General features: G+C 71.2%; 50 protein-coding genes and 1 pseudogene (1 of these 51 running past the window's edge). 21 read left to right on the forward strand and 30 right to left on the reverse strand.

What is annotated here, in order from left to right:
• Positions 1-641: 641 nt before the first annotated feature.
• Positions 642-1,667, forward strand: a complete 1,026-nt coding sequence (gene trpS / locus ACFVJQ_RS29025; protein ID WP_385788383.1) for a tryptophan--tRNA ligase — start codon at positions 642-644, stop codon at positions 1,665-1,667.
• Between the two features lie 34 nt (positions 1,668-1,701).
• Here trpS and proC read toward each other — a convergent pair whose 3' ends face one another.
• From proC to ACFVJQ_RS29050, 5 genes are all read right to left on the reverse strand, one after another.
• The gene (gene proC, locus ACFVJQ_RS29030; protein ID WP_385788386.1) at positions 1,702-2,514 is read right to left on the reverse strand and encodes a pyrroline-5-carboxylate reductase; all 813 of its coding nucleotides are present in this window, start codon (positions 2,512-2,514) and stop codon (positions 1,702-1,704) included.
• A gap of 258 nt (positions 2,515-2,772) precedes the next feature.
• Positions 2,773-3,561, reverse strand: a complete 789-nt coding sequence (locus tag ACFVJQ_RS29035; protein WP_385788389.1) for an ABC transporter permease — start codon at positions 3,559-3,561, stop codon at positions 2,773-2,775.
• Positions 3,558-4,382 carry an ABC transporter ATP-binding protein gene (locus ACFVJQ_RS29040; protein ID WP_385513190.1) on the reverse strand — a complete coding sequence of 275 codons (825 nt, stop codon included), beginning with the start codon at positions 4,380-4,382 and terminating at the stop codon, positions 3,558-3,560. The genes ACFVJQ_RS29035 and ACFVJQ_RS29040 overlap by 4 nt, the downstream gene beginning before the upstream one ends.
• A 48-nt stretch (positions 4,383-4,430) precedes the next feature.
• Positions 4,431-4,952 (reverse strand): EamA/RhaT family transporter, encoded by a 522-nt coding sequence (locus ACFVJQ_RS29045; RefSeq protein ID WP_385513191.1) that lies wholly within the window; start codon positions 4,950-4,952, stop codon positions 4,431-4,433.
• 89 nt (positions 4,953-5,041) lie between these two features.
• Complete coding sequence (locus tag ACFVJQ_RS29050) at positions 5,042-5,359, reverse strand: SH3 domain-containing protein (RefSeq protein WP_385513192.1); 318 nt, start codon at positions 5,357-5,359, stop codon at positions 5,042-5,044.
• A 146-nt stretch (positions 5,360-5,505) separates the two neighbouring features.
• On the opposite strand from ACFVJQ_RS29050, the gene ACFVJQ_RS29055 reads away from it, so the two are divergent.
• Complete coding sequence (locus ACFVJQ_RS29055; RefSeq protein WP_385788394.1) at positions 5,506-7,686, forward strand: serine/threonine-protein kinase; 2,181 nt, start codon at positions 5,506-5,508, stop codon at positions 7,684-7,686.
• A gap of 266 nt (positions 7,687-7,952) precedes the next feature.
• Here the strand turns inward: ACFVJQ_RS29055 and ilvD are convergent, their stop codons facing one another.
• The 4 genes from ilvD to ACFVJQ_RS29075 all read right to left on the reverse strand — a co-directional run bounded on the left by ilvD (position 7,953) and on the right by ACFVJQ_RS29075 (position 12,548).
• A complete protein-coding gene (ilvD, locus tag ACFVJQ_RS29060) occupies positions 7,953-9,806 on the reverse strand; it encodes a dihydroxy-acid dehydratase (RefSeq protein ID WP_385513194.1) in 1,854 nt (617 codons plus the stop codon).
• Positions 9,807-9,965: 159 nt separating this feature from the next.
• Complete coding sequence (locus ACFVJQ_RS29065) at positions 9,966-10,586, reverse strand: TetR/AcrR family transcriptional regulator (RefSeq protein ID WP_224738389.1); 621 nt, start codon at positions 10,584-10,586, stop codon at positions 9,966-9,968.
• The gene (locus ACFVJQ_RS29070; protein WP_385513195.1) at positions 10,583-11,407 is read right to left on the reverse strand and encodes a sugar phosphate isomerase/epimerase family protein; all 825 of its coding nucleotides are present in this window, start codon (positions 11,405-11,407) and stop codon (positions 10,583-10,585) included. The genes ACFVJQ_RS29065 and ACFVJQ_RS29070 overlap by 4 nt, the downstream gene beginning before the upstream one ends.
• Positions 11,408-11,615: 208 nt before the next feature.
• A complete protein-coding gene (locus tag ACFVJQ_RS29075) occupies positions 11,616-12,548 on the reverse strand; it encodes a Ppx/GppA family phosphatase (RefSeq protein ID WP_385788398.1) in 933 nt (310 codons plus the stop codon).
• A 185-nt stretch (positions 12,549-12,733) separates the two neighbouring features.
• On the opposite strand from ACFVJQ_RS29075, the gene ACFVJQ_RS29080 reads away from it, so the two are divergent.
• On the forward strand, positions 12,734-13,489 hold the full coding sequence (locus ACFVJQ_RS29080; RefSeq protein WP_385513284.1) for a hypothetical protein: 756 nt from the start codon (positions 12,734-12,736) through the stop codon (positions 13,487-13,489).
• A gap of 17 nt (positions 13,490-13,506) precedes the next feature.
• Here the strand turns inward: ACFVJQ_RS29080 and ACFVJQ_RS29085 are convergent, their stop codons facing one another.
• Positions 13,507-15,252: a hypothetical protein gene (locus ACFVJQ_RS29085; protein ID WP_385513197.1), complete on the reverse strand. Its 1,746-nt coding sequence runs from the start codon at positions 15,250-15,252 to the stop codon at positions 13,507-13,509.
• 242 nt (positions 15,253-15,494) lie between these two features.
• Here ACFVJQ_RS29085 and radA point away from each other — a divergent pair, with 242 nt between their 5' ends.
• Entirely contained in the window at positions 15,495-16,904 is a 1,410-nt protein-coding gene (gene radA / locus ACFVJQ_RS29090) for a DNA repair protein RadA (protein WP_385513198.1), read from the forward strand.
• An 80-nt stretch (positions 16,905-16,984) separates the two neighbouring features.
• Complete coding sequence (disA, locus tag ACFVJQ_RS29095; protein WP_129799466.1) at positions 16,985-18,109, forward strand: DNA integrity scanning diadenylate cyclase DisA; 1,125 nt, start codon at positions 16,985-16,987, stop codon at positions 18,107-18,109.
• A 132-nt stretch (positions 18,110-18,241) separates the two neighbouring features.
• Here disA and ACFVJQ_RS29100 read toward each other — a convergent pair whose 3' ends face one another.
• The gene (locus ACFVJQ_RS29100) at positions 18,242-19,072 is read right to left on the reverse strand and encodes a hypothetical protein (protein ID WP_385788402.1); all 831 of its coding nucleotides are present in this window, start codon (positions 19,070-19,072) and stop codon (positions 18,242-18,244) included.
• A gap of 377 nt (positions 19,073-19,449) precedes the next feature.
• On the opposite strand from ACFVJQ_RS29100, the gene ACFVJQ_RS29105 reads away from it, so the two are divergent.
• The 5 genes from ACFVJQ_RS29105 to cseC all read left to right on the forward strand — a co-directional run bounded on the left by ACFVJQ_RS29105 (position 19,450) and on the right by cseC (position 24,024).
• The gene (locus ACFVJQ_RS29105) at positions 19,450-20,385 is read left to right on the forward strand and encodes an A/G-specific adenine glycosylase (RefSeq protein ID WP_385513200.1); all 936 of its coding nucleotides are present in this window, start codon (positions 19,450-19,452) and stop codon (positions 20,383-20,385) included.
• 256 nt (positions 20,386-20,641) lie between these two features.
• A complete protein-coding gene (locus ACFVJQ_RS29110) occupies positions 20,642-21,190 on the forward strand; it encodes a SigE family RNA polymerase sigma factor (RefSeq protein ID WP_224737713.1) in 549 nt (182 codons plus the stop codon).
• A 35-nt stretch (positions 21,191-21,225) separates the two neighbouring features.
• Positions 21,226-21,897, forward strand: coding sequence for a hypothetical protein (locus tag ACFVJQ_RS29115; RefSeq protein ID WP_385513201.1), 672 nt, complete (start codon positions 21,226-21,228; stop codon positions 21,895-21,897).
• Positions 21,898-21,950: 53 nt separating this feature from the next.
• Positions 21,951-22,661 (forward strand): two-component system response regulator CseB, encoded by a 711-nt coding sequence (gene cseB / locus ACFVJQ_RS29120; RefSeq protein WP_224737722.1) that lies wholly within the window; start codon positions 21,951-21,953, stop codon positions 22,659-22,661.
• Between the two features lie 13 nt (positions 22,662-22,674).
• A complete protein-coding gene (cseC, locus tag ACFVJQ_RS29125) occupies positions 22,675-24,024 on the forward strand; it encodes a two-component system sensor histidine kinase CseC (protein ID WP_385513202.1) in 1,350 nt (449 codons plus the stop codon).
• A gap of 19 nt (positions 24,025-24,043) precedes the next feature.
• On the opposite strand, the gene ACFVJQ_RS29130 is transcribed toward cseC, so the two are convergent.
• Positions 24,044-25,612 (reverse strand): MDR family MFS transporter, encoded by a 1,569-nt coding sequence (locus ACFVJQ_RS29130; RefSeq protein ID WP_385788407.1) that lies wholly within the window; start codon positions 25,610-25,612, stop codon positions 24,044-24,046.
• 115 nt (positions 25,613-25,727) lie between these two features.
• Between ACFVJQ_RS29130 and ACFVJQ_RS29135 the strand changes: the two genes are divergently transcribed.
• A complete protein-coding gene (locus tag ACFVJQ_RS29135) occupies positions 25,728-26,318 on the forward strand; it encodes a TetR/AcrR family transcriptional regulator (RefSeq protein WP_385513204.1) in 591 nt (196 codons plus the stop codon).
• On the opposite strand, the gene ACFVJQ_RS29140 is transcribed toward ACFVJQ_RS29135, so the two are convergent.
• Complete coding sequence (locus ACFVJQ_RS29140) at positions 26,315-27,043, reverse strand: M23 family metallopeptidase (RefSeq protein WP_385788410.1); 729 nt, start codon at positions 27,041-27,043, stop codon at positions 26,315-26,317. The two genes, ACFVJQ_RS29135 and ACFVJQ_RS29140, sit on opposite strands and share 4 nt — an antisense overlap.
• A gap of 374 nt (positions 27,044-27,417) precedes the next feature.
• Between ACFVJQ_RS29140 and ACFVJQ_RS29145 the strand changes: the two genes are divergently transcribed.
• Both ACFVJQ_RS29145 and ACFVJQ_RS29150 read left to right on the forward strand, forming a co-directional pair.
• The gene (locus ACFVJQ_RS29145) at positions 27,418-30,519 is read left to right on the forward strand and encodes an NACHT domain-containing protein (RefSeq protein WP_385788413.1); all 3,102 of its coding nucleotides are present in this window, start codon (positions 27,418-27,420) and stop codon (positions 30,517-30,519) included.
• A 116-nt stretch (positions 30,520-30,635) separates the two neighbouring features.
• Positions 30,636-31,265, forward strand: a complete 630-nt coding sequence (locus tag ACFVJQ_RS29150; protein ID WP_385788416.1) for an HAD family acid phosphatase — start codon at positions 30,636-30,638, stop codon at positions 31,263-31,265.
• A gap of 85 nt (positions 31,266-31,350) precedes the next feature.
• Here the strand turns inward: ACFVJQ_RS29150 and ACFVJQ_RS29155 are convergent, their stop codons facing one another.
• On the reverse strand, positions 31,351-33,876 hold the full coding sequence (locus ACFVJQ_RS29155; RefSeq protein ID WP_129799478.1) for an ATP-dependent Clp protease ATP-binding subunit: 2,526 nt from the start codon (positions 33,874-33,876) through the stop codon (positions 31,351-31,353).
• A gap of 430 nt (positions 33,877-34,306) precedes the next feature.
• Here ACFVJQ_RS29155 and ACFVJQ_RS29160 point away from each other — a divergent pair, with 430 nt between their 5' ends.
• Positions 34,307-34,990 (forward strand): SCO3374 family protein, encoded by a 684-nt coding sequence (locus ACFVJQ_RS29160; protein WP_385788419.1) that lies wholly within the window; start codon positions 34,307-34,309, stop codon positions 34,988-34,990.
• Here the strand turns inward: ACFVJQ_RS29160 and ACFVJQ_RS29165 are convergent.
• From ACFVJQ_RS29165 to ACFVJQ_RS29210, 10 genes are all read right to left on the reverse strand, one after another.
• Positions 34,969-35,304 carry an Lsr2 family protein gene (locus tag ACFVJQ_RS29165; RefSeq protein ID WP_129799481.1) on the reverse strand — a complete coding sequence of 112 codons (336 nt, stop codon included), beginning with the start codon at positions 35,302-35,304 and terminating at the stop codon, positions 34,969-34,971. The genes ACFVJQ_RS29160 and ACFVJQ_RS29165 overlap by 22 nt on opposite strands.
• A 246-nt stretch (positions 35,305-35,550) precedes the next feature.
• Positions 35,551-36,084: an amino-acid N-acetyltransferase gene (locus tag ACFVJQ_RS29170; RefSeq protein ID WP_129799482.1), complete on the reverse strand. Its 534-nt coding sequence runs from the start codon at positions 36,082-36,084 to the stop codon at positions 35,551-35,553.
• Between the two features lie 9 nt (positions 36,085-36,093).
• The gene (locus ACFVJQ_RS29175; RefSeq protein WP_385513209.1) at positions 36,094-36,522 is read right to left on the reverse strand and encodes a BlaI/MecI/CopY family transcriptional regulator; all 429 of its coding nucleotides are present in this window, start codon (positions 36,520-36,522) and stop codon (positions 36,094-36,096) included.
• Between the two features lie 191 nt (positions 36,523-36,713).
• Entirely contained in the window at positions 36,714-36,893 is a 180-nt protein-coding gene (locus tag ACFVJQ_RS29180; RefSeq protein ID WP_129799484.1) for a hypothetical protein, read from the reverse strand.
• 220 nt (positions 36,894-37,113) lie between these two features.
• On the reverse strand, positions 37,114-37,773 hold the full coding sequence (locus tag ACFVJQ_RS29185; RefSeq protein ID WP_385513285.1) for a hypothetical protein: 660 nt from the start codon (positions 37,771-37,773) through the stop codon (positions 37,114-37,116).
• A gap of 259 nt (positions 37,774-38,032) precedes the next feature.
• A complete protein-coding gene (locus ACFVJQ_RS29190; RefSeq protein WP_224737254.1) occupies positions 38,033-38,830 on the reverse strand; it encodes a type III pantothenate kinase in 798 nt (265 codons plus the stop codon).
• Between the two features lie 17 nt (positions 38,831-38,847).
• Positions 38,848-39,828: a carboxylating nicotinate-nucleotide diphosphorylase gene (nadC, locus tag ACFVJQ_RS29195; protein ID WP_385513210.1), complete on the reverse strand. Its 981-nt coding sequence runs from the start codon at positions 39,826-39,828 to the stop codon at positions 38,848-38,850.
• Positions 39,829-39,833: 5 nt separating this feature from the next.
• Entirely contained in the window at positions 39,834-41,564 is a 1,731-nt protein-coding gene (locus ACFVJQ_RS29200; RefSeq protein WP_385513211.1) for an L-aspartate oxidase, read from the reverse strand.
• A complete protein-coding gene (gene panC, locus ACFVJQ_RS29205) occupies positions 41,561-42,574 on the reverse strand; it encodes a pantoate--beta-alanine ligase (RefSeq protein ID WP_385513212.1) in 1,014 nt (337 codons plus the stop codon). The genes ACFVJQ_RS29200 and panC overlap by 4 nt, the downstream gene beginning before the upstream one ends.
• A complete protein-coding gene (locus tag ACFVJQ_RS29210; protein WP_129799489.1) occupies positions 42,571-43,503 on the reverse strand; it encodes a Rossmann-like and DUF2520 domain-containing protein in 933 nt (310 codons plus the stop codon). Before ACFVJQ_RS29210 ends, panC begins: the two co-directional genes overlap by 4 nt.
• A gap of 195 nt (positions 43,504-43,698) precedes the next feature.
• Between ACFVJQ_RS29210 and ACFVJQ_RS29215 the strand changes: the two genes are divergently transcribed.
• Entirely contained in the window at positions 43,699-44,889 is a 1,191-nt protein-coding gene (locus ACFVJQ_RS29215; protein WP_385513213.1) for a threonine aldolase family protein, read from the forward strand.
• On the opposite strand, the gene ACFVJQ_RS29220 is transcribed toward ACFVJQ_RS29215, so the two are convergent.
• The gene (locus ACFVJQ_RS29220; protein ID WP_385513214.1) at positions 44,879-45,094 is read right to left on the reverse strand and encodes a hypothetical protein; all 216 of its coding nucleotides are present in this window, start codon (positions 45,092-45,094) and stop codon (positions 44,879-44,881) included. The genes ACFVJQ_RS29215 and ACFVJQ_RS29220 overlap by 11 nt on opposite strands.
• A gap of 159 nt (positions 45,095-45,253) precedes the next feature.
• Here ACFVJQ_RS29220 and ACFVJQ_RS29225 point away from each other — a divergent pair, with 159 nt between their 5' ends.
• A complete protein-coding gene (locus ACFVJQ_RS29225; RefSeq protein WP_385513215.1) occupies positions 45,254-46,360 on the forward strand; it encodes a DUF5937 family protein in 1,107 nt (368 codons plus the stop codon).
• A 3-nt stretch (positions 46,361-46,363) separates the two neighbouring features.
• Here ACFVJQ_RS29225 and ACFVJQ_RS29230 read toward each other — a convergent pair whose 3' ends face one another.
• The 3 genes from ACFVJQ_RS29230 to ACFVJQ_RS29240 form a co-directional block, all read right to left on the reverse strand.
• Positions 46,364-46,996 carry an AAA family ATPase gene (locus tag ACFVJQ_RS29230; protein ID WP_385513216.1) on the reverse strand — a complete coding sequence of 211 codons (633 nt, stop codon included), beginning with the start codon at positions 46,994-46,996 and terminating at the stop codon, positions 46,364-46,366.
• 31 nt (positions 46,997-47,027) lie between these two features.
• Positions 47,028-47,699 (reverse strand): response regulator, encoded by a 672-nt coding sequence (locus ACFVJQ_RS29235; RefSeq protein WP_385513217.1) that lies wholly within the window; start codon positions 47,697-47,699, stop codon positions 47,028-47,030.
• Positions 47,700-47,777: 78 nt separating this feature from the next.
• On the reverse strand, positions 47,778-48,980 hold the full coding sequence (locus ACFVJQ_RS29240; protein WP_224737246.1) for a sensor histidine kinase: 1,203 nt from the start codon (positions 48,978-48,980) through the stop codon (positions 47,778-47,780).
• A 118-nt stretch (positions 48,981-49,098) separates the two neighbouring features.
• Here ACFVJQ_RS29240 and ACFVJQ_RS29245 point away from each other — a divergent pair, with 118 nt between their 5' ends.
• A complete protein-coding gene (locus ACFVJQ_RS29245) occupies positions 49,099-50,091 on the forward strand; it encodes an SAM-dependent methyltransferase (RefSeq protein WP_385513218.1) in 993 nt (330 codons plus the stop codon).
• Positions 50,092-50,103: 12 nt separating this feature from the next.
• On the opposite strand, the gene ACFVJQ_RS29250 is transcribed toward ACFVJQ_RS29245, so the two are convergent.
• The gene (locus ACFVJQ_RS29250; RefSeq protein ID WP_385513219.1) at positions 50,104-51,255 is read right to left on the reverse strand and encodes an NADH-quinone oxidoreductase subunit D; all 1,152 of its coding nucleotides are present in this window, start codon (positions 51,253-51,255) and stop codon (positions 50,104-50,106) included.
• A gap of 31 nt (positions 51,256-51,286) precedes the next feature.
• Between ACFVJQ_RS29250 and ACFVJQ_RS29255 the strand changes: the two genes are divergently transcribed.
• Positions 51,287-51,790 carry a PH domain-containing protein gene (locus ACFVJQ_RS29255; protein ID WP_224737243.1) on the forward strand — a complete coding sequence of 168 codons (504 nt, stop codon included), beginning with the start codon at positions 51,287-51,289 and terminating at the stop codon, positions 51,788-51,790.
• Positions 51,787-53,121: a PH domain-containing protein gene (locus ACFVJQ_RS29260; RefSeq protein WP_385513221.1), complete on the forward strand. Its 1,335-nt coding sequence runs from the start codon at positions 51,787-51,789 to the stop codon at positions 53,119-53,121. Before ACFVJQ_RS29255 ends, ACFVJQ_RS29260 begins: the two co-directional genes overlap by 4 nt.
• A 69-nt stretch (positions 53,122-53,190) precedes the next feature.
• Here the strand turns inward: ACFVJQ_RS29260 and ACFVJQ_RS29265 are convergent, their stop codons facing one another.
• On the reverse strand, positions 53,191-54,450 hold the full coding sequence (locus ACFVJQ_RS29265) for a hypothetical protein (protein WP_385513222.1): 1,260 nt from the start codon (positions 54,448-54,450) through the stop codon (positions 53,191-53,193).
• Positions 54,451-54,726: 276 nt separating this feature from the next.
• On the opposite strand from ACFVJQ_RS29265, the pseudogene ACFVJQ_RS29270 reads away from it, so the two are divergent.
• Positions 54,727-55,974: pseudogene (locus ACFVJQ_RS29270) on the forward strand (phosphatidylglycerol lysyltransferase domain-containing protein); the annotation flags it as partial.
• A 137-nt stretch (positions 55,975-56,111) separates the two neighbouring features.
• Positions 56,112-56,444, forward strand: partial view of a dihydropteroate synthase gene (gene folP / locus ACFVJQ_RS29275; RefSeq protein WP_385788431.1) — the start only. 528 nt of this gene lie beyond the right edge of the window; 333 of the gene's 861 nt are visible here — the first part of the coding sequence; the start codon lies at positions 56,112-56,114; the stop codon falls past the right edge of the window.

Consider the following 56,444-nt stretch of genomic DNA (forward strand, 5'->3'; position numbering starts at 1 on the left):
CTTCGTACTCACCCTCTCGGGCTTTCCTCCGGGCGCTTCCCTTCGGTCTTGCGTTTCCGACTCTATCAGATCTTTTTCCGATCCGATTTCCTCGGTGCTTTCCAGGTTCCCGCTTTCGCGTTTCCCTTTCCGGCGGTTCCGACTCTATCAGATCCTTTCGGGCCTGACTCCCAGTCAGCGGGGTTTGCCTTCGCGGCTGTTGGGCCGCTCCGACGAGTGAGACTTTAGCGGATTCCTGGCTCCCGAGCTAATCGGGGGCTGCGTCCTTTCGAACGCGGATTCCTCATCTCGCAAATACGCATGGCAATGCATACGACGACAGATCGTCGATTGCTGCTTGAGTACCTGCGGAATGGCTGTCCGGGGACCGACCGGAGTCGGCTCTCACGTCGGACAACCCGGAGAACACTACGGACCGGGTCGGGGTGTGTCAACTCAGCTCCGGACCAGGCCCTACGGGCGTACCCTGGTGTGCATGACGACGCGTACGTACACCCAGCAGTGGTGGGCCGCCTGACGGCGGCCGGACTTACGTATGCACTCAACGGCCGCCGCCTCGGCGGCCGTTCTCGTATCTCCCTTCGGAGCTCCAGAGGGTCGGCCCGCCGGGGCGGCGGCCTCGACCAGGAGGTGGAGAAGGGATGACGCGGGTCTTCAGTGGGGTCAAGCCGACCGGGAATCTGACGCTGGGGAACTACCTGGGGGCCATGCGGCGGTGGGCTGCCGTGGATCAGCACCAGGCGGACGCGCTGTTCTGTGTCGTCGATCTGCATGCGCTGACCGTGGAGCACGATCCTGCGCGGGTGCGGCGACTGAGTCGGCAGGCGGCGAGCCTGTTGTTGGCGACGGGGCTGGATCCGGAGCTGTGCACCGTGTTCGTACAGAGCCATGTGGACGAGCACGCGCGGCTGTCGTATCTGCTGGAGTGCGTGGCCACGGACGGCGAGATGCGGCGGATGATCCAGTACAGGGAGAAGGCCGCGCGTGAGCGGGAGCGGGGCGGGAGTGTGCGGCTGTCGCTGCTGACGTATCCCGTGCTGATGGCGGCGGACATCCTGGCGTACGGGACCGACGAGGTGCCGGTGGGGGACGACCAGGCACAGCATGTGGAGCTGGCGCGGGATCTCGCGGTGCGGTTCAACCGTCGGTACGGGTACACGTTCGTGGTGCCTCGGGCCACGCATCCGACGGTGGCCACGCGGGTGATGAACCTGCAGGACCCGGCCTCGAAGATGGGGAAGAGCGAGGACGTCGGGCCCGGGATCGTCTATCTGCTCGATGAGCCGGATGTGGTGCGGAAGAAGGTTCTGCGGGCCGTGACCGACAGCGGGCGGGAGGTCGTGTACGACCGGGAGGCGCGGCCGGGCCTCGCCAATCTGCTGGAGATCCTCGCGGCCTGCACGGGTGGGAACCCATCGGAGCTGAGCGGTGTATATGAGTCGTACGGCGCCTTGAAGAAGGACACCGCAGAGGCCGTGGTCGAGGTTCTCAGGCCCGTGCAGGAGAGGCACAAGGCGTTGTGCGCGGATCCTGGCTATGTGGAGGAGGTGCTGCGGGATGGTGCGGAGAGGGCTCGGGCGATGGCCCGGCCGACCGTGGATGCCGCGTATTGGGCGATCGGGTTGTTGCCGGCGGCTGCCGATATCGAGGTGACTGCTCAGGGGTGAGCTGGGCCGCCCCTGGGTCAGGGGCGGCCGGGCGTCAGCTGTTGTTGCCGGAGGCCAGTTCGCGGCTGCGGTCGCGGGCCGCTTCCAGGGCGGCGATGAGGGCGGCTCGTACGCCGTGGTTCTCGAGTTCGCGGATGGCGTTGATGGTGGTGCCGGCGGGAGAGGTGACGTTCTCGCGGAGCTTCACCGGGTGTTCGCCGCTGTCGCGGAGCATCGTGGCGGCGCCGATCGCGGACTGGACGATCAGGTCGTGGGCCTTGTCGCGTGGCAGGCCCAGCAGGATGCCGGCGTCGGTCATGGCTTCGACCAGGTAGAAGAAGTACGCCGGGCCGGAGCCGGAGAGGGCCGTGCAGGCGTCCTGCTGGGACTCGGGGACGCGCAGCGTCTTGCCGACGGCGCCGAAGATTTCCTCCGCGTGGGCCAGGTCGGCGTCGCTGGCGTGGCTGCCGGCGGAGATGACGGACATGGCTTCGTCGACGAGGGCGGGGGTGTTCGTCATGACGCGGACGACCGGGGTGCCGGTGGTGAGGCGCTCCTCGATGAAGGAGGTGGTGATGCCCGCCGCGCCGCTGATGACCAGGCGGTTGGTGGGGACGTGGGGGGCGAGTTCGTCGAGGAGGGCGCCCATGTCCTGCGGTTTGACCGTGAGGATCAGGGTGTCGGCGGTCTTGGCGGCTTCCGGGTTGGTGACCGGGGTGACTCCATAGCGGGTGCGGAGTTCCTCGGCTCGTTCCGGGCGGCGGGCGGTGACCAGGAGGTCGGCGGGGGTCCAGCCGGCGCGGATCATTCCGCTGAGCAGGGCTTCGCCGATCTTGCCGGTGCCGAGGACTGCGACTTTCTGGGTCATGGTGCGGGGCCCTCCGGGGGTGCGTCGTCCTGGGGGCATCCTTGCACTTGGGGTGCGTGTGCGCGTTCCGTGTCCGGTGGGCGGGACGTCGGTTACCGGGTGGGAGGAGTTGCGGTCGGCGTCGGGGGTGATCGCGCAGCCCGGCGCTGACGAGGTGCCGCCCGCGCTCACCCGTGCCGCCCTGGGGGTCCCCCCTCTGGGGGAGGCACGAATGCCCGCGGTTTACGAGCACTCACTGCCGCAGCTAGGGGGACACATCTACGCCGTGCGGCGCCTCAGTGTTGCTGCGCCCAGGGTCAGGACCAGTAGGGCGCAGCCTGCCACGATCAGGGTGTCCCGGAGGAAGTTGGCGGTCATGTCGGTGTGCTTGAGGACTTCGTTCATGCCGTCGACGGCGTAGGACATGGGGAGGACATTGGAGATGGCCTCGAGGACGGGGTGCATGTTGTCGCGTGGGGTGAACAGGCCGCAGAGGAGGAGTTGGGGGAAGAGCACTGCCGGCATGAACTGGACCGCCTGGAATTCGGAGGCCGCGAAGGCCGAGACGAAGAGACCGAGGGCTGTCCCGAGCAGGGCGTCGAGCAGGGCCACGAGCAGGAGCAGCCAGGGGGAGCCCGTAACGTCCAGACCCAGGAGCCAGAGCGCCAGGCCGGTGGCGAGAGCGGACTGGATGATCGCCAGGGTGCCGAAGGCGAGGGCGTAGCCCGCGATCACGTCGCCTTTGCCGAGAGGCATGGCGAGGAGGCGTTCGAGGGTGCCGGAGGTGCGTTCGCGCAGGGTGGCGATGGAGGTCACCAGGAACATCGTGATCAGCGGGAAGATGCCCAGGAGGGATGCGCCGATGCTGTCGAAGGTGCGCGGGCTGCCGTCGAAGACGTAGCGCAGCAGGATCAGCATCAGGCACGGGACGAGGAGCATCAGCGCGATCGTGCGCGGGTCGTGGCGGAGCTGGCGCAGGACGCGGGCCGCGGTGGCGGTGGTGCGGGAGGCGTTGAGGGCGCTGGGGGGTGCGGGCGTTGCGGGGGCGGTGACCGTCGTCGCGCTCATCGGGTGGTCTCCTTCTTGCGGCTGTTCGCGGTTGCCTCGTCCACCAGGTGCAGGAACGCCGCTTCGACGGTGTCGGCGCCGGTGCGGGTGCGCAGGGCGTCCGGGGTGTCGTCGGCGAGGATCTCGCCTTCGCGCATGAGGAGGAGGCGGTGGCAGCGTTCGGCCTCGTCCATGACGTGGGAGGAGATGAGGAGGGTGGCGCCACGGTCGGCGGCGATGTCGTGGAAGAGGTTCCACAGGTCGCGGCGGAGGACGGGGTCCAGGCCGACGGTCGGTTCGTCGAGGACCAGGAGTTCGGGGGTGCCCAGGAGGGCCACCGCCAGGGATACGCGGCTGCGCTGGCCACCGGAGAGGTTGCCGGCGAGGGAGTCGGCGTGGCTGGTGAGGTCGACGTCGGCGATGGCTCGGGTGACGTTGTCGTGGCGGCGTTCGGATGCTGAGCGGCCGGGGTCGAGGATCGCGGCGAAGTAGTCCAGGTTCTGACGGATGGTCAGGTCGTCGTAGACGGAGGGGGCCTGGGTGACGTAGCCGATGCGGGTGCGCAGTGTGGGGTGGCCGGCGGGGCGGCCCAGGACGTCGAGGGTGCCGGTGACCTTGGCCTGGGTGCCGACGATGGCGCGCATCAGGGTCGACTTGCCGCATCCGGAGGGGCCGAGCAGGCCGGTGATCTGGCCGCGCGGGACGGTGAAGTCGAGGGCCCGCAGGACTGTGCGGGGGCCGCGGACGACGGTGAGGCCCTCGGCGTGGATGGCGGAGGCCTCGGCGGTTCGGGGTGGGGTGTTGCCGTTGGCGTCGGGTGGGTCGGCAGCATTATTCATCATGCGATGAATAATGCTCCTGGGTGTAGGCCTCGTCAAGGCAGGGGTTGCTCAGGTGCGGCGGCGCTTCTTCGGGTTGCCGGTGCGGCGGGCGGAGCGCTTCTCGTGCTGTCGGCGGGCCTCCTCGTATTCCTCGCGGTGGAGGTTCTCGCCCGGGGCCTCGAGGAGGGAGCGGAAGAAGTAGGCGAGGAGGGAGCCGACGAAGCCGATGGTCAGCAGGCCGCGCAGGGAAGCCTGGCGCTCGGGGTCCGGGCGCTTGGTGAAGGCGTCCCAGGTGTGGCGGAAGGCGAGGGCGCTGCAGACCGCGAACATGACGACGACCAGCAGCGTGACGAAGCTGCCGGAGTCGGCGATCTGCAGACCCTCGTAGGCGAAGCGGAGCACCAGGCAGGCCGCGACGGCTGCGGCGAGGGAGCCGACGGCGGCGCCGATGCGGCGGGCCGTGTATCCGTTGTTGTGGTGCACCCAGGTCGTGCCGAAGAAACGGATGGGCTCGGGGCGGGGGCCGTCCGTGGGCTGGTCCGGGGTGCGGTTCTGCTTGTCGCTCACGGGCCGATTATGGCTCCCGGCCATGGCGGAGCCAGGCCCTCGCCGCGGTCAGGAGCCATGCCGGGCGCCCCCCTGTCGTCGTCAGGAGCAGCGCCCGGCGCACCCTGCCGTCGTCAGGAGCAGCGCGGTGCCACGTAGCCGTCGCTGCCGGTGTTGACGTAGGCGTCGGAGACGTACTGGGCGTTGGCGATGCAGTCCCAGATGTCGGTGGTGCCGTAGGGGCCGGTGACGGTGTCGCCGGGGCGCTGGCAGTAGATGGGGACGGTGGCGCCCTCGGGCAGGACGCGGACGATCCGGTAGTGGGTGCCGGGGCCGCTGCGGACGTTGAGCCGGACGCCGGGGGCGACCGGGTAGGAGCGGACCCTCGCCTCCGCCGTCGCCGCCGTCTCCGGCTCGCCCGTGCCCGAGATCTCGATGTCCTCCGTGGCCATGTCGGCCTCCCCCCGTTTGGATGCTTGTGAACGGTTCACGCCAAAATCACCTGGCACACCGAGGCTAGCAAGCCACAGAGGTTTCGCACGAAGCATCGACTAGGCTCAGCGCGTCGCGCATGCGGACGGACATCCGGGGGTGAGAGATGCCGCCATGGCGCAGCACCGGTACGGATGCGGAAGCGGAATCTCCGCAGTACGCCGGGCAGTACCTGCTGGAGGCGCCGCTCGGTTCCGGCGGCATGGGCGTGGTCCATCTGGCGCGGTCGGCCTCGGGGTTGCGGCTCGCCGTGAAGGTGGTGCACGGAGAGTTTGCTCAGGACCCGGAGTTCCGGGGGCGGTTCCGGCAGGAGGTGGCCGCCGCACGGCGGGTCAGTGGTGCCTTCACCGCGCCCGTCGTCGACGCCGATCCCGATGCCGAGCGCCCCTGGATGGCGACGCTCTTCATCCCCGGCCCCACCCTCGCCGAGTACGTGAAGCGGAACGGCGCCCTTGCGCCGGCCCGGCTGCGGCAGTTGACGGCGGGGCTCGCCGAGGCGCTGCGGGACATCCATCGGGTCGGGGTCGTGCACCGCGACCTCAAGCCGAGCAATGTCCTGCTCGCCGAGGACGGGCCGAAGGTCATCGACTTCGGGATATCCCGGCCCTCGGACAGCGAACTGCGCACCGAGACAGGCAAGTTGATCGGCACGCCGCCGTTCATGGCGCCGGAGCAGTTCCGCAGGCCGCGAGAGGTCGGGCCGGCCGCCGACGTCTTCGCGCTCGGGTCGGTCATCGTGCACGCCGCGACGGGCAGCGGCCCCTTCGACTCCGACAGCCCGTACCTGGTGGCGTATCAGGTCGTTCATGAAGAGCCGGACTTGACAGGAGTGCCGGACGAGCTGGCTCCGCTCGTCGCCCGGTGCCTGGCCAAGGAGCCTGAGGACCGGCCCACTCCGGACGAGCTGATGGCGGAGCTCCGGTCGCTTTCGGCGTCGTATGACACACAGGCCTTCATTCCCGAACAGCGCACGGGCGAGCGGCCGTTCGATGGCCCACGGGAAGCCGGTTCCCCGCGTGATGCCGGTCCCGCGCAGGACGAGGCCCCCACGCACCGGCGCCGGGTGCCCTCGGCGGACGGTCCGGTCGCGGACGCACCCGGGGCCCGCGGCCCGAGAAGGCGGTGGTGGAGGGCCGCCGTGGCCGTCGCCGCCGTGCTCGCCCTGGGCGCGGGGGCTGTTGCCCTCCTCGGGGCCGGCGACAGCCCGACGCCTGCCGGGGCCGGGCAGCCCGCCCCGTTCCGCCCCTGGGACATCGACCTGAGCGCCCGTGGCGCCGAGGCGAGCGGCATGCCGCAGTGCGCCTACACGCCCGGAACGCTGTACTGCACCCGCCCCGGTGTTCTGGCCGCCGCGGTCGATCCCGCGGACGGCGACGTGAAGTGGGCGCGCGCGGGGGCCGGGCAGCAGGCGGACGGGACCGTCGAGCCGCCGGTGCTGTCGGGCGGGTTGCTGCATGTCGTCACGGAGGGCGGGCGGCGGCTCGCCGCGCTCGACCCGGCGACCGGCAGGACCCGCTGGAGCCACGACATCTCGCGCTACGACGGTCGGGTCGCGCACGTCGGCGGGGTCGTCCTGCTCACCGGACGCGACTCGGAGGTCACCGCGCTGGACGCGGCCACCGGCGAGCGGAAGTGGCGGCACGCGGTCGCCGGGCTCACGCAGCCGGTGTTCCAGTCGTACGGCGGCCGGGTCGCGTACGCGGTCGGCGCGGCCGGGACCGGGACCCGGGTGACCGCCGTCGACCCGGAGAGCGGCGCCGTCCGCTGGCAGCGGCGGCTGGCCGGTGCGCTCAGCCTGGTCGGTGCCCGTGAGGGCGTGCTCTGGTTCACGTCGACCTCGGCGGAGTACGCCGACACCGACGCGGTCGTGCGCTACGACGCCACGCACGGGACGCAGCGCCGTACCGCGCTGCGCCATCCGCTCGCGGGAGCGCAGGCCGTCGTACAGAGGGACACGGTGTATCTGCTGGGGGCCGACGGTGCGCTGGTCGCCGTCGACACGCGGACGTCGGCGCAGCTGTGGCGGCTGGAGACGTCCGTCAGTTTCCCGTCCGCGCCGGTGGTGGCCGGGGGACGGCTGTACTTCAGTGCCGGGGACGGGCGGGTCGTCGCCGTCGACACCGGGAAGGGTGCGCTGCTGGGGCAGACCAGGGCGCGGCCCGGGGCGGCGCGGGGGTCGGTGGTGTCCGGGCTGCCGCTGCCGGTCACCGGGGACGGCAGGGTGTTCGCCGCGGCACCGGACGGTTCGCTGTTCGCGGTGGACGGGGACGATCCGGCGCGGTGGTGACAGGCGGGGTGGGCTGAGCGGCTGGGGGTGGCGTGCGAAGGCCGGAGTCACCGGCCGAGGGGGCGCGCGAAAGCCAGGCTCACCCGTCGAGGCGGTACGCGATGGCCGGACTCAGCAGCCGGGGGCGCGCGAAAGCCAGGCTCACCGGCTGGGCGGCGCACGAAACCCGGGCCCACCGGCCAAGGCGGCACACGAAAGCCCGGCTCACCGGCCAAGCCCGCACACAAAAGGGGCCGCCCTGTCACAGGCGGCCCCAGGTGTGTGCCTCAGCCCAGTTTGCTGACGTCCCGCACGGCGCCCTTGTCCGCGCTGGTTGCCATGGCGGCGTAGGCCCGCAGCGCGGCCGACACCTTGCGCTCGCGGTTCTTCGGGACGTACGCCCTGTTCAACGCCTGATCCCGGCGCGCCAGTTCCGCCTCGTCCACGAGCAGTTCGACGGAACGGTTCGGGATGTCGATGCGGATGCGGTCGCCGTCCTCGACGAGCGCGATGGTGCCTCCGGACGCCGCCTCCGGGGAGGCGTGGCCGATGGACAGGCCGGACGTGCCGCCGGAGAAACGGCCGTCGGTGATCAGGGCGCAGGTCTTGCCGAGGCCGCGGCCCTTCAGGAAGGACGTCGGGTAGAGCATCTCCTGCATGCCGGGGCCGCCCTTGGGGCCCTCGTAGCGGATGACGACGACGTCGCCGTCCGTGACCTGCTTGTTGAGGATCTTCTCGACGGCCTCCTCCTGCGACTCGCAGACGACCGCCGGGCCCTCGAAGGTCCAGATGGACTCGTCGACGCCGGCCGTCTTCACCACGCAGCCGTCGACGGCGAGGTTGCCCTTCAGTACGGCCAGGCCGCCGTCCTTGGAGTAGGCGTGCTCGACGGAGCGGATGCAGCCGCCCTCGGCATCCACGTCCAGGGCCTCCCAGCGCTCGGACTGGGAGAAGGCCTCCGCGGAGCGCACGCAGCCGGGGGCCGCGTGCCACAGCTCCACGGCCTCGGCCGAAGGCGAGCCGCCGCGGACGTCCCACGTCTTCAGCCAGTCCGCCAGGGACGGGCTGTGGACGGCGTGCACGTCCTCGTTGAGCAGGCCCGCACGGTGCAGCTCGCCGAGCAGGGCGGGGATGCCGCCGGCGCGGTGCACGTCCTCCATGTAGTACGTGCGGTCCTTGGCGACGTTGGGTGCGACCTTCGCCAGGCACGGCACGCGGCGCGAGACGGCGTCGATCTGCTCCAGGCCGAAGGGCACGCCGGCCTCCTGGGCGGCGGCCAGCAGGTGCAGGATCGTGTTGGTGGAGCCGCCCATCGCGATGTCCAGGGCCATGGCGTTCTCGAAGGCCGCGAAGGTGGCGATGTTGCGGGGCAGGACCGTGTCGTCGTCCTGCTCGTAGTAGCGGCGGGTCAGGTCCATGACCGTACGGGCGGCGTTCTCGTAGAGCGCGCGGCGGGCGGTGTGGGTGGCGAGGACCGAGCCGTTGCCGGGGAGGGAGAGGCCGATGGCCTCGGTCAGGCAGTTCATCGAGTTGGCGGTGAACATGCCGGAACAGGAGCCGCAGGTCGGACAGGCGTTCTCCTCGATACGGAGGATGTCCTCGTCCGAGATCTTGTCGTTCACCGCGTCGGAGATCGCGTCGACCAGGTCGAGCGTGCGGACGGTGCCGTCGACCAGCGTGGCGCGGCCGGACTCCATGGGGCCGCCGGAGACGAAGACCGTCGGGATGTTCAGGCGCAGGGCGGCCATGAGCATGCCCGGGGTGATCTTGTCGCAGTTGGAGATGCAGACCAGGGCGTCGGCGCAGTGCGCCTCGACCATGTACTCCACGCTGTCCGCGATCAGGTCGCGGGAGGGCAGGCTGTACAGCATGCCGCCGTGGCCCATCGCGATGCCGTCGTCGACAGCGATCGTGTTGAACTCGCGCGGGATGCCGCCGGCCTCCTTGATCGCCTCGCTGACGATCCGGCCGACCGGCGCCAGGTGGGTGTGGCCCGGCACGAACTCCGTGAAACTGTTGGCGACCGCGATGATCGGCTTTCGGCCGATGTCCGCACCGGGTACACCGGAGGCGCGCATAAGGGCGCGGGCGCCCGCCATGTTGCGACCGTGGGTGACTGTGCGGGACCTCAGCTCGGGCATCGTCGCTCGCTCCTTCGGAGAGTTCTGACTGAGTCGAGCGTACGCTGGTCATCCAGAGAGCGGACAGGATGTCCGGATTGCGGGACGCATGTCTCAGGGATTCGGGGGTTCGTTCCCTCTGAGGGATGCAGGGGTTCGTCAGGTGGGCCCGTAAGGGATTCAGGGGTTCGTCAGGTGGCCCTGCACCACGGGTGCGATCCGTTGGATGATCACTTCCATGTCGGCCGACGCCAGCGGCTCGAGCTTGATCACGTACCGCAGCATGGCGACACCGACCAGCTGCGCGGCCGCCAGTTCCGCCCGCAGCTCCGCGTCGGGCATGCCGAGCTGGGCGGCGACCCTGCGGAGCAGCTGGGCGGCAACGAGGCGGCGGAAGACGGCGGCCGCGACCTCGTTGTTCACCGCGGACCGTACGACCGCGAGCAGCGGCGTCCGGGTGACCGGGTTCTCCCAGATCCCGAAGAGGAATCGGGCGAACCGCTCACCGACCTCCTCGGGTGCCCCCTCGAAGATCACGTCGGGTGCCCTCAGCGCAGGCGCGAAGACCGTCTCCACCGCCTCCTGGAAGACCTGCTCCTTGGTGCCGAAGTAGTGGTGCACCAGCGCCGAGTCCACACCGGCCGCCTTGGCGATACCGCGCACGGACGTCTTCTCGTAGCCCCGTTCGGAGAACTCCTCGCGGGCTGCGGCGAGGATGCGGTCGCGGGTGGCGGGGCCGTCGGCGGACTCCGTACGCGAGGGCCGTCCCCGGCGGCGCGGCGCGGGCGTCGTGCCGGTCATCGCCGGGGCACCTTCACCGCGGAGGCCAGGTGGAGCCGGGTGAAGGCCAGGGCCTCCGCGAGGTCGGCCTCACGCTCCGCGCTGGACATGGCGCGGCGGGTGTTGACCTCGATGACGACGTGCCCGTCGAATCCGGACCCGGCGAGCCGTTCCAGCAGCTCGGCGCAGGGCTGGGCGCCGCGGCCGGGGACCAGGTGCTCGTCCTTGTTGGAGCCGGAGCCGTCCGCGAGATGGACGTGGCCCAGCCGGTCGCCCATGCGGTCGACCATCTGCAGGGCGTCCGTGCGCGCGGTCGCGGCGTGGCTGAGGTCGATCGTGAAGTGGCGGTAGTCGTCCTTCGTCACGTCCCAGTCGGGGGCGTACGCGAGCATCTCGCGGTCACGGTAGCGCCAGGGGTACATGTTCTCGACGGCGAACCGCACATCCGTCTCGTTCGCCATCCGCCAGATCCCGGCGACGAAGTCGCGCGCGTACTGGCGCTGCCAGCGAAAGGGCGGGTGGACGACGACCGTGGTGGCGCCGAGCTTCTCGGCCGCCGCCTGGGCGCGCTGGAGCTTGACCCACGGGTCGGTGGACCACACGCGCTGCGTGATGAGCAGGCAGGGGGCGTGTACGGCGAGGATCGGGATCTGGTGGAAGTCGCTGAGCCGGCGCAGCGCCTCCATGTCCTGGCTGACCGGGTCGTTCCAGACCATGACCTCGACGCCGTCGTACCCGAGGCGCGCGGCGATCTCGAAGGCCGTTGCCGTCGACTCCGGGTACACGGAGGCCGTCGAGAGGGCGACCTTCGCATCCGGGATGCGTACGACTGGTTCTGCCACGGAGACAGGGTACGTGGATCTGCGGGGTGGACCGGGTTTGGTGTGCGCCTATTCACCGTCGGTCTTTGTCACCGTGGGCGAGTGCGGGTCATGTGTGGCTGGTCGCTCCCCCACTCTCGGCTTCGCTCGAGCGGGGGACCCCCATCGCGGCGGAGCCGCATGTCGATGCAGCCCCGCGCCCCTTGCCGGCGCTACCCCGCCGCCCGTTTCAATCCGAGCCCATGTGATCCAGGCGTCGCAGGATGATGCCCTCCCTCAGTGCCCACGGGCAGATCTCCAGCGTCTCCACGCCGAACAGGTCCATCGCGGCCTCCGCCACCAGGGCGCCGGCGACCAGCTGGGCCGCTCGGCCGTCGGAGACTCCGGGGAGTTCGGCGCGTTCCTCGGTGGTCATGCCGGCGAGGCGGGGGACCCAGGCCTCCAGGGACTGGCGCTTGAGTTCGCGCTGGACGTAGAGGCCGTCGGCGGAGCGGGCGGCGCCGCCGATGCGGGCGAGCTGCCGGAAGGTCTTGGAGGTGGCGACCACGTGGTCGGGGGCGCCGAAGCGGCTGAACTCACCGACCGTACGGGCGATCTCGGCCCGCACATGGCGGCGCAGAGCCCGTATGTCCTCGGTGGCGGGCGGGTCGTCCGGCAGCCAGGCGGAGGTGAGCCGGCCGGCGCCGAGCGGCAGGGAGACGGCCGCGTCGGGGTCCTCGTCGATGCCGTAGGCGATCTCCAGGGAGCCGCCGCCGATGTCCAGGACGAGCAGCTTTCCGGCCGACCAGCCGAACCAGCGGCGGGCGGCGAGGAAGGTGAGCCGGGCCTCCTCGGCGCCGGTGAGGACCTGGAGCTGGACGCCGGTCTCGGTCTGCACGCGCGCGAGGACGTCGTCGGCGTTGCTGGCCTCGCGTACCGCGGAGGTCGCGAACGGCAGCAGTTCCTCGACGCCCTTGTCCTCGGCGGCCTGGAGCGCCTCGTGGACGACGCCGATCAGCCGGTCGACGCCGTGGGGGCCGATGGCGCCGTTCTCGTCGAGAAGTTGGGCGAGGCGCAGTTCCGCCTTGTGCGAGTGCGCGGGCAGCGGGCGCGCGCCGGGGTGCGCATCCACCACCAGCAGATGCACCGTGTTCGATCCCACGTCGAGGACACCGAGTCTCATGTACGGAACGCTACTGCCAGCTGCGCTGTGCTCCGCCCTCGAGGCGGTCCCTGGACGGGCGGCGGGCGACTTACCCTGGACCCGTGCCAAAGACGAAAAAGGCGAAGACCGACAAGGCAGACAAGAAGGCCGGATCAACCAAGGGTTCTTCGCAGGCGACAGCACCGACGAAGTCGCAGCAGGCCCTGGCGGACGACGAGAAGGGCCTCGACTTCGCGCGCGCGTGGGTGGAGTTCCCTGATCCGGCGGACGACGAACAGATCTTCCGCTGTGATCTGACATGGCTGACCTCTCGCTGGAACTGCATCTTCGGAAGCGGCTGCCAGGGCATCCAGGCCGGCCGCGCGGACGACGGGTGCTGCACGTTGGGAGCCCACTTCTCCGACGAGGACGACGAGAAGCGGGTCGCCGGGCATGTGGCGAGGCTCACGCCGGAGATCTGGCAGAACCACGCCGAGGGCACCCGGGGCGGCTGGGTCTCCAAGGACGACGAGGGCTCCCGGCAGACCCGCCCCTACCAGGGCTCCTGCATCTTCCAGAACCGGCCCGGCTTCGCGGGCGGCGCGGGCTGCTCGCTGCACATCCTCGCCCTGAAGGAGGGCCGGGAACCGCTGGAGACGAAGCCGGACGTGTGCTGGCAGCTGCCGATCCGGCGGACCTACGAATGGATCGACCGGCCCGACGACACGCGCGTACTCCAGGTGTCGATCGGTGAGTACGACCGCCGGGGCTGGGGGCCGGGCGGCCATGACCTGCACTGGTGGTGCACGTCGGCGACCTCGGCGCACGGTGCGGGCGATCCGGTGTACGTGTCCTACCGGGCGGAGCTGACGGAGCTGATGGGCAAGGCCGGCTACGACCGGCTGGTCGAGCTGTGCGAGCAGCGGTTGAACTCGCAGCTGCCTCTGCTTGCGCCGCATCCGGCGGATCCGGTGGGGTGACGGGGGCGGCACGGTCCTCACGACGTCGAAGGGCTCGGGTCCCCGCTGTCGCTGGGCGGGGGCGTCGAGTCCCCCGGGGTGGACGGGGTGGAGTCGCTGGGGGTGGGTTCGGGGTCGGGTGGCGGGGTCGTCGGTGGGTCGCTGGGCGTGGGCTCGGTGGGCGGCGGGGTCGTGGGCGTCGGGTCCGGATCGGGCGGGGACGTCGGTGGGGCGCTGGGGGTTCCGGGGATGCTGGGCACCGGGCCCGGGGCGGACGGGGTCGGGGCGGGGCCGTAGCCCTGGATCGTGACAACCGCGCCGGCTGGTGCGATCGCTACCCGTGCGCTCCAGTACCCGGACGGCTCGCGCAGCTGGTCGACGTACACCTTGATCGTCAACGTTTCGCCTGGGCGGAGCGTTCCTGCAGATCGGCTCAGATAGAGCCAGGAGGCGCCCGTGGTCGCGGACCAGCGCACCGGGGCATGGCCGGAGGCGGTCAGAGTGATCAGTGTGGTGTCGCCGCTGTTGTCGGCGGTCACCGCCAGTGCCCCCGCACCCTTGCGGCCCGCTCCGGCGACGCTGACGACCTCCACGGAGACGTCGGGTTGGTCGCCGTTCGAGAAGCGGCCACCAGGGTGCGCGTCGGCGTTTCCCGTGTTCTCGTAGCCGCCGCGCGCCGCCTCGCCGTCGAGGCTGCCGGGGTCGTCGTCGCGGCTGGCGGTGGCGGTGCTGCCCTCTCCGCCCTCGCCGGTGACCGGCGAGGCCCGGTAGGCGGACCAGAGGGCCAGTACGGGGGCCGCCACGACGGTGGCGACGACGGTCGTGGTGACGGCACGCGCGCGTAGGCGGTCCCTTCGGGCGGCGCGGTCCTTGGGGTCCATGGGGAAGCCGCGCCGGTCGAAGCGGGGCGCGGCGGTGCCCCGCGCGCGCGGGTGATGCGCCATGGCGTGGTGCAGTGCCGCGCGGGGCGCCTCCAGCACGGGCAGGGCGGCGGGGGTGACGCTGGCGCCGGGCCAGCGGCCGGGGACGGCGCGCTCGGCGGTGCGCCGGCAGCGGGGGCAGTCGTCGACGTGCCGGACGAGCTCACGGCGGACCGCGGCGCTGAGCACGAGCTGGTTGTCGCCGGTGAGGCGGGCGACGCTCGGACAGCCGCCGGTCTCGACGACCGCGAGGGCGGCGCGGGTGCGTTCGACCTCGCAGGCGGCGGAGGCGAGCAGCTCACGGGCGGCGGCGAGGTCCATGCCGAGGACGGCGGCGACCTCATGGGCGGCCAGGTGGTGGCGTACGGCCAGTTCGAGCGCCTCGCGCTGCTCAGGGGTGGTGCCGGCGGCCTCCGGCCAGGCCAGCTGAGCGAGTTCGCGCCGGCGCTGCTCCTGGGCCTCCTCGGAGACGTGCGGGGTGGTGGGCCGTCTGCCGCGCTGCCGTTCGGTGCCATGGTGGCCCGCCGCGTGCGTGGCCTGACGTTTCTGCTTGATCTCGGCCAGCTTGCGCAGGCACGCCCAGCGGGCCAGCGCGTACAGCCACGCCCGGCGGTCCCCGGCGGCGTCCGGGGCACGCTGGCCGCGGCGTTCGGCGAGCGCGAGGACCTCGCCCAGGGCGGCGGTCGCGGCGTCGTGGTCGCACAGCACGGAGAGGCAGTAGGTGAACAGACCGTCCAGATACGGCTCGTAGCGCGCGGGCGGGTGGTGCGCCAGCGTGCGCGCCGCAGCACGGTCGCGTGCCTCGTGGCGCGCCCGGTGTGCGCCGGTCGTGCGGGTCGAGGTGTCCGGGCTGCTGCTCATCACCCGGCCGACCGTAGGCGGCGGGGGGTGGCACCTTCCGCCACCTTGAGCACATTTAATTCGTACGGGTGAAACGATCCCTCATAAGGGGACAGGAACCGGTGATTCCGTGACCGGTTCGGGCGTGTCGATACCGGTTCGTACCGGGTTCGCGGCCCCGTTCGCGGCCCCACGGCACGGTGGCCCGCGAACCGATGGCCTGCAGCGTGCCCGCGTTGTCAGTGGGGCCGGTTACGGTTTCGTCCATGGCTGCCCGTACGAAGACCACGAAGGACCGCCCGTCCTACCGCTGCACCGAATGCGGCTGGCAGACGGCCAAGTGGCTCGGCCGCTGCCCCGAATGCCAGGCCTGGGGCACGGTCGAGGAATACGGCACGCCCGCCGTACGCACCACCACACCCGGCCGCGTCACCACCTCCGCCCTGCCCATCGGCCAGGTCGACGGCCGCCAGGCCACCGCCCGCCCGACCGGCGTCCCCGAGCTGGACCGCGTGCTCGGCGGCGGGCTCGTGCCCGGCGCGGTGGTGCTCGTCGCGGGCGAGCCCGGCGTCGGCAAGTCGACCCTGCTACTGGACGTGGCGGCCAAGTCGGCGAGTGACGAACACCGCACCCTCTATGTGACCGGCGAGGAGTCGGCGAGCCAGGTCCGGCTGCGCGCCGACCGGATCGGCGCCATCGACGACCACCTCTATCTCGCCGCCGAGACCGATCTGGCTGCCGTGCTGGGCCACTTGGACGCGGTGAAGCCGTCACTGCTCATCCTCGACTCGGTACAGACGGTCGCCTCCCCGGAGATCGACGGCGCGCCGGGCGGCATGGCCCAGGTCCGCGAGGTGGCCGGCGCCCTGATCCGCGCTTCCAAGGAGCGGGGCATGTCCACGCTCCTTGTGGGCCATGTCACCAAGGACGGCGCGATCGCGGGCCCGCGCCTGCTGGAGCACCTCGTCGACGTCGTCCTGCACTTCGAGGGCGACCGGCACGCGCGTCTGCGCCTCGTACGCGGCGTCAAGAACCGCTACGGGACGACGGACGAGGTCGGCTGCTTCGAGCTGCACGACGAGGGAATCACCGGACTCGCCGACCCCAGCGGCCTGTTCCTGACCCGCCGGGCCGAGCCGGTCCCCGGCACCTGCCTGACCGTCACCCTGGAGGGCCGCCGCCCCCTGGTCGCCGAGGTCCAGGCACTCACGGTCGACTCGCAGATCCCCTCCCCACGCCGCACGACATCCGGCCTGGAGACCTCTCGCGTCTCGATGATGCTGGCGGTCCTGGAACAGCGCGGCCGCATCAGCGCCCTGGGCAAACGGGACATCTACTCCGCAACGGTCGGCGGAGTGAAGCTGTCCGAACCGGCCGCCGACCTCGCCGTCGCCCTCGCGCTGGCGTCGGCGGCCAGTGACACCCCGCTGCCGAAGAACCTCGTGGCGATCGGCGAGGTCGGCCTCGCGGGCGAGGTCAGACGGGTCACCGGCGTGCAGCGCCGGCTCGCGGAGGCGCACCGCCTGGGTTTCACCCATGCGCTCGTGCCGGGCGATCCGGGCAAGGTCCCTGCGGGCATGAAGGTCCTGGAAGTCGCGGACATAGGGGACGCCCTGAGGGTCCTCCCCCGCTCCCGTCGCCGAGAGGCCCCCCGGGACGCGGAGGACCGCCGGTAGACTTTGCCCTGGTCTCGCCCGTCCGTACGAACCGAGTGCGCATGCGGGAGCGCCCCAGAACCTGCGACCGGAGGAGTGCAGTGGCAGCCAACGACCGGGCAGCAGCTCCCGGAAAATCCGGTGGGAGTGCCGGTTCCGATGGCCTGATGCGCGCCTCGCTGAGCGCCGTGGCTCCGGGCACGGCCCTGCGCGACGGGCTCGAGCGGGTCCTGCGCGGCAACACCGGCGGGCTGATCGTGCTCGGCTCCGACAAGACCGTCGAGGCCATGTGCACGGGCGGTTTCGTGCTGGATGTCGAGTTCACGGCGACCCGGCTGCGTGAGCTGTGCAAGCTGGACGGCGGCATCGTGCTCTCCTCCGACCTGTCGAAGATCCTGCGTGCGGGTGTCCAACTCGTTCCGGATCCCACGATCCCGACCGAGGAGACGGGCACTCGCCACCGCACCGCGGACCGGGTCAGCAAGCAGGTCGGATTCCCTGTGGTCTCGGTCTCCCAGTCCATGCGGCTGATCGCGCTGTACGTCGACGGCCAGCGCCGCGTCCTGGAGGACTCGGCGGCGATCCTGTCCCGCGCCAACCAGGCCCTGGCGACCCTGGAGCGCTACAAGCTCCGCCTGGACGAGGTCGCGGGCACGCTGTCGGCGCTGGAGATCGAGGACCTGGTGACGGTCCGGGACGTCTCCGCCGTCGCGCAGCGGCTGGAGATGGTACGCCGCATCGCCACCGAAATCGCCGAATACGTGGTCGAACTGGGCACCGACGGGCGTCTCCTCGCCCTCCAGCTGGACGAGTTGATCGCCGGCGTCGAACCCGAGCGTGAACTGGTCGTCCGGGACTACGTTCCCGAGCCCACCGCCAAGCGCTCCCGCACGGTCGAGGAGGCGCTGGCCGAACTGGACGCCCTCACCCACGCCGAGCTGCTCGAACTGCCCACGGTGGCCCGAGCGTTGGGCTACACGGGCTCCCCCGAGGCCCTCGACTCCGCGGTGTCCCCGCGCGGCTTCCGCCTCCTCGCCAAGGTGCCGCGCCTCCCGGGCGCCATCATCGACCGGCTGGTGGAGTACTTCGGCGGCCTGCAGAAACTCCTCGCCGCCAGCGTGGACGACCTCCAGACGGTCGAGGGCGTGGGCGAGGCCCGTGCGCGCAGCGTCCGGGAGGGGCTGTCACGCCTGGCGGAGTCGTCGATCCTGGAACGGTACGTCTAGCCTCCGGCAAGGTGCCGTTGCTCGCGGAGGCGCCCCGCCTCTGTGGCTGTGCCCACCCTCCCCCACTCTCGGCTTCGCTCGAGCGGGGGACCTCTATCGCCCTGCGGAACGACTGCCCACAGTCACCTCTCTCTAGTCGGCATCCAGCACGAACGAAGTCCGCGCCTTCCCGAACCCCGGCGCCGCGGCCTCCACCAGATACGTCCCCGCCCCGGCCGTCCCCGCCGGAGGCGTCCCGCACTCGGGGGCGCTCGGCTTGCGATCCCACTCCACGCTGTACGTGATACTGCTGCCCGCGGGCACCCGGTACAGCAGGCTGCCGGCCCCCTTGGGACAGTCGTCCGACGACCAGTACGCGTCGTCGCTCCCCGCCTGAGTGATCGTCAGCACCGCGCTCTTCGGCCCGAGATCGACCTTGCAGTCACTGCCGGAGGAGTTCTGCGCAGTCAGCCGGAAGACCGGACGCTCGTCCGGTGAGTAGGAGTTACGCACGCTGCGCAGCGTCAACGACACCGCGCTCGGCGTGCAGTTGGACAAGGGGGACCCGGCCGGCAGGGCATCCCCCGCACCGACGTCGGCCCCTGACACAGCGCCACCCGAGCCACCGCCGCTGCTGCCCGCACTGCCGCTGCCACCGTCACCCGAGCCGTCGGCCCCGCCGGAGTCCCCCGCCCCGGCACTGTCTCCCGAGCCGCCCCCGTTGGCGTCCCCGTCGTCCGACTCGTCGCGTCCGCCGGGCGCCTGACTGATCGCGGGTCCGGAGCTGGACGGCCCCGGCGTGATCGTGGGCGCGGGATTCTTGCCGTCGGACCCGTCGGCGCCGTTCTTGCTGCCTCCTCCGCCCGATGTGAAGACCCAGGCGATCAGCAGCGCCAACAGGGCGATCACAGACAGCAGGACGACCCTCCGTCGCCAGTAGATGGAGGAGGGAAGCGGCCCGACCGGATTGCGCAGAGATCCCACGGCGCAAACTGTACGAGAGATCGGTGCGTCAGCTTGCCCCACCCGCCGCCAGGAGCCACAACTTTTCCGGATCATCATCCCGGAATGCCGCCGACGCGCCGCTGCTGGTCATCGAGTCGAGCACCGGACGACGCAGGGAGTGACGAACCTTCCCACGTCGCCTACGGTCCGTGACCGCGAGCACCGGGTACGACGACAACACCCCGACGGCGCCCGGAACTTGACGGAGCGGCGGACGGAGACGGGGCCGTTCGCGACCGCAGCCCTTGCACCATTGGCCACGGCATCCGGTCGGCGCAGCCGACACCGCGCCCCGACCCGCCCCACTCCGCGCTACCCACGTCCGCGACCTTCGACGTGGCAGGATCAGAAGTGCCATGACTGCGCCCACGAAGCCACCGCACACCCGCCCCGCCGACGCCGTCCCCGGTCCGCCGCTCGGAGCCGAGCTGCACTCCCCCGTCATCGCCTGGTTCGACGAGCATGCGCGCGACCTGCCCTGGCGGCGCCCGGAGGCCGGCGCCTGGGGCGTGATGGTCAGCGAGTTCATGCTCCAGCAGACGCCGGTGAACCGCGTCCTGCCCGTCTACGAGCACTGGCTGGCCCGCTGGCCCCGCCCCGCCGACCTCGCCGAGGAGGCCCCCGGCGAGGCCGTCCGCGCCTGGGGTCGGCTCGGCTACCCGCGCCGCGCCCTGCGGCTGCACGGCGCTGCCGTCGCCATAACGGAGCGGCACGGCGGGGACGTACCGACCGACCACGGCCAGCTGCTGGCGCTGCCCGGCATCGGCGAGTACACGGCGGCAGCCGTGGCGTCGTTCGCGTACGGGCAGCGGCATGCCGTGCTCGACACCAACGTCCGCCGGGTCCTGGCCCGCGCGGTCAACGGTGTGCAGTACCCGCCGAACGCCACCACCGCCGCCGAGCGCCGGCTCGCCCGGGCGCTGCTGCCCGAGGACGAGCGGACCGCCGCCCGCTGGGCCGCGGCCTCCATGGAGCTGGGCGCGCTGGTGTGCACGGCCAAGAACGAGAGCTGCCACAGCTGCCCGATCGCCGCACAGTGCGCCTGGCGGCTGGCCGGGAAGCCGGAGCACGAGGGTCCGCCGCGCCGGGGACAGACGTACGCCGGCACCGACCGTCAGGTACGCGGCAAGCTGCTCGCCGTTCTGCGCGAGGCGCACGCGCCCGTGCCGCAGGCGGTGCTCGACCGGGTGTGGCACGAGCCGGTGCAGCGGGCCCGGGCGCTGGACGGCTTGGTCGCGGACGGTCTGGTGGAGCCGCTGCCGGGCGGCCTGTACCGGCTGCCGCTGAGCTGACGTACAGCCGCGTCACAGACTCCTGTCACACATCTGCGGTCGTTCACAGCTCCGTCCAAGTGCCAAATCGCCCCATACCCGCCCCATCTGATCTGCGTCTTTAATCCCTCCCTACTTCCGTTACACAACCGACGGACAGCCGAGCGTTTACCGCAGGCTGCTTCGGACAGCGCCGTGACAACGCCTCCGTAGCTTCTTTTCCGTGCCCGACGGGGTGGCACGGCTACAGAAGTAACGGGGATGGAGGCGGTTGATCATGGCGCAGCGCGAGGTGGGCGAGGTGCTCGAGTTCGAGGAGTACGTCCGCACCCGGCAGGACGCGCTCCTTCGCAGCGCCCGCCGGCTGGTCCCGGATCCGGTCGACGCCCAGGACCTGCTCCAGACGGCGCTGGCCCGGACGTACGGCCGCTGGGACGGCATAGCCGACAAGCGGCTCGCGGACGCCTATCTGCGCCGGGTGATGATCAACACGCGGACCGAGTGGTGGCGGGCCCGCAAGCTGGAGGAGGTGCCCACCGAGCAGCTCCCGGACGCCTGCGTGGACGACTCCACCGAGCAGCACGCGGACCGCGCCCTGCTGATGGACGTCATGAAGGTGCTCGCCCCGAAGCAGCGCAGTGTGGTCGTGCTGCGACACTGGGAGCAGATGTCCACGGAGGAGACGGCCGCCGCCCTCGGCATGTCGGCCGGAACGGTCAAGAGCACGCTGCACCGGGCGCTCGCCCGGCTCCGCGAGGAGCTGGAGTCCCGCGATCTGGACGCACGCGCGCTGGAGCGTGAGGAGCGGGAGCGTTGCGCGGCCTAGGGTCTGTCCGGCGGCCGGAGCCGGAGACGCGGGGCATGGCACGCCCCCCTGCGGGGCCGCCCGCCCCGGCCCGGAGCACCTGGCAGGCGGCGAGTACGGCGGTGGTCGTGTTCGTCGCCCTCGCCCTGTCGGTCTCCGCCTGCGGTACCGGCGGCACCGGCGCCCGGGACGAGGGCCCGGCCCACTCCGACGCGGTCGCCGGCACCGCAGCCTCGTCGGCGGCCCCGGCCTCCGCGGTACCGCCCGCCAAGTCCCTCACCCGTCCCGCGGCGGTCAAGCTCCTCATGGCCGACCCGGAGGTCTCGACGACGGTCAAACGCTCTCTGAAGCCGTGCGCCAGCGACGAGTACCCGGTCGACCTGTCGTACGGCGATCTGACGTCAGGGCCGGTCGACGATGTCGTCATCAATGTCGTGACCTGCAGCGATGTCGTCGGCATCGGCTCGTATGTGTATCGCGAGCAGGGCGGTACGTACCAGAATGTCTTCCAGTCCGAGGAACCTCCGGTCTATGCCGAAATAGACCGCGGTGACCTGATCGTGACCAAGCAGGTGTACGAGAAGGGCGACCCGGTGTCGAGCCCGTCCGGCGAGAACGTGATCACGTACCGCTGGGCCTCGGGCCGCTTCACCGAGGAGTACCGGACGCACAACGACTACAGCTCGGTGGTCGGTGGCGCGGCCACCCCGGCGCCCGAGAGCAACTGAACCCCGGCCGGACTCCCACGCACGACAAGCACATGAGGACAGAGAGCAGCGGGATGGCAGACCAGACCCACGTTCTGTTCGTCGAGGACGACGACGTCATCCGCGAGGCCACCCAGCTCGCCCTGGAGCGGGACGGCTTCGCGGTCACCGCCATGCCCGACGGGCTGTCGGGCCTGGAGGCGTTCCGCGCGAACCGCCCCGACATCGCCCTGCTGGACGTCATGGTGCCCGGCCTGGACGGCGTCAGCCTGTGCCGTCGGATCCGTGACGAGTCGACCGTCCCGGTGATCATGCTGTCGGCGCGGGCCGACTCCATCGACGTGGTGCTGGGCCTGGAGGCGGGCGCCGACGACTACGTGACCAAGCCGTTCGACGGTGCCGTCCTGGTCGCCCGGATCCGTGCCGTGCTGCGCCGCTTCGGCCACGCCGGCGGCGCCCGCGCCGGCCGGGCGGAGGAGGCCGGCGCCGCGGCGGACGGCGGCGTGCTCACCTTCGGCGACCTGGAGGTCGACACCGAGGGAATGGAGGTCCGCCGGGCCGGCCGCCCGGTGGCGCTCACCCCGACCGAGATGCGGCTGCTGCTGGAGTTCTCCTCCGCGCCGGGCACCGTGCTGTCGCGGGACAAGCTGCTGGAGCGCGTGTGGGACTACGGCTGGGGCGGGGACACCCGGGTCGTCGACGTCCATGTGCAGCGGCTGCGTACGAAGATCGGTCAGGACCGGATCGAGACGGTCCGCGGCTTCGGCTACAAGTTGAAGGCCTGAGCAGGGCAGGGGTATGCGGGGGATCTTTCGACGCCTCGTTCCGGAACAGCTGGAGCGCGCGGACATCCGTACGGGACTGAGGTGGAAGCTCAGTGCGGCCATCGCGCTGGTCGGCGCGCTGGTCGCGATCGCGCTCAGCCTGGTCGTGCACAACGCCGCCCGGGTCTCGATGCTGGACAACGCGCGTGACCTCGCGGACGAGCGCCTCCGGATCGCCCAGCGCAACTACGAGCTGTCCGGCCGCCCCAACTTCCCCAGCATCAAGATCGACGACCCGCGCCTGCCGCCCGAGTTGCGGGCGAAGGCCGAGGCGGGGCGGCGGGCGACCTACGTGGCCGACCGGCCGGGCGGCGGGCCGGACATCTGGGCCGCGGTGCCGCTCAAGGACGGGCATGTGATGTCGCTGCACACGGGGTTCACCGACCGCAGCACGGACATCCTCAAGGACCTCGACCAGGCCCTCGTCATCGGCTCCATAGCGGCCGTCCTCGGCGGCAGCGCGCTCGGCGTGCTCATCGGCGGCCAGTTGTCGGGCCGGCTGCGCAAGGCGGCGGCCGCGGCGAACCAGGTCGCCAAGGGCGAGCCGGACGTCCGGGTGCGGGAGGCGATCGGCGGGGTCGTCCGGGACGAGACCGACGACCTGGCGCGGGCCGTCGACGCGATGGCGGACGCCCTCCAGCAGCGTCTGGAGGCGGAGCGCCGGGTCACCGCCGACATCGCGCACGAGCTGCGCACCCCGGTGACCGGGCTGCTGACGGCGGCCGAGCTGCTGCCACCGGGCCGCCCGACCGAGCTGGTACTGGACCGGGCCAAGGCGATGCGCACCCTGGTCGAGGACGTCCTGGAGGTGGCCCGCCTCGACGGGGCCTCCGAGCGGGCCGAGCTGCAGGACATCATGCTGGGTGAGTTCGTCGCCCGGCGGGTGGCGGCGAAGGATCCGGACATCGAGGTGCTCGTCGTGCACGAGTCGGAGGTGACGACCGACCCGCGGCGGCTGGAGCGCGTGCTCTTCAACCTGCTCGCCAACGCCGCCCGGCACGGCAGACCGCCGATCGAGGTCACCGTCGAGGGCCGGGTCATCCGCGTCCGCGACCATGGGCCCGGCTTCCCCGAGGACCTGCTCGCGGAGGGCCCGAGCCGCTTCCGCACCGGCAGCAAGGACCGCGCCGGTCGCGGCCACGGCCTCGGCCTGACCATCGCGGCCGGCCAGGCCCGGGTGCTGGGCGCCCGCCTGACCTTCCGCAACGTCCGCCCGCCCGGCGCGGCGGCGCACATCCCGGCGGAGGGCGCGGTCGCCGTGCTGTGGCTGCCGGAGCACGCGCCGACGGACACGGGCAGCTATCCGATGCTGCCCGACCAGTAGGACGGACGTCAGGCGAACCTCAGACGGCCTCGGTCACCGGCGGCTGCGCGGGAGCACCGTCGTCCGCCTTCGGCCCCGCCCCCTTCAGCGGCACCTCCTTGACGAACACCGCCGCCACCAGCGCGACCACAGCCACCCCGGCGCCCAGGAGGAACGCCCCGTGGGTCCCCGCGGACACCGCGTGCTGGTAGGCCTCCCGGGCCGCGGCCGGCAGCTCGGCCAGGCTCGCGGCGTCCAGTTGGGCGGACTGTTCGGTCACCTTGGAGCCCAGCGCGCCGGCCCGCTCGGACATGATGTCCTGGACGCGGTGGTTGAACAGCGCGCCCATGATGGCGACGCCGAAGGAGGAGCCGAGGGTGCGGAAGAGGGTGGTGGAGGAGGACGCGACGCCCATGTCCTTCATCTCGACGCTGTTCTGGGCGACCAGCATGGTGATCTGCATCAGGCAGCCCATGCCCAGACCGAGGACGGCCATGTACACGCCGGAGGTCGGCCGCGAGGTCCCGGTGTCCATCAGGGACAGCAGGTACAGCCCGGCGACCAGCAGCACACCGCCAGCGACCGGGAAGACCTTGTAGCGGCCGGTGTTGGTGGTCACCCGCCCGGCGACCATCGACGTGACGAGCATCGCACCGAGCATCGGCAGGAGCAGCAGCCCGGAGTTGGTCGCGGACGCGCCCTGCACCGACTGCTGGTACAGCGGCAGGAAGAGGGTTGCGCCGAACATCACGAAGCCGGTGATGAAGCCGATGACGGACATCAGCGTGAAGTTGCGGCTGCGGAAGATGTGCAGCGGCACAACCGGTTCGGCGGCCCGGGTCTGCCAGAACACGAACCCGACGAGCGCGGCGACGCCGATGCCGATCAGCTCCATGATCTGCACGGAGGTCCAGGCGTACTCCGTACCGCCCCAGGTGGTGACGAGCACGATCGCGGTGATGCCGACGGTCAGCAGCGCGGCGCCCAGGTAGTCGATCCGGGCCTCGGACCGCTTCTTCGGCAGGTGCAGTACGGCGCTGATGGCGAGCAGCGCGACGGCGCCGAGCGGCAGGTTGATGTAGAACGTCCAGCGCCAGCCCCAGTGGTCGGTGATGGTGCCGCCGACCAGCGGACCGCCGATCATGGCCAGCGCCATGGCGCTGGCCATGATGCCCTGGTACTTGCCGCGCTCCCGCGGCGGCACCAGATCGCCGATGATCGCCATCACGCCGACCATCAGTCCACCGGCGCCCAGTCCCTGCACGGCACGGAAGGCGATCAGCTGACCCATGTCCTGGGCCATGCCGCTGAGCGCGGAGCCGATCAGGAAGATCACGATCGAGGTCATGAACGAGCCCTTGCGCCCGTACATGTCGCCGAGCTTCCCCCAGAGCGGGGTGGAGGCGGCGGTCGCCAGGGTGTACGCGGTCACCACCCACGACAGGTGTTCCAGACCGCCCAGTTCGCCGACGATCGTCGGCATCGCGGTGCCCACGATCATGTTGTCGAGCATCGCGAGCATCATCGCGATCATCAGGGCGAGCAGGACGACCCGCACGCTCCTGGGCTGCTTCCCCGTGTCCGTGCTGTCGGCAGATATGTCCGCCACCGCTCCCCCAACTTACTTGCCGCCGCGGCTAGTTCTGCCACGGAACGTAGCTCGCAAACTAGCCGGGCGTCAAGTAAGTTTTTGTCTTACCAGGAGCACGAGGACGGGCGGCACGATGGGCGGCACCAAGCAGCAGCGGCGCGGCAACACGCGCCAGCGCATCCAGGACGTGGCGCTGGAGCTCTTCGCCGGGCAGGGCTACGAGAAGACGTCCCTGCGCGAGATCGCCGAGCGCCTGGAGGTCACCAAGGCAGCGCTGTACTACCACTTCAAGACCAAGGAAGAGATCCTGGTCGGCATCTTCGACGACCTGATGCAGCCGATCGACGAACTGGTCGAGTGGGGCGGGCACCAGCCGCACACCCTGGAGACGAAGCAGGAGATCGTACGGCGCTACAGCCAACTGCTCTCCGACGCCGCACCGTTGTTCCGCTTCATGCACGAAAACCAGGCGACCGTACGGGAACTGCGCATCGGCGACCTGTTCAAGGAGCGCATGCGGGGCCTGCGCGAGATCATCATCGACCGGGACGCCCTCCTGGCCGACCAGGTCCGCTGCGTGAGCGCCATCTTCACGCTGCACGCCGGCATGGTCTTCGTGATGCAGGAACCGGAAGGCGACCCCGAGGACAAGCACAAGGCCATCCTCGAGGTCGCCGTCGACATGGTGACCCAGGCGCACAGAGGCGCCGCCCAGTCGTCTTAGAGGGTCACGCCCTTGCCGCGCAGGAAGGCGACCGGGTTGATGGCCGTGCCGTAGTTGGCGGTCGTACGGATCTCGAAGTGCAGGTGCGGACCGCTGGAGTTGCCGGTGTTGCCGGACAGGGCGATGTGCTGACCGGTGGCGACGACCTGGCCGACCCTCACGTCGACGCGGGACAGGTGGGCGTACTGGGAGAACGTCCCGTTGCCGTGCTTGATGACGACGGCGTTGCCGTACGCGGGGCCGTCACCGGCGCCGTTGCCGCCGGCCTTGACCACGGTGCCGCCGTGCGCGGCGACGACGTTGGTGCCGGTCGGGACGGCGAAGTCCTGCCCGCTGTGGGTGGACTGCCACATGCCGCCGGCCTGCGCGTAGCTGGCGCTGAGCCGGTAGCTCCTGACCGGGCTGGTCCAGGACGCGGCCTTCTTCGCGGCGGCCTGCGGCGCGGTCTTCTGGGTGTTCGCGGCGGCCGCCTTGGCCGCCTTCGCCTTGGCGTTCGCGGCGGCCACCTTGGCCGCTGCCTTCGCCTGAGCCGCGGCCTGCGCCTCGACGGCGCTCGCAACGCCGGAGGTGGCGGCGGTTGCGGTGGTGGTGGCCGCGACGGTGTTGGCGGCGGCCGCGACCCCGGCCCCCAGCACGACCGAGGCGCCGAGACCGGCGGCCAGCACGGCCGCGCGAGTGCGGAACTGCGGCGTACGGGAAGAACGGGACGTGACACGCGTGAACATGCGAAACCTCATGGGACGGGGACAGAGAAAAGCCACCCGGCACACGGACGTCCGCCGAATGGGCCATCCCTTGGTAACCCCCCGACCCGGTCATCCCAAAAGGTGTGACCTACGACGGAAGCTAGTACTCCACCCCATAACTTCCCGAGTCTTGACAGAGCCCTCATCAGGGATGAATCCGCCCATAACGGCAGTCCTGCCGCGGAATTCCGAGATAAAAGTCCATTTTGTCCAAATCGGCCTTTCCACTATTCCAGGTAGTAACGGACAAATCGCCTGTGCGGCATGTCACCGATGGGCAAGATCGAAGGACCCCTGAATGTGACGGGGGCTACGCTGCTGTTTCCTGCCAACGGGGCTCAGGGGGAGGCCGGGTGGAACCGACGGTCATCGGCATGAGGCTGGCGTCCGGGGTGGTCGCACCGCTCGTGAAGAAGCTGTTCGTGACCGAGGGTCCGGGCGCCGGGCTGGTGGACCGGCCGGTGCGGATCTCGTCGTACGTCACCTTCAGGGGCGAGAAGCGGCGGCTCGGCCGCGAGGACGTGACCGGACTGGCCGCGGAGCTGGTGCGCCGGGGACTGCGTGGCACCGGGGAGCGCCCTCTGCCCGCCGACGAGGAGCAGGCCGTCGTCCACGCCCTGGCCGATACGCTGTACGCCCTCGGCGACCTGGACATGACCGACGTACAGGCCGTGGAGCTCGGCCATGAGGCCCTGGCCGCCCGTCTGCGCGCGGCGAGCGGCAAGCCGGACCGGGACCTGTCCCTCGACGCGGCCCTGTTCTACTTCCGGGCGCTCACCACCGCCTGTCTGCACATCCTGCACTTCTTCACCCAGCGCTCGACCTTTGTCCCGCGCACGCTGGTCGAACAGACCCGGCGGCAGAGCGAGCTGCTGGCCAGGGTCGACGAGCTGATCGCCCGGACCCCGCCGCCCGGCGGCACCGACCCGGCCTTCGAGCAGCGCTACGTGTCGTACGTCACGACCAGGCACGGCCACCTCACCATCTACGGCATCGACCTGGTCAACTCCCCCGATCGCTGGCCCCTGGACGCGGCCTATCTGAGCCTGCAGGCACTGCATCCGACCGGGGACGGTACGGATTCCGACGGCCTCGGCGTCGCCTCCGCCGCCACCGCACTGCCCGCCGAACAGGCCTTCGCCGAGCACGACCGGGTGCTGCTGCGCGGAGTGGCCGGCTCCGGCAAGACCACGCTGGTGCAGTGGCTCGCGGTGACCGCGGCCCGAGGCGAGCGCGGCGACCGCATCCCCTTCGTCCTGCCCCTGCGCACCCTGGTCCGCCGCCCCGAGGGGCTGCCCGCCCCAGACGCCTTCCTGGCTGCCGTACGCGTCCCGTTCCACGCGAACCAGCCCGACGGCTGGGTGGACCGCGTGCTCACCGCCCGCCGCGCCCTGCTCCTGATCGACGGCATCGACGAGATCCCCGAACGTGAGCGGGAGCGCACCCGCCGCTGGCTGCGCGACCTGCTGGACGTCTATCCCGGCAACCAGTGGCTGGTCACCTCCCGCCCCTCCGCCGTACGGGAGGACTGGCTCGCGGCCGACGGCTTCACGGAGCTGATGCTCACCCCCATGAGCCAGAACGACGTGGCCGCGTTCGTCTCCCGCTGGCACACGGCGGCACGGGCCGACGCCCCTGACCCCGAACGCCTCGACGACTACGAGCGCTCCCTCCTCGACGCCCTGCGCACCAAGCCCGACCTCGGCCGCCTCGCCACCAACCCCCTGATGTGCGGCCTGATCTGCGCGCTGCACCGCGACCGGCGGGGCTATCTGCCGCACGGGAGGCAGGAGCTGTACGACGCTGCCCTGTCGATGCTGCTGGCGCGGCGGGACGAGGAGCGGGACATGTACGGCCACGACGGCATCCAGCTCACCGAACTCCCCCAGATCCAGCTCCTTCAGCGCCTCGCCCACTGGCTGATCCGCAACAACCAGTCGGAGATGGATGCCGAGCGGGCGGAACGTATCATCGCCGACGTCCTGCCTTCCCTCCCGGCCGCCGCCGCGCAGGGCGACGCCGGCCGGATCCTGCGGTACCTGCTCGTCCGCAGCGGCCTGCTGCGCGAACCCGCCCCCGGCACCGTGGAGTTCGTGCACCGCACCTTCCAGGACTACCTGGGCGCGAAGGCCGCCGTGGAGGACGGGGACTTCGGGCTGCTGGTGCGCGGGGCGGCGGACGAGCAGTGGGCGGACGTGGTCCGGATGGCGGTGGCGCATGCGCGGCCGCGGGAACGGGCGGAGCTGCTACGGGACTTGACTGCGGCGGCGGACCAGGCTGAGGGGGCGGCGAGTGCGCGGGTACGGCTTCTCGCGCTGGCCTCACTGGAGCATGCGACGGAGCTCGATCCCCGGGTGCGGGAGGAGGTCGAGCGGAAGGCAGCGGCGTTGATCCCGCCCCGGACGACCGAAGAGGCCCGCGCGTTGGCATCGGTCGGGCCGCTCGCGCTGGAGCTGCTGCCGGGTCCGGAGGGGCTCGGCGAGGAGGAGGCACGGGCGGTCGTCGTCACGGCGTCCCTCATCGGGACGGAGGCCGCGCTGCCGGTACTGGCCCGCTTCCGTTCCCATCCCGCCCTTGACGTACGGGCCCAACTCACGTGGACATGGCATCGGTTCGGGACCCGGCAATACGGCGAGGAGGTCATCGCGCATCTGCCCGAGGAGGGTCTCTTCTTCACCGCGCGATCGGTGGAACACCTGCGTTTTCTGCGGGAACTGGGCGGCAGGCGTGCCGTGCAGCTCGTCGGCGGCATCAAGCCGCGCGACATCAGCGCCGGTCTCCACCCCGACAGGACGGCAGAGCTTCACATCCGCGACAACGACGAGCTGGAAGACCTGACCTGCCTGTCGTCCCTGCATGGGCTCACCTATCTGGATCTCAGCAGGTGTTTCTACGTGGACGATCTGACTCCGCTGGCCCGCCTGCCCCTGTCCTGGCTGTCGCTGGACCTCCTGCTCCATCCCGACCTGTCCGTGCTGTCCGGATCGCCGACCCTGGACCAACTCGACCTCGGGATCGTGCTGGAGGCCGAGTCCCTCGACGAGGCGCTCCCGGACCTGCCACTGCGCTATCTGCGGTTCACCAGAACGGCACTCGAGAACACCGGCCTGCGCGGCCTGCACCGCTTCCGCTCGCTGAAGCAACTGAGCCTCGCCAAGCTGTCCACCAGGCTCTCCCCCGGCGACTACGAGGAAATCGCCCGGCTCCCCGAACTGGAGGAGCTGCGCATCAACTGGCAGCACGTCGACTGGCAGGGCCCACCCCTGCCGACCGTCACCGACCTACGCCTCAACAACGTCCTGGGCACCGAGGACTTCTCGGACATCCCGACCCTGTTCCCCAACCTGCGTGCGGTCACCGTCGTCCACGCCCCGGACGTCGCCCGCATCCCGCAGCACATCCTCGAACCGCTCCCGGTCACACCGGTGTTCAAGAAAATCCGCAGCGTTGTGTGACGCACACCTCTGTTCACCTACCGTCCAGTAACCCTACGGTTCCCCTCACGCCATCCACACCGACGAGCATGCTCACGACACGTTGGCACCGTACGGACGTGAAGGGACCCCCACACATGACGAGACGACGCCCCTGGGCGAGCCGCACCGCCGCAACCGCCGTCGCAGCAGCCGCCCTCGTGGCCATCGCCGCCCCTGCCGAGGCCGCTACCAGCACCGGCACCACCACCACCGCCGCAGCCGCGGCGGCGGACGTGGACTACGACACCTGGCAGAAGGACTGCCAGGCGGTGATGGACCAGGCACTGCCCTACCTGAAGCAGCGCATCGCCCAGTCGAAGCCGGGCGAGAAGCAGGCGATCGTCTTCGACATCGACAACACCACCCTGGAGACCGACTTCGGCTTCAGCTACCCGCAGCCGGCCAACCAGCCGGTCCTGGAGGTCGCCGAGTACGCCCAGGAGCACGGCGTCGACCTGTTCTTCGTCACGGCCCGCCCGGGCATCATCTACGCGCCCACCGAGTACAACCTGGAGAAGGTCGGCTACGAGGTCGACGGCCTCTACGTGCGCGGCTTCCTCGACCTCTTCAAGGACGTCGCCGCCTACAAGACCGCCCAGCGCGTCAACATCGAGTCCAAGGGCTACACGATCATCGCCAACATCGGCAACAACACCACCGACCTGTCGGGCGGCCACGCCGAGAAGACGTACAAGCTGCCGGACTACGACGGGCAGTTGTCCTGACCCAGCAACAGAGAAGGGGCTGCCCCGGGACGCGTGTCCCGGGGCAGCCCCTTCTTCGATCTTCGGTTCAGGCCGAGCGCAGCGGCTAGGCCTCCTTGCTCAGGTTCGGACCCGCTCCGCCGGCCGCCTGCTCGATCGGCGGGACGTCCGGCAGGGCCGACTTCTCCTCACCGCGGAAGGTGAAGGTCTTGGTCTCGCCCTCGCCCTCGGTGTCCACGACCACGATGTGACCGGGGCGCAGCTCGCCGAAGAGGATCTTCTCCGACAGCGAGTCCTCGATCTCGCGCTGGATGGTGCGACGCAGCGGACGCGCACCCAACACGGGGTCGTAACCCTTCTTGGACAGCAGCTCCTTGGCGGACTGGGAGAGCTCGATGCCCATGTCCCGGTCCTTCAGACGCTCGTCCACCTTGCCGATCATCAGGTCGACGATCCGCAGGATGTCGGACTGGGTCAGCTGCGGGAAGACCACCACGTCGTCGACGCGGTTGAGGAACTCGGGCCGGAAGTGCTGCTTGAGCTCGTCCGAGACCTTGTTCTTCATGCGCTCGTAGTTGGTCTTCGTGTCACCCGCGGCGGCGAAGCCCAGGTTGAAGCCCTTGGAGATGTCCCGGGTGCCGAGGTTGGTCGTCATGATGATGACCGTGTTCTTGAAGTCCACGACCCGGCCCTGGGAGTCGGTCAGACGACCGTCCTCCAGGATCTGCAGCAGCGAGTTGAAGATGTCCGGGTGGGCCTTCTCGACCTCGTCGAAGAGGACGACGGAGAACGGCTTGCGGCGGACCTTCTCGGTCAGCTGACCGCCCTCTTCGTAGCCCACGTAACCGGGGGGCGAACCGAAGAGACGCGACACCGTGTGCTTCTCGCTGAACTCCGACATGTCGAGGGAGATCAGCGCGTCCTCGTCACCGAAGAGGAACTCGGCCAGCGCCTTGGAGAGTTCGGTCTTACCGACACCGGACGGGCCGGCGAAGATGAACGAACCACCGGGACGCTTCGGGTCCTTCAGACCCGCACGCGTACGCCGGATCGCCTTCGACAGCGCCTTGACGGCGTCGTCCTGGCCGATGACCCGCTTGTGGAGCTCGTCCTCCATGCGGAGCAGGCGGCTGGACTCCTCCTCGGTCAGCTTGAAGACCGGGATGCCGGTGGCCGTGGCGAGGACCTCGGCGATCAGCTCACCGTCGACCTCGGCGACGACGTCCATGTCGCCGGCCTTCCACTCCTTCTCCCGCTTGGTCTTGGCGGCCAGGAGCTGCTTCTCCTTGTCGCGCAGGGAGGCGGCCTTCTCGAAGTCCTGCGAGTCGATCGCGGACTCCTTGTCCCGGCGGACGGCGGCGATCTTCTCGTCGAACTCGCGCAGGTCCGGCGGAGCGGTCATCCGGCGGATACGCATCCGGGAACCGGCCTCGTCGATCAGGTCGATCGCCTTGTCCGGCAGGAAGCGGTCCGAGATGTACCGGTCGGCCAGGGTGGCGGCCTGGACCAGCGCCTCGTCGGTGATGGAGACGCGGTGGTGCGCCTCGTACCGGTCGCGCAGGCCCTTGAGGATCTCGATCGTGTGCGGCAGGGACGGCTCGGCGACCTGGATCGGCTGGAAGCGGCGCTCCAGGGCCGCGTCCTTCTCCAAGTGCTTGCGGTACTCGTCCAGCGTGGTCGCACCGATGGTCTGCAGCTCACCGCGGGCCAGCATCGGCTTCAGGATGGAGGCCGCGTCGATGGCGCCCTCGGCGGCACCCGCACCGACCAGCGTGTGCAGCTCGTCGATGAACAGGATGATGTCGCCGCGGGTGCGGATCTCCTTGAGCACCTTCTTCAGGCGCTCCTCGAAGTCACCGCGGTAGCGGGAGCCGGCGACCAGGGCGCCGAGGTCCAGGGTGTAGAGGTGCTTGTCCTTGAGGGTCTCGGGCACCTCGCCCTTGACGATGGCCTGGGCGAGGCCCTCCACGACGGCGGTCTTGCCGACGCCGGGCTCACCGATCAGGACCGGGTTGTTCTTCGTACGGCGGGACAGCACCTGCATGACCCGCTCGATCTCCTTCTCGCGCCCGATGACCGGGTCGAGCTTGGACTCACGAGCGGCCTGGGTGAGGTTCCGGCCGAACTGGTCGAGGACCAGGGACGTCGAGGGGGTGCCCTCGGCAGGCCCACCGGCGGTGGCGGCCTCCTTGCCCTGGTAACCGGAGAGCAGCTGGATCACCTGCTGCCGCACGCGGTTCAGATCTGCGCCCAGCTTGACCAGGACCTGGGCGGCGACGCCCTCGCCCTCACGGATCAGGCCGAGCAGGATGTGCTCCGTGCCGATGTAGTTGTGGCCCAGCTGAAGGGCCTCGCGGAGCGACAGCTCCAGGACCTTCTTGGCACGGGGGGTGAAGGGAATGTGGCCCGAGGGCGCCTGCTGGCCCTGGCCGATGATCTCCTCCACCTGCTGGCGGACCGCCTCGAGCGAAATCCCGAGGCTCTCAAGGGCCTTGGCGGCGACACCCTCACCCTCGTGGATCAGGCCCAGGAGGATGTGCTCGGTGCCGATGTAGTTGTGGTTGAGCATCCGGGCTTCTTCCTGAGCCAGGACGACAACCCGCCGCGCGCGGTCGGTGAACCTCTCGAACATCGTTAATCGCTCCTCAGAGCGGTCAGGCAGTAAGGGGAACTTCCCCTCCCTGTCCTTCCGCAGCTTAGTCCCGCAAGCGGGGACCGCTCATTCCAACTGCCGACACCGTCCTTGGCCTCCTGACCCCGAACGCCGACATCTGCTCCAACCCGATGGTGCGAGACGATGTTCCCGCAGGCCAGGCAGTTACCCTCACCATCAGTACGCCGATGGCGAACGTGAGACGTCCTTTCCTGCGTGTCGCCCCCTCCCACTAGGGATGTCTTACCCGCTCGGACTGACAGTCCATGCAGCGCGCGCCCGTTCCCTCAGCTACGGGCGAACAACCTTGCACCACCCCACGCCCCCACGCGCCCCCGCCTTCGGCACTCTGCGCATTAGCTGAAACACTCAGCGTAACTTGCATGCCCTTTTGACGGTTGCGCTGGACATGGTTGGCGCTATGCCCATGGTCCCCCTTCCACGCCGACCGCTCGACTCGAGCGACCGGGTGCGGCGGTGGTACGAGAACGAACTGGGCTGGGCGACCGTGCCCGGCACTCCGGTCCGCCTGCGTGTGGGCCTGCGCTTCGACGTCCTGGACGTGCCGGCCGAGGCGGGCTGCGCCGCGCTGCGGCATCTGGATCCCGGCTCCCCGGTGGCCGTGCGGGGCGACCGGATGCGGCTGCTGGTGGCCGCGGGCAGCACTGAGGAGCTGCCGGGGCTGCTGGACTGGCTGGAGTGGGGCGCCCTGTCCCTGGACCTGACGGCCATCGGCCCGGGCGGCGTCATGGACGCCCCGAGGCCCCCGGGGGGCGGCGCAGCACTCGCGGATCCGTGCTCGGGTCCGCTCTTGGATCCACTGGAGCCGGGTGAGCCCGAGACGGGGCCTACCGGCCCGGCCGGAGGGCGGCCGCTTTCCCCGGGCCGCTCAGGCGGCTCTCTTCAGGGGGCCGCCGTGTGGCTGCGGCCCCCCGAGCCGGGGTGCGAGGTCGAGGCCTCGCTGCCGACGCTGTCGGCCATGGGGGGCGGTGGGGGCGCCCCCGATCTCGTACGGCTGGTGGACACGGTGGCCACTCACTGCCACCGGATCCGGCTGCGACGCGCGTGCGCTCAGCCGTTCGCCTTCTCGTAGGCCTCGCGAATGGACGCCGGAACACGGCCACGGTCGTTGACCTCGTAACCGTTCTCCTTCGCCCACGCACGGATCGCAGCGGTGTCCTGGCTGCCGCCGGCAGCGGCGCGCGCCTTTCCACGCCCGCCGGAAGCACGGCCACCGGTACGCCGGCCGCCCTTCACATAGGGGTCGAGAAGGCCGCGAAGCTTGTCCGCATTGGCGGTCGTGAGGTCGATCTCGTACGTCTTGCCGTCCAGCGCGAACGTCACCGTCTCGTCCGCCTCGCCGCCGTCGAGGTCGTCGACAAGAAGGACCTGAACCTTCTGTGCCACCGGATTTCCTTTCATCGATAACGTGAGGGCCGGGGGTCTGCGGCGTCCGCCCGTTTCGCCGTCCCCTGTTATATGCACTACTGCAGTACGTCGGAAAGCAAACCGCTTTTGCCGGAAAAACACAAACCCTCGGCAGAGACCGATCGCAGCTCCCCACCCGGAAACATGCGCGTTTCGGACATAGGGAACCTGGGCAGCCGGGTCGGGCGGAATACTCCTCGCATACCACCGGCATACCCGCGGCGATCACAGATGCAGAAGCATCCGGCTGTTGCCCAAGGTGTTCGGTTTCACTCGTTCGAGTCCGAGGAACTCGGCGACGCCCTCGTCATAGGAACGGAGCAGCTCGGCGTAGACGTCAGTGTCGACCGGCGTCTCACCGATCTCCACGAAGCCGTGCCTGCCGAAGAAGTCCACTTCGAAGGTCAGACAGAAAACGCGGCGAACACCCAGCCAGCGTGCGGTCTGGAGCAACTTCTCCAGCAACTGATGGCCGACGCCGGCGCCCTTGAGGCCGGGCTTCACGGCAAGCGTGCGGACTTCCGCGAGGTCTTCCCACATCACGTGCAGTGCACCGCAGCCGACCACCTCGGCGTTGTCGTCACGTTCCGCGACCCAGAACTCCTGGATGTCCTCGTAAAGCGTCACCGTGGCTTTGTCGAGCAGGATGCCGAGGCGGACGTACGCGTCGAGCAGTCGGCGGACGGCCGGGACATCGCTGGTCCGGGCCCGCCGGACGGTGATGGCTTTAGCGGTGACTTCGGGACTCTCTGCGGACATGAGCGGACGCTATCGCCCGCCGTCCTCCGGTGCCGAGCCGGGGTTCTCGCCCGCGCTATCGGAGGGGGATTCCGGGGCTTGGGTGCGTTCGGCAGGTGGGGGTGCGGGCGTTTCCGGGCCCTGGACGATGCGTACGGCGTCGCTCAGCGCCTGTCGCTGTTCCTCGCTCATCATGCCGAAGAAGGCGACGAGCGCGGCTGCGGGGTTGTCGCTCTGCGACCAGGCCTCGTTCATGAGGGCGGCGGCGTAGGCGGCCCGGGTGGAGACGGCCTCATATCGATAGGCCCGGCCTTCCGACTCGCGGCGCACCCAGCCCTTCTGATGGAGATTGTCCATAACGGTCATCACCGTGGTGTAGGCGATGGACCGTTCCTGCTGAAGATCTTCCAGGACTTCTCGAACGGTCACCGGGCGGTTCCACTTCCACACCCGCGTCATGACCGCGTCTTCGAGTTCTCCCAATGGGCGAGGCACAACTCATCACAATAGTGGGATGTCTGCGCACTTGCGCACCGAACCGGCACGTTCAGTTACTTTTCTCCGCAAACCAGAACAAATTGGGCGGACTTGTGGCGGAGGTGGTCGGCGCGTCGGCCGGGTGACCGGGTGCTGGGTCGTCGTGCGGCGGCTCAGGCGTCGCTGCGCGTGGAGGACTGACGGGCACCCTCCGCACGCGCGATGGCGGCATCGACGACCGCGTCCTCCTTGGCCTTGTTGGTGCCGCCCTGGGTCTTCACGATCACCCTGATCACACCGATGAAGAACACGGCCATGACGAACGGGGGCAGGAGCGCGGAGACGTAGTCCATGGCTCAAGGGTAGACGCGAGGGGTGGGGTGGCTCGGGCGGGGGCCGGTGGGTGGGCGTGTGGCGTGTGGCCGGTGGCGGCGGGGCGTGCGGGGCAGGAGTGAGGTGCGGGGCGCGGCGGGGGTGTGCGGCAGGAGCAGGCTGTGTTGCGGCCGGGGCTGTCGGGGGCGGGGTGCGCGGCGGGGCGGGGGCGCGCCGAGGCGGGGCTGGGACTGGGGGCGGTCAGCCGGCGGCGAGCTGGTGTGGGGGGTTCGCGGGGGGCTGGGGTGGTTTGCGGCGGGGGAAGACCTCGCCCGGGGTGGGGATGGGGCGGCGGGACGGTTGGGGGGTGGCGGGCCTGGGCGTCGGCTGGGCGGGCTTTTCCGCTGGGTTCTTCTCGGGCTTCTCACCGGGCTTCGCTGCGGGGTCCTCGTCCGCATCCGAGAGGCCGCCAGGGAGGGCCAGGAGGCGTGTGCGGGAGGCGGGGACCATCGGGGCGCGGGCGGCTGCCGGTTCGACCGTGGCGGGGGTGCTGTGGGCGAGGCGGGCGCGTACGTCCTGTTCGGCGAGCGTCTGGCAGCGGTCCAGCAGGGCGGCGGCCGTGGGGGTGCCGCGTAGCGCGCGGAGCGCCGCGAGGTCGTCGGGGTGGGGGCGGTATCCGGCACGGAGGGCCTCCTCCAGGAGCGTGACGTAGCCGGCCGCGGCGCCGGGCAGGGCGGCACGGTAGCGGGCCAGGTCGGCCACGAGGAAGGCCCGCAGGCGGGCGACCTCACGCACCGCCTCGTCGAGCGACTCGGCGAGGCGAAGGCAGTCCTGGACGTCCTCGGCCGAGGCCTGGCCGGGGTGGAGGGCGAGGGCGAGGGCACGGCGGAGCACACGCAGCTCCTCCACACCGAACGCCATGCCGCCGCGGGATCCGTAAGGCGTGGGCATGGACCGACGGTACGCGCTAATCGGACAAACCGGACGAAAGGGGTGGCAGGCGCGCGGGTGTGCCACCCGGGTGGGCGGCGGAGGACGCCTGCGGCGGCCTGTGCGGGCATGCCCGCACAGGCCGCGGGCAGTCGTGCCGCCTGGGGCGGCACGGGTGGGCGCGGGCGGCACCCCTACAGCGCCGGGCTGCGCGACCCACCCCGGCCCAGCGCAATGCCGGGTGCCTGACTCACATGCGGGACACGTTCCGCTCGTACACCAACCGCAGCCCGATCAACGTCAGCCACGGCTCGTGTTCGTCGATGACCGAGGACTCGCCCAGGACCATCGGCGCCAGCCCACCCGTCGCGATCACCGTCACGTCGTCGGGGTCGTCCGCGAGCTCGCGCGCCATGCGGTTCACCACGCCGTCGACCTGGCCGGCGAAGCCGTAGACGATGCCCGCCTGCATGGCCTCGACCGTGTTCTTGCCGATCACGCTGCGCGGCCGGGCGACCTCGATCTTGCGGAGCTGTGCGCCCTTGACGCCGAGTGCCTCGACGGAGATCTCGATACCGGGGGCGATGACACCGCCGACGTACTCCCCGCGCGCGCTGACCGCGTCGAACGTCGTCGCCGTACCGAAGTCGACCACGATGGCCGGGCCTCCGAAGAGCTCGACCGCGGCGACGGCGTTGATGATGCGGTCGGCGCCCACCTCCTTGGGGTTGTCCGTGAGGATCGGCACGCCCGTCTTCACGCCGGGTTCGACCAGCACCGCGGGTACGTCGCCGTAGTAGCGGCGGGTCACCTCGCGCAGCTCGTGCAGGACGGACGGGACCGTCGCGCAGATCGCGATGCCGTCGATGCCGTCGCCCAGTTCGTCCCCGAGGAGGGGGTGCATGCCCATCAGGCCCTGGAGCAGGACCGCCAGCTCGTCGGCCGTGCGGCGCGCGTCCGTGGAGATGCGCCAGTGTTCGACGATGTCGTCCCCGTCGAACAGGCCCAGGACCGTGTGCGTGTTGCCTACGTCGATCGTCAGCAGCATGGCCGGTTCCCGCTCCTCTACTCCGCCGCTCGCAGATCCAGGCCGATGTCCAGGATCGGGGAGGAGTGCGTCAGGGCTCCTACGGCCAGGTAGTCGACGCCGGTGTCGGCGTACGCCCTGGCGTTGTCCAGGGTCAGCCGGCCGGATGCCTCGAGGGCCGCGCGGCCGTGTACGAGGGCCACCGCCTCCTCGCACTCGCCCGGGGTGAAGTTGTCCAGCAGGATCAGGTCGGCGCCCGCGTCGACCACCTCGCGCAGCTGGTGCAGGGTGTCGACCTCGACCTCGATCGGTACGTCCGGGAAGGCCTCCCGTACGGCCTTGAAGGCCGCTGCCACACCGCCCGCGGCGACCACGTGGTTGTCCTTGACCAGGGCCGCGTCCGAGAGCGACATGCGGTGGTTCACGCCGCCGCCGCAGCGGACCGCGAACTTTTCGAGTGAGCGCAGACCGGGGGTCGTCTTGCGGGTGTCCCGGACCTTCGCGTTGGTGCCCTCCAGAACGTCCGCCCACGCGCGCGTGGCCGTCGCGATGCCCGAGAGGCGGCACAGGAGGTTGAGCGCGCTGCGTTCGGCGGTGAGCAGGTCGCGGGTGCGGGTGGTGATCGAGAGGAGCTTCTGGCCCTCCGCCACGCGGTCGCCGTCCTCGACGTGGCGTTCGACCTCGAACTCGTCCTCGCAGACGATCGACATGACTGCCTCGGCGACCCGCAGGCCCGCCACCACGCCCGCCTCGCGCGCGACGAAGTCGGCGGTGGCCACCGCGTCCTCGGGGATCGTCGCGACCGTCGTCACGTCGACGCCGCCCGCGAGGTCCTCCTGGATGGCGACGTTGGCGATGTCCTCGACCTCCACGGGGTCGAGTCCGGCGTCGGCCAGGAGCTGGGCGAGTGCCGGGTCCAGGCCGCACTCCAGGTATGCCTCGTCGTCGGTGTCCGCGCCGCAGGCACAGCCGTCGCCGCAGCCGTCGGACGGGGCGAGGGGAAGGTCGGGGGTGCTCACTGCTGTCACTGCTCCTGGGGACGGTGCGCCGGGTGGTGCGGCCGGGTCGGGGGGAAGTCTGCGGTATCGGTGATGTGTACGGCGAGTGTGCGGTCCGGATTCAGCCGTACGACGATGTGGCGGCGCCATGTCGTGTCGTCGCGCTCGGCGTGGTCCTCGCGCCAGTGGCAGCCGCGGGTCTCCTCGCGCAGCCGGGCGGCGGCGACCAGGACGCGGGCCACGCACAGGAGGTTGGTGGACTCCCAGGTGTCGACGCCGGGCTCGGCCGTCTTGCCGTTCTCCTCGAGGGCGTCGCGCGCCTCGGCGTGCAGGTGCTGGAGCTGTTCGGCGGCCTTGGTGAGGGAGTCGGCGGAGCGCAGGACGCCCGCGCCCTCGGTCATGATCCGCTGGATCGCGAAGCGGTCCTCGGGCGCGAGCAGGGGGTGGGCCGGCTTCTCCGGCTGCGGGACGGGGGCGGGCACGCGCGCGTGGAGGCCGTTGTGCCGGTGGGTCACCGCGATGTCGTGGGCGATGCGCTCGGCATAGACCAGGCCTTCGAGGAGGCTGTTCGAGGCGAGGCGGTTCGCGCCGTGCACACCCGTGCAGGCGACCTCGCCGCACGCGTACAGGCCGGGGACCGTCGTACGGCCATGGGAGTCGGTGCGTACGCCCCCGGAGGCGTAGTGGGCGGCCGGGGCGATCGGGATCGGCTCGTGGACCGGGTCGATGCCGTGGGCGCGGCAGGCGGCGAGGATCGTGGGGAAGCGGTGCTCCCACATGTCGGCGCCGAAATGCCGGGCGTCGAGGAACATGTGCTCGGCGTCCTGCTCCTGCATGCGGCGCATGATGGCCTTGGCGACGATGTCCCGGGGCGCCAGTTCCGCGAGTTCGTGCCGGCCGGCCATGAAGCGCACGCCGTCGGCGTCCACCAGGTGGGCGCCCTCGCCGCGTACCGCCTCGGAGACCAGCGGCTGCTGGCCCTCGGCGTCCGGGCCGAGGAACAGCACGGTGGGGTGGAACTGGACGAACTCGAGGTCGGAGACCTCCGCGCCCGCGCGCAGCGCCAGGGCCACGCCGTCGCCCGTGGAGACCGAGGGGTTGGTGGTGGCCGAGAAGACCTGGCCCATGCCGCCGGTCGCGAGAATCACCGCGGGGGCGTGCACCGCGCCCACACCGTCGTGCTGGCCCTCGCCCATGACGTGCAGGGTGACGCCGGCCGTGCGGCCGTCGGCGTCCGTGAGGAGGTCGAGGACCAGGGCGTTCTCGATCGTGCGCAGGCCACGCGCGCGTACCGCCTCGACGAGGGCACGGGAGATCTCCGCGCCGGTCGCGTCGCCACCGGCGTGTGCGATGCGGCGGCGGTGGTGGCCGCCCTCCCGCGTGAGCTCCAGCTCGCCTTCGATGGACTCGTCGAAGTGCGCGCCGGTCTCGATGAGGCGGCGTACGGCGTCGGGGCCCTCGGTGACGAGGATCCGAACCGCCTCCACGTCGCACAGGCCCGCGCCCGCCACCAGGGTGTCGTCCAGGTGCTGTTCGGGGCTGTCGCCCTCGCCGAGGGCCGCGGCGATGCCGCCCTGGGCCCAGCGGGTGGAGCCGTCGTCGAGGCGGGCCTTGGTGACGACGACCGTCGTCATGCCCGCGGCCTCGCAGCGCAGGGCGGCGGTGAGGCCGGCGACGCCGGAGCCGACGACCACGACGTCCGCGGAGATGGACCAGCCCGGGGCGGGGGCGTGCAGTCGTATGCCTGTGCTGGTCACGAGGCGGCTCCGAAGGTGAGGGGGATGTTGTCGATCAGCCGGGTCCCGCCGACCTTGGCGGCCACCGCGAGGACGGCCTCGCCGGTGAAGTCGTCCCCGATCTCGGTGAAGTCGGACGGGTCGACCAGGGCCAGGTAGTCCAGGACGAGCGGCGGGTCGAGGCGGGCGGCCTCGTCGAGGACCAGGCGGGCCGCGGCGCGCACGGCGGACGGGCCGCCGGGGGCCGCCTTGGCGACGGCGTGCGCGTCGGCCGCCGCGCGGGACTCGCCTATGGCGCTGAGGGCCTCGGCACGCGCGCGCGTGGAGGGCACTTCCCGCGCCCGCGCGCGCAGCGCCTCCTGCGCCGCGTGCCGGTCCCGGCCCGCGAACAGGGCGCGGGACAGCGCGAGCGCCGTGCGCCGTTCCTGGGGCGAGAGGTACCGGTTGCGGCTGGACAGGGCCAGGCCGTCGTCCTCCCGCACGGTCGGTACGCCGACGATCTCGACACCGAAGTTCAGGTCCCGCACCATGCGGCGGATCAGGGCGAGCTGCTGGGCGTCCTTCTGCCCGAAGAAGGCGACGTCGGGGCGGGTGAGGTGGAGCAGTTTGGCGACGACGGTGAGCATGCCGTCGAAGTGGCCCGGCCGGGAGGCACCCTCCAGGCGCTCCCCCATGGGGCCCGCACTGATCCGGACCTGGGGCTCGCCGCCCGGGTAAACCTCCTCCACCGCGGGGGCGAACACGACGTCCGCACCCGCCTGCTCGGCGACCTTGAGGTCGGCCTCCAGGGTGCGCGGATAGCGGTCGAGGTCCTCGCCCTTGCCGAACTGCAGGGGGTTGACGAAGACGGTGACGACGACGAAGCCGTCCCGCCCGACGTGTTCGCGTGCCGTGCGGACGAGGGCGGCGTGGCCGTCGTGCAGGGCACCCATCGTCATCACCACGGCGGTGCGGCCGGGCACGGCGAAGTGTTCGCGTACGTACGTCAGGTCGTCCACCGTGGGGACGAGCTCGAAGCTCCGGCGGCTCATCGGTCTCCCCCGTTCTCGGGCAGGTTCGTGTCCGCGGCGAGTACCCCGAGCAGGTCCTCGGCGAGTTCCGGCTTCAGCAGCCCGTGGGCGAGCGCCCGGTCGGCGGTCGCGCGCGCCATCGCCAGATAGCCGGCGACGGCCTGCGGGGCGTGCCGGCGCAGCTGCGTGACATGCGCCGCGACCGTGCCGGCGTCCCCGCGCGCGACGGGGCCGGTGAGGGCGGCGTCGCCGGAGCGCAGGGCGTTGTCGAGGGCGGCGCCGAGCAGCGGGCCGAGCATCCGGTCGGGGGCGTCGACGCCGGCCGTGCGCAGCAGCTCCATGGACTGGGCGACCAGCGTCACCAGGTGGTTGGCACCCAGCGCGAGCGCCGCGTGGTACAGCGGCCGGTTCTCCTCGGCGATCCACTCGGGCTCGCCGCCCATCTCGATGACGAGCGCCTCGGCCGCGAGCCGCAGTTCGTCGGGGGCGGTGACGCCGAAGGAGCACCCTGCGAGGCGCTGGACATCCACCGGGGTCCCGGTGAACGTCATGGCGGGGTGCAGGGCCAGCGGCAGTGCTCCGGCCCGCAGGGCGGGCTCCAGGACGTTCGCGCCGTACCGCCCGGAGGTGTGCACGAGCAGCTGTCCCGGCCGTACGGCGCCGGTGGTGGCGAGGCCCTCCACGAGGCCGGGCAGGGCGTCGTCCGGGACGGTCAGCAGCACCAGCTCGGCGCGCTGGAGCACCTCGGCGGGCGCGACGACGGGCACGTCGGGCAGCAGCAGCGCGGCCCGCCTTCTGGAGGCGTCGGAGACCCCGGAGACGGCCACCGGGCGGTGCCCGGCGAGCTGGAGCGACGCAGCGAGCGCGGGGCCCACGCGACCGGCGCCGACGACGCCGACGGTGAGCCGCGCGGGGCGGTCCTTGGGGTCTGGCTGTTGGCTTGTACTCACGCGACGGCGGCCTTCCCGTTCCAGTCCGCTCGGGGTACCGGACGATTTCTCGTCATGTTAACGCGATTGGTTCGAGGGGCGTTCGGTTGTCCACAGGCTGTGGGGCGAGGCTCGGTGCGGCCGGGTACGAAATCGGTGCGACCGAGTCCGAAAAGCGGGTGCCCGGGCGAATCGTCGCGCGGCATGATCCGTGGCATGACGGATACGGCGGAGCAGGGCGCGCAGGAACCGGTGTCGGTCGAGGAACAGCGCAAGCGGCGCTACGAGCGGCGCAAAGTCGCGTACCGGGGCGCGCAGCGCGTCCTCGCGCGCACCAGCGTGCTCGGCACGCTCCGGGAGCGCCTGGCCCTCCTGGAGGGAGCCGAGGACCTGTACGACCTCGACGAGACCGCGGACATGTACGGCAACGGCATCGTGGAAGCCCTCGAGGGGAAGGTCGCCGGACTGCTCGGCACGGAGGGGGCCGCGTTCTTTCCGACGGGCACGATGGCCCAGCAGGTGGCCCTGCGCTGCTGGGCCGGCCGCACCGGCAACCCGAGCGTCGCCCTGCACCCGCTCGCCCATCCCGAAGTGCATGAGCGCCATGCGTTGACGCAGGTCAGTGGCCTGCGTCCGGTCCGCCTGAGCAGTGCGCCCCGGCTGCCCACCGCGGCCGAGATCCGCGACCTCGACGAGCCCTTCGGGACGCTGATGCTGGAACTCCCGCTCCGGGACGCCGGTTTCGTGCTGCCCTCCTGGGAGGAGCTCACCGAGCTGGTGGAGGCCGCGCGCGAGCGCGATGCGGTGGTGCACTTCGACGGCGCACGCCTGTGGGAGACGACCGTCCACTTCGGCCGCTCACTGGACGAGATCGCGGCCCTGGCGGACAGCACGTACGTGTCGTTCTACAAGTCACTCGACGGCTTCGGCGGCGCCGCCCTCGCCGGCCCCAAGTCCCTGGTGGAGGAGGCGAAGGCCTGGCGGCACCGGTACGGCGGGCAGGTCTTCCAGCAGTTCCCGACCGTGCTGTCGGCGCTCGCCGGGCTGGAGCGTGAGCTGCCCCGGCTGCCCGACTATGTGCGGCACGCGCGCGTGGTGGCCGCCGCGCTGCTCGAGGGCTTCGCGGCGGCCGGGGTGCCCTGGGTGCGCGTCCACCCCGAGGAGCCGCACACCAACGAGTTCCAGGTCTGGCTCCCGTACGACGTCGATGTAGTCGCCGAGGCAGCGGTCCGGCACGCCGAGGAGACGAAGACCCTGCTCTTCGCCCGCCCCTGGGACGCCCCGGGCCCGGGCCTCGCCGTGACGGAGATCGAGGTCCGGGCCGCGGGCCTGGAGTGGACGGCGGGCGATGTGAAAGCGGCGGTCGCGGAGTTCGTCTCCCGGCTGCCGCAGGAGGTCAGCTCGTAGCCCGTCGGCGCAGATGGAGCCACCGGCCCAGCGCCTGCCGTAGCCGTCCGTGGGCCGGACGCTCGGCGATCACCGCGCGGAACTGCCGGTGGTCGCGCCACTCCCGCACGACCTGCCAGTCGTGGGCGCCGGGCGCGGGCGGGCCCGGTCGGCCGAGCTGCTGGGCGCGGTAGGTGTCGAGGAGGTACTGCTGCGTGATGCTCATGGCGGTTCGCCTTCTCGGGACGAGGAGAAACGGTGGATCGGGCTCCGCGGCTGCCCCGGTTGTCCCAGGCTGCGCCGCCCGCGCCGCCGGTGTCGCGCCGATTGACGGCCGCCGTCAATCGAGGGCGGCGTTGTCAGTGGCGGCGTGCACCATGGCGACATGAGCGTGAGCATCGACATCGCGGGGCTGCGGCCGGAGAGGGTCGCCGTGGTGCCCTCGCCCCTCGCCGAGCTCGGTTCGGCGCTGCACGCGCTGTCCGAGCCGGGGCACCATCCCGGCCTGCAGGGCTGGGTGACCGGCGTGACCGCCCGGCTCGACTCGCATCTGGCCGACCGGATGTGCGAGGCCGACTTCCTGTGGCGGGCGACGTTCTCGGACCTGTTCCTGCCCTTCGCCGGTGTCCCGGGCGGGAGCACACTCCCGGGCGCCACGCTCGCCGAGGACTTGGATCTGCTGGACAAGCTGACGGACGAGCAGTTCGTGGACGCAGCCCTGGAGTTCACCTGCGCCCTCCCGGACGCCACGCCGGTGTCCGACGTACTGGCCGACTCGGAGCTGCGCCGACGCGCTCTTGAGCTGGCCGCCGCGCGCGGGCCGCAGCAGTTGCGGTTCAGCCAGCGGCTGCTCGAGGATCCGCCACGCATCCGGGCCTGGCTGCGGCAGTTCCTGGAGGACTGCGACGAGATGTTCTTCGCGGACGCCTGGCCCCGCCTGCGTCACCAGCTCGCGGCGGACGCCCGCCACAAGACCGACCTTCTGCGGCACAAGGGCCTGACCGAGGCACTGACCGCGGTGTCCCCGGCGGTGGGCGTCGACGAGGCCGCCGGAAGAATCACCATCGACAAACTGCGCCAGGGCCACACCGTCATCAGGGACAGGAGCCTGCTGCTCGTGCCGACGAGCCTGGGCTGGCCGCATCTGCAGGTGCTGCACCGGCACGGCTGGCAGCCGGTACTGCACTACCCGGTCGGCTCCCCCGGGCTCACCGTGCCGCCTTCGGTCGACCAGCTGACCATGAGGATGACCGCCCTGTCCCACCCGGTGCGGATGCAGCTCTGCCGCAACCTCGCCCGCAGCACGTACACCACGAGCGAACTCGTACAGATCCACGGCATGACCGCGCCCGAGATATCCCGGCACCTGGGCGTCCTCAAGAAGGCGGGCCTGATCACCACCCGCCGCCGCGGTCGGTACGTCCTGCACCAGCTGGACGTCACCGCAGTGGCGCGGCTCGGCAGCGACTTCCTCGAAGCGCTCCTGAGGTGACCGTCAGTCGAACCGGATGTGCCTGATCCCGACCCGCGCCTGCCTCAGCCGCGTCCGCAGCGCGCCCTCGTTGTTGGGCCTGAGAGTCAGCCCGGCCAGCACGGCGATCCGGTCCGCCGTCTTCGGCACGGTCGAGTGGTCCGTCCAGAGGTGCTCGGCGAACTCCGGCTCGCGCAGCCGCTCCAGACAGTGGTCGAGCTGCTGCACGGCCCAGCTCTCCCTGCGCAGGCCGGCGTTCTTTCCGGCGACGAACTGAAGGAGGTGTCCCAGCCCGCGTTCGCGCAGCCGTTTCAGGACGGTCTCACGTTCGGCGAGGAGCGTGAAGTGCCGTACGTCATGGCCCAGTTCGCGGAGCCGTCCGACGGTCTCCTGGAAGCAGCCGAAGTCGGTGACCGTCATCGGCGCGATCACCACGCCGTCGTGCTTGGTGAGGGCGAGGTCGAGGACCTCGACGACGCCCTGCCGCCAGGACGCCAGGTCCTGGAAGTTTCCCCGCAGTGCGGGCGGCAGCATGCGGCGCAGGCCGAAGCCGGGGTGCTCGGGGTCGCAGATGACACTGCTGGGCAGGCGGCGCTGTATCTCGTGTGCGGTCTGTGTCTTGCCGCCCCCGAAGGGGCCGTTGATCCACAGGAGCATGCGCAGACCCTACCGACGGCCGCGGCTCCGGTCAGCCGTGTCCGCCGGCCCGTACGAGCCCCGTCTCGTACGCCAGGACCACCACCTGCACCCGGTCCCGCAGCCCGAGCTTGGTCAGGATGCGGCCCACATGCGTCTTGACCGTCGCCTCCGACAGCACCAGCCGGCCCGCGATCTCCCCGTTGGACAGCCCCTGGGCGACCAGCACCATGACCTCGCGCTCACGCTCGGTGAGCCGCTCCAGCTCCTTGTGCCGGGGCTCCTTGCCGGTGCTGGGCAGCATCGGCGCGAACCGGTCGAGCAGCCGCCGGGTCGTCGACGGGGCCACGACGGCGTCACCGCTGTGCACGGAGCGGATCGCAGCGAGGAGTTCGCCGGGCGGCACGTCCTTGAGCATGAACCCGGAAGCGCCCGCCTTCAGCGCGGAGAAGGCGTACTCGTCGAGATCGAAGGTGGTCAGGATCAGCACCTTCGGCGGGTCGGTGTCCGCGCAGATGCGCCGGGTGGCCTCCACACCGTCCAGCTTCGGCATGCGTACGTCCATCAGCACCACGTCGACCTCGGTCGAGCGCAGCACCTGCAGGGCCTCGACACCGTCGCCCGCCTCCGCCACGACCTCCATGTCCGGCTGTGCGGCGAGCACCATCCGGAACCCGGTGCGCAGCAGCACCTGGTCGTCGACGAGCATCACGCGGATCGTCATCGGGGCCTCTTCCATGTCCGTTCAGAAGGTCGTTGCAGAGGGTTGTTACAGGTGTCAACAGGAGGCGTGCGTCGGCGGTCAATGCGCTGGTTTGAGCGGCAGCAGGGCACTGATGCGGAATCCTCCACCTGGACGCGGGCCCGCGTCCAGGGTGCCGCCGACCATGCCGACCCGCTCGCGCATGCCGATCAGGCCGTGGCCCCGGCCGTCGGCGCCGCCCTCCTCGTACAGCTCGTGCGGGGCGCCCTTGCCGTCGTCCTCGACGAGCAGTCCGAGGCCGTCGTCGAAGTAGACCAGCCGCACGCTCGCGCCCGCGTTCGGCCCGCCGTGCTTGCGGGTGTTGGTGAGCGCCTCCTGCACGATGCGGTACGCGGTGAGCTCGACGCCGCTGGGCAGCGGGCGCGGAGTGCCCTCGATCCTGAAGTCGACCGGCAGGCCCGCGCCGCGGCACTGCTCGACCAGGTCCTCGATCTGCTCGACGTCGGGCTGCGGGACGTACTCGCCGCTCTCCTGGTGCTCGCCGGTACGCAGCACGCCGAGCAGGCGGCGCATCTCGGCGAGGGCCTGGCGGCCGGTGGAGGAGATGGTCTCCAGGGCCTTCTTCGCCTGGTCCGGCGCGGCGTCGAGGACGTAGGCGGCGCCGTCGGCCTGCACCACCATCACCGACACGTTGTGCGCGACGACGTCGTGCAGTTCGCGCGCGATACGGGCGCGCTCCGCGGCGACCGCGACCTTGGCCTGCGCCTCGCGCTCCTTCTCGAGGCGGGCGGCGCGCTCCTCCAGCTGCGCGAAGTAGGCGCGGCGGGTGCGGATGGAGTCCCCGAGCACCCAGGCGAGGGCGAAGGGCACCGTCTGGAAGACCGCGACCGCGATGTTCCCCGCGGCGCTCGACTCGTACTCCGGCCAGCGGATCTGCGCCAGCGGCGCCGCGCACAGCCCCCCGGCCAGCGCGAACCGGGAGGCCCAGCGGGCCCCGACCGCGGCGACGGTGTACACGATCAGCAGCAGGGCGAAGTCGGCGGGCGTGGTCGCCACGTCCAGCACCAGCTGCGCCACGCCCACCACGGCCGCCAGCACCAGCATCTTCTCCGGCATGCGGCGGCGCAGCGCGACCACCAGGCACAGCAGCAGCGTGACCGGGACGACGAGCCACGGCAGGTCGGTCCCGGTGTTCTCCTGCTGGACCGTACCCCCCACCACCGAGATCCCGAACAGGACGAGAGCCCAGAAGCCGTCGACCCATGTCGGGTGCCTGCGGAGGAAGTCGTAGAGGCGCTGCACGTAACCCAGAGTAGGGAAGCATGATGCGTGCGGGAGTCAACCGGAGGGCCGATCCGCAGCGGATACGTGTACTCCGCAAGGTGGAGGCCCCGTTCCCCTATGGCCCTAGCCTGGCGATGTGACCAAGGAAACGGCCGACGGCGGGTGGCGAGGGTGGCGGGTGGCTGCGGAGGCGGCGCTGTACGGGCCGGGCGGCTTCTACCGCAGGCCCGAGGGGCCCGCCGGGCACTTCCGTACGTCCGTGCACGCGTCGCCGCTGTTCGCCGAGGCCGTGGCGGGGCTGCTGTGCCGGGTCGACGAGGCGCTGGGCCGCCCGCCCGGTCTCGACTTCGTCGACATGGCCGCCGGGCGGGGTGAGCTGGTCTCCGGCGTGCTCACCGCGCTGCCCGGCGACGTGGCCGCCCGCACGCGCGCGTACGCCGTCGAGATCGCCGGCCGCCCGGCGGGACTCGATCACCGCGTCGAGTGGCTGGCCGAACCCCCGAAGAGCGTGACCGGGCTGCTGTTCGCCAACGAGTGGCTGGACAACGTGCCCGTGGAGGTCGCCGAGGTGGACTCCGCGGGCGTACCGAGGCTGGTGCTCGTACGGGAGGACGGGACCGAGCGGCTCGGGGAGCCGGTGTCCGGTGCGCAGGCCGAGTGGCTCGCCCGGTGGTGGCCGCTGCCCGCCGAGGAGGGGCTGCGGGCCGAGATCGGTCTGCCCAGGGACACGGCGTGGGCGTCGGTCGTCTCCCGCGTCGAGCGCGGGCTCGCCGTCGCCGTCGACTACGCGCACACGGCCGGCGCACGGCCGCTCTTCGGGACGCTCACCGGCTTCCGCGAGGGGCGCGAGACGGCGCCTGTGCCGGACGGGTCGTGCGACATCACCGCGCACGTCGCGCTGGACGCGTGCACGCTCCCCGGTGGGCGCGTGCTGGCACAGCGTGATGCGTTGCGCACCCTGGGCATCGCAGGCGCACGCCCCCCGCTCGCGCTCGCCACCACCAACCCCTCGGCGTACGTGCGCGCCCTCGCGAGCGCCGGGGAGGCCGCCGAGCTCACCGCAGCGGGTGGACTGGGCGACTTCGGGTGGCTTGTGCAGCCGGTTGGAATTCCGGACGTACTCGCCTGAGGCCCGTACCGGCTACTTGTCGATGTCCCCCACCACGAAGAACATCGATCCCAGAATCGCCACCATGTCCGCCACCAGCGTGCCCGGCAGCAGCACGGTGAGCGCCTGGATGTTGTTGTACGAGGCCGAGCGCAGCTTGAGCCGGTACGGCGTCTTGTCGCCCTTGCTCACGAGGTAGTAGCCGTTGATGCCGAGGGGATTCTCGGTCCAGGCGTACGTGTGCCCCTCGGGTGCCTTCAGGACCTTGGGGAGCCGCTGGTTGATCGGCCCCGGCGCCAGCTCCGCGATCCGGTCGAGGCAGGCGTCGGCGAGGTCGAGGGCGTTGTGGGTCTGCTCCAGGAGACACTCGAAGCGGGCGAGGCAGTCGCCCTCCTGCCGGGTGACCACCTTGAGGGTGTCCTGCAGCTCCCCGTAGGCGAGATACGGCTCGTCGCGGCGCAGGTCGAAGTCGACGCCCGACGCGCGCGCGATCGGCCCGCTGACCCCATAGGCGTGCACGGCCTCCGGCGCGAGCGTGCCCACGCCCCGCGTGCGCCCCCGGAAGATCTCGTTGCCGAGGACCAGGTCGTCGAACCGGTCCATGCGTGAGCGCACACCGGCGACCGCGGCACGCGCGCGTGCGGTCCAGCCGGCCGGCAGGTCCTCCTTGAGGCCGCCGACACGGTTGAACATGTAGTGCATCCGCCCGCCGGAGACCTCCTCCATGACGTTCTGCAGGACCTCGCGCTCCCGGAACGCGTAGAAGACCGGCGTGATGCCGCCGAGCTCCAGCGGGTACGAACCGAGGAACATCAGGTGGTTCAGCACCCGGTTCAGCTCCGCGAGCAGGGTGCGCGTCCACACGGCGCGCTCGGGGACCTCCATGCCGAGCATGCGCTCCACACCGAGGACCACGCCCAGTTCGTTGGAGAAGGCCGACAGCCAGTCGTGGCGGTTGGCGAGCATGATGATCTGGCGGTAGTCGCGCGCCTCGAAGAGCTTCTCCGCGCCACGGTGCATGTAGCCGATCACCGGCTCCGCGCGCGTGATGCGCTCGCCGTCCAGGAGGAGCCGCAGCCGCAGCACGCCGTGCGTGGACGGGTGCTGGGGGCCGATGTTCAGCACCATGTCGGTGCTCTCCGCGGCGCCGCCGATTCCGACCATGGTCTCCGTCGTAGGAGTCATGGACCCAGTCTCTCCTACGTACGCTGGCCGTATGGAGACGGGGAGCCCAGCGGGCGGCACGACAGCGGAGGCGGAGCCGGTATGGACCGGGCTGCCGCCCCGCCTGCTACGGATGCGACGGATGCTGCTGGTGGTGTGGCTGGGACTGCTCGCCCTCGCCGCCGGGCTGCTGCCGGGGCTGCTGGCCGGTCCCGCCTGGGCCGCCTTCGCACTGCTGCCGCTGGCGCTGATGGCGTGGGGCTGGGACCTCGTCGGCCGCAACTGGCGCTCCTGGCGGTACGCCGAGCGCGCCGACGACCTGCTGATCAGCCGGGGCGTGCTGTGGCACACGGTGACCGTCGTGCCGTACGGGCGCATGCAACTGGTCGAGGTCACGTCCGGGCCCGTCGAGCGGCACTTCGGGCTGGCCAGCGTGCAGCTGCACACGGCGGCCGCCGCGACGGACGCGACCATCCCGGGCCTGGACCCGGCCGAGGCGGAGCGGCTGCGGGACCGGCTGACCGAGCTCGGCGAGGCCAGATCGGCGGGGCTGTGACGACTCCGGGCACCGACGACGACGTACGCCGCGACAAGGTCGTGACCGAGCGGCGGCTGCACCCCGTCACGCCCCTGCGGCGGGCGTGGGCGCCGGTCGCCGTGCTCCTCGGGTGGGCCCTGCACGACCCGGACGGCACACAGCGCCAGTTGGCGCGACTGACCACGACGACGCTGCTGATCGCCCTCGCCGTGCTCATACCGGCCGCCGCGCTGTACGGCTTCCTCACCTGGTGGTTCACGCACTTCGCGGTGACGGAGAGCGAACTGCGCATCCGTACGGGCCTGTTGTTCCGGCGCACCGCGCACATCCGCCTGGAACGGATCCAGGCCGTCGACGTCACCCGGCCGCTCCTCGCGCGCGTGGCGGGTGTCGCGAAACTCAAACTCGACGTCATAGGGACCGACAAGAAGGACGAACTCGCCTTCCTCGGTGAGGGCGAGGCCCGCGCGCTGCGGGCCGAACTGCTCGCGCGCGCGGCCGGTTTCGCGCCCGAAACCGCGCACGAGGTCGGCGAGGCGCCGGCCCGGCAGCTGCTGAACGTGCCCCCGGGTGTCCTCGCCGTCTCCCTGGTGCTGACCGGCGCGACCTGGGGCACCCTGATCGCCGCGCTCGTCGTGCCGTCCGTCCTGTGGTTCTTCACCCACAACCTGTGGACGGTTCTCGCGACCGCGCTGCCGCTGATCGGTGCGGCGGGCGCAAGCAGCGTGGGCCGCTTCGTCACCGAGTACGACTGGACGGTGGCCGAGTCCCCGGACGGGCTGCGGATCGACCGCGGCCTCCTCGACCGCGCCCATGAGACGGTGCCGCCGGGTCGGGTGCAGACCGTGCGGATCGTGGAGCCGCTGCTGTGGCGGCGGCGCAGCTGGGTACGGGTGGAGCTGGACGTGGCCGGCTCGTCGAACTCCGTGCTGCTGCCGGTCGCCCCGCGCGAGGTGGCCGAGTCGGTCATCGCGCGCGTACTGCCCGGGGTGACGGTTCCGCCCGTGTCGTCGCTGTCGCGGCCGCCGCGGCGCGCCGGGCGGTGCGTGCCGCTGTGGTGGCGGGGCTACGGCTTCGCCGTCACCGAGGCGGTGTTCGCGGCCCGGCACGGACTCCTGCGTCGCAGCCTGGCGCTCGTACCGCACGCGAAGGTCCAGAGCGTACGGCTCACTCAAGGGCCCTGGATGCGGCTGTGGCGCGTTGCGGACGTGCACGTGGACACCGGAGCCAACAAGACCGTCACGGCGCGGCTGCGGGACGCTGGGGAAGCCGCGGAGCTGCTGCGGGCACAGGCGGAACGGTCACGGACGGGGCGCAAGGGGGCACGGCCGGACCGGTGGATGGCGTGAAGAACGCCGTGCCCGGCTTGGCGGCGCCGGGCACGGCGTTCAGGCAATCCCCTGCTCGGGGCGGCTGTTTCAGGAGACGGCGCTGCGCAGTCCGCGCAGTTCCTGCACGTCGATCTGCTCGGTCTCGTCGTGCGCCGTCAGGTCGATCACCTGGCCGATGCCGCGCGACTCCTCGCCGGCCGGCTTGAACTCGGCCTCGGCCTCCGCCTTGTGCAGGTCGAGCGCCTCCTGGCCGACCACATCGGCGAGGTCCTCGTTCTGCACGGCCTCCAGCGCCGCGGACGCGTTCGCCTTTGTGCCGAAGAAGTCGAACCCGCCCTCGGCCGTCGGACGGCGCACCGGAGCGGAGGCCGGTACGACGGCCACCGCGGTCGGCACGGTGAAGTGACCGGAGGGCTGCTGCACGGGCGCGGCGGGCCTGGCCGTGGCCGGGACGGACTCCGCGGGGGCCGCGGCAGCGTTGTCATCGGAGGGGGCCGTGTCGGCCGTGGTGGTGGCGGCCGCGCGCTCGTGCCCGTCGGCCGCCTCGGACTTCCCCCGCGCTTCGTCCTCCTGCGCGGCCTCCGCACCGGTGACCCGCTCGGCGTCGGCGGCCACCGGCTGCTGGGGGGATGCCTCCTGGTCGGCGTGCTCCTTGGGAGGCGCCTCCGTGTCGGCGTCGAACCGGATCAGCGCCGCCCGCGCCCGCAGGAACAGCCGGGAGCCCTCCGGGGAGAACAGCCCGGAAGCCGCCGCCTTCTGTTCGTCGGTCTCTTCGGTCGTGTCGGTCTCGTCGGCCGCGGTGACTTCGTCGGTGTCGTCGGGGTCGGCCGGGGCTGCCACGGCCTCGGTCTCCTCCGTCGTCGGTACGGGCGGCAGCGCACGCGCGGGCGTCGCAGCCTCTATCTCCAGCAGGCGGCGGCCTTCCAGGGCGCTGGCACGCTCGGTCTCCGCGGTGGCGTACCGGCGCAGCAGTGCCGCGTGCTCGTTGCGCAGGCCCGCCAGTTCGGCGCGCTTCGCCCGCAGTCGCTGCTCGAGTTTGACGCGCAGTTCGCGCGACTCCTCCAGGTCGGTCTCCAGTTCGGCGACGCGCTCCTCGTGCCGCCACTCGTCGCTCGCCCGCGCGCGCGTGAGGTCGGCGACCTGCTTGCCCGCCTGGGTGTCCCAGCGGCGCAGGACGACGGCACCGGCGACAGCCGTCACCGCGGCGGCCGCCGCCAGCCCACGGAGCACCGTCGGCTCCGTGAACACCCAGGGGCCGAGGGCGCAGACGAGGGAGACGCCTGCGATCGCCGACGGAGGCAGCAGCCTGTGCAAGGGCGGTGAATGGCGATGACGTCCACGTGGCATGGCCAGAAACTTACCGCGCGTAGGCGAATCATGGTGGCCCGGGCGGTAAAAACCCAGCCACTCCGATGCATTCACAGCACATGGGCCGTCGGGCCTGCGGGAGTTCACCGGGATCTCCTCCCCGGACTGTGAAAGGGCTTCGGCGAACGGGAGTGAACCTGACCCCGAATCCCACCGTCCTAGAGGGCGCAATGTCGCCGGATGCCCGAATCGGCACCGGTTTCCCGGTCTCTCGCAGAACAACGAGCAGACCTACGACCAGAACTGCGGGATGCGATGCCTGTCAAGGAAGAAGGGACAAGGGTGCGGCGGCTGTTCCGGGTTCCGCGCCCGGAGTCCGTTCCCGTCCTCGTCGCCAGGGCGTGTGCCCTTGTGGGCCTCCTGGACATCGCCGTGAGCGTCTTTCCGCGCTTCCGGCACAGCCGTGTGCACGCCCTCGCCGAGGTGCTGCCCGGCGCTCTCGGCCCGTTCGCGGCGGCGCTCTCGCTCAGCACGGGCGTGCTGTTGCTGCTGCTCGCCCACGGTCTCAAGCGGGGCAAACGCCGGGCGTGGCGCGCGGCCGTCGCGCTGCTGCCGGCCGGGGCGGCCGCGCAGTTCACGTACCGCCACTCCGTTGTCGGCGTGGTCGTCTCCCTGGCGCTGCTCGCGCCGCTGCTGCGCCACCGCGAGCAGTTCGCGGCCCTGCCCGACCCGCGCAGCCGGTGGCGGGCCCTCGCCAACTTCGTGCTCATGGGCGCCGGTTCGCTCGCCCTCGGGCTGGTCGTCGTCAGCGCGCATTCCCGCACGATGATCGGCGACCCGTCTCTGGCGGACCGCATCACCCATGTCCTGTACGGCCTGTTCGGCTTCGAGGGCCCGGTCCGGTACCAGGGCGACACGTCCTGGACCGTCGCCGTCTGTCTCGGAGCGCTCGGCCTGCTCACCGCCGTCACCACGATCTGTCTCGTCCTGCGCCCCGAACACCCGGCAGACCCGGCCGCCCGGCTCACACAGGACGACGAGGCCCGGCTGCGCGCCCTGCTGGACCGGCACGGCGGCCGCGACTCCCTCGGCCGCTTCGTGCTGCGCCGGGACGAGTCCGTCGTCTTCTCGCCCAGCGGCAAGGCGGCGGTGACCTACCGCGTGGTGTCCGGGGTGATGCTCGCCGGCGGCGACCCCATCGGCGACGTCGAGGCCTGGCCGGGCGCCATCGAACGCTTCATGGACGAGGCCCGGGCGCACTCCTGGACCCCGGCCGTCATGGGCTGCTCCGAGACCGGCCGCGAGGTGTGGACCCGTGAGACCGGCCTGGACGCCCTCGAGCCGGGCGACGAGGCAGTGGTGGACGTCGCGGATTTCTCCCTCGCCGGCCGCGCGATGCGCAGCGTGCGCCGGCCGGCCAAGCGCATCGAGCGTGCCGGTTACGAAACCCGCGTCCGACGCGTCCATGACCTCGGCGAGGCCTCGGGACACCTGCCGCGCATCCGCCTCGCCGCCCCGCGCCCCTGGGCGTACGCCGTCACGGAGCGGGGCATGCGCGCGGCCTGACCGGGACAGGCCCGAGCGGAGGCCCCACCCCCCTCCAGCACCAGGGGCTTCCGCTCGGGCCGCACGACGCCGGGACCGCCGGGCCGCACACCCACGTGGAGAGGCCCCGCCCACCGTGGGCCTACGCTGAACGTATGAGCAAGCAGAGCGGACGCGGGCGTATCGCGGGCCTTCCGGAATGGGACCGCTGCGCGGTCATGGGAGTCGTGAACGTGACCCCCGATTCCTTCTCCGACGGCGGCCGCTGGTTCGACACCACCGCGGCCGTGAAGCACGGCCTCGACCTCGTCACCGAGGGCGCCGACCTGGTGGACGTCGGCGGCGAGTCCACCCGCCCCGGCGCCACCCGCGTCGACGAGGCCGAGGAACTGCGGCGGGTCATCCCGGTCGTCCGCGGCCTGGCCTCCGAAGGTGTCGTCGTCTCCGTCGACACCATGCGCGCCTCCGTCGCCGAACAGGCCCTAGCC

The sequence above is a fragment of the Streptomyces sp. NPDC127197 genome (assembly GCF_042672405.1).
GTDB lineage: Bacteria > Actinomycetota > Actinomycetes > Streptomycetales > Streptomycetaceae > Streptomyces > Streptomyces flavusporus.

Coding starts and splice junctions, on each gene's coding strand:
- trpS (WP_385788383.1), top strand. CDS start 642: ATGACGCGGGTCTTCAGTGGGGTCAAGCCGACCGGGAATCTGACGCTG.
- proC (WP_385788386.1), bottom strand. CDS start 2,514: ATGACCCAGAAAGTCGCAGTCCTCGGCACCGGCAAGATCGGCGAAGCC.
- ACFVJQ_RS29035 (WP_385788389.1), bottom strand. CDS start 3,561: ATGAGCGCGACGACGGTCACCGCCCCCGCAACGCCCGCACCCCCCAGC.
- ACFVJQ_RS29040 (WP_385513190.1), bottom strand. CDS start 4,382: ATGATGAATAATGCTGCCGACCCACCCGACGCCAACGGCAACACCCCA.
- ACFVJQ_RS29045 (WP_385513191.1), bottom strand. CDS start 4,952: ATGGCCGGGAGCCATAATCGGCCCGTGAGCGACAAGCAGAACCGCACC.
- ACFVJQ_RS29050 (WP_385513192.1), bottom strand. CDS start 5,359: ATGGCCACGGAGGACATCGAGATCTCGGGCACGGGCGAGCCGGAGACG.
- ACFVJQ_RS29055 (WP_385788394.1), top strand. CDS start 5,506: ATGCCGCCATGGCGCAGCACCGGTACGGATGCGGAAGCGGAATCTCCG.
- ilvD (WP_385513194.1), bottom strand. CDS start 9,806: ATGCCCGAGCTGAGGTCCCGCACAGTCACCCACGGTCGCAACATGGCG.
- ACFVJQ_RS29065 (WP_224738389.1), bottom strand. CDS start 10,586: ATGACCGGCACGACGCCCGCGCCGCGCCGCCGGGGACGGCCCTCGCGT.
- ACFVJQ_RS29075 (WP_385788398.1), bottom strand. CDS start 12,548: ATGAGACTCGGTGTCCTCGACGTGGGATCGAACACGGTGCATCTGCTG.
- radA (WP_385513198.1), top strand. CDS start 15,495: ATGGCTGCCCGTACGAAGACCACGAAGGACCGCCCGTCCTACCGCTGC.
- ACFVJQ_RS29105 (WP_385513200.1), top strand. CDS start 19,450: ATGACTGCGCCCACGAAGCCACCGCACACCCGCCCCGCCGACGCCGTC.
- ACFVJQ_RS29110 (WP_224737713.1), top strand. CDS start 20,642: ATGGCGCAGCGCGAGGTGGGCGAGGTGCTCGAGTTCGAGGAGTACGTC.
- ACFVJQ_RS29115 (WP_385513201.1), top strand. CDS start 21,226: ATGGCACGCCCCCCTGCGGGGCCGCCCGCCCCGGCCCGGAGCACCTGG.
- cseB (WP_224737722.1), top strand. CDS start 21,951: ATGGCAGACCAGACCCACGTTCTGTTCGTCGAGGACGACGACGTCATC.
- cseC (WP_385513202.1), top strand. CDS start 22,675: ATGCGGGGGATCTTTCGACGCCTCGTTCCGGAACAGCTGGAGCGCGCG.
- ACFVJQ_RS29135 (WP_385513204.1), top strand. CDS start 25,728: ATGGGCGGCACCAAGCAGCAGCGGCGCGGCAACACGCGCCAGCGCATC.
- ACFVJQ_RS29140 (WP_385788410.1), bottom strand. CDS start 27,043: ATGTTCACGCGTGTCACGTCCCGTTCTTCCCGTACGCCGCAGTTCCGC.
- ACFVJQ_RS29150 (WP_385788416.1), top strand. CDS start 30,636: ATGACGAGACGACGCCCCTGGGCGAGCCGCACCGCCGCAACCGCCGTC.
- ACFVJQ_RS29155 (WP_129799478.1), bottom strand. CDS start 33,876: ATGTTCGAGAGGTTCACCGACCGCGCGCGGCGGGTTGTCGTCCTGGCT.
- ACFVJQ_RS29160 (WP_385788419.1), top strand. CDS start 34,307: ATGGTTGGCGCTATGCCCATGGTCCCCCTTCCACGCCGACCGCTCGAC.
- ACFVJQ_RS29170 (WP_129799482.1), bottom strand. CDS start 36,084: ATGTCCGCAGAGAGTCCCGAAGTCACCGCTAAAGCCATCACCGTCCGG.
- ACFVJQ_RS29175 (WP_385513209.1), bottom strand. CDS start 36,522: ATGACGCGGGTGTGGAAGTGGAACCGCCCGGTGACCGTTCGAGAAGTC.
- ACFVJQ_RS29180 (WP_129799484.1), bottom strand. CDS start 36,893: ATGGACTACGTCTCCGCGCTCCTGCCCCCGTTCGTCATGGCCGTGTTC.
- ACFVJQ_RS29185 (WP_385513285.1), bottom strand. CDS start 37,773: ATGGCGTTCGGTGTGGAGGAGCTGCGTGTGCTCCGCCGTGCCCTCGCC.
- ACFVJQ_RS29190 (WP_224737254.1), bottom strand. CDS start 38,830: ATGCTGCTGACGATCGACGTAGGCAACACGCACACGGTCCTGGGCCTG.
- panC (WP_385513212.1), bottom strand. CDS start 42,574: ATGAGCCGCCGGAGCTTCGAGCTCGTCCCCACGGTGGACGACCTGACG.
- ACFVJQ_RS29215 (WP_385513213.1), top strand. CDS start 43,699: ATGACGGATACGGCGGAGCAGGGCGCGCAGGAACCGGTGTCGGTCGAG.
- ACFVJQ_RS29220 (WP_385513214.1), bottom strand. CDS start 45,094: ATGAGCATCACGCAGCAGTACCTCCTCGACACCTACCGCGCCCAGCAG.
- ACFVJQ_RS29225 (WP_385513215.1), top strand. CDS start 45,254: ATGAGCGTGAGCATCGACATCGCGGGGCTGCGGCCGGAGAGGGTCGCC.
- ACFVJQ_RS29230 (WP_385513216.1), bottom strand. CDS start 46,996: ATGCTCCTGTGGATCAACGGCCCCTTCGGGGGCGGCAAGACACAGACC.
- ACFVJQ_RS29235 (WP_385513217.1), bottom strand. CDS start 47,699: ATGACGATCCGCGTGATGCTCGTCGACGACCAGGTGCTGCTGCGCACC.
- ACFVJQ_RS29250 (WP_385513219.1), bottom strand. CDS start 51,255: ATGACTCCTACGACGGAGACCATGGTCGGAATCGGCGGCGCCGCGGAG.
- ACFVJQ_RS29255 (WP_224737243.1), top strand. CDS start 51,287: ATGGAGACGGGGAGCCCAGCGGGCGGCACGACAGCGGAGGCGGAGCCG.
- ACFVJQ_RS29265 (WP_385513222.1), bottom strand. CDS start 54,450: ATGCCACGTGGACGTCATCGCCATTCACCGCCCTTGCACAGGCTGCTG.